Source organism: Sphingomonas olei (genome assembly GCF_045369765.1).
GTDB lineage: Bacteria > Pseudomonadota > Alphaproteobacteria > Sphingomonadales > Sphingomonadaceae > Sphingomonas > Sphingomonas panaciterrae.
The window spans coordinates 225,394-283,064 of record NZ_JBIQEU010000004.1 but is presented as its reverse complement, the minus strand read 5'-3'; the positions used below and the strand labels follow the sequence as shown (position 1 = coordinate 283,064).

The following is a 57,671-nucleotide window of genomic DNA, read 5'->3' as shown; positions in this document are numbered from 1 at the left end:
ACGATTATGTCGCCTGTGGCGGCGAGGCCGGCGCGCGTGAGGCGGGCAAGCTGCGACAAGAGGGCAAGGAATATGTCGTCCAGGACGGCGACGTGATGCTCTTCCGCTTCAACGTCTGACCCAAAAAAAACCGCCGGCAGCCCTCAGGCTCCCGGCGGTTTTTTTGTATCTGCCAACGCTGCGGGCGTTGGCGCGCAGGGGGAAGGCTCAGGCCTCCAGGTCGCGCATCAGCGCGCGCACTGCACCATCCACATCGGCGTCGGTGTCGCGCAATTCCTCGATCCGCCGCACCGCGTGGATCACGGTGGAATGGTCGCGGCCACCGAACTTGCGGCCGATCTCGGGCAGCGAGCGCGTGGTCAGCCGCTTGGCGAGGTACATCGCGATCTGCCGCGGCCGGGCCACGGCGCGCGCGCGGCGGGCCGAGATGAGGTCCAGCGGCTTCAGGTCGAAATGCTGCGACACGCGCTTCTGGATTTCGTCGATCGTCACGCGGCGCATGCTGCCGCGCAGCACGTCGCCCAGCGTCGCGATCGCAAAGTCGAGGTCCAGCGTCTCGCCGGTCAGCTGCGCATAAGCGATGACCCGGTTCAGCGCGCCTTCCAGCTCGCGGATGTTGTTGGTGATGCGGCCCGCCAGCATGTCGAGCACGTCGGCCGGCACGCGCACATCGGCCATGTCGGCAACCTTGCGGTCGAGCAGGGTGCGACGCAGCTCCAACGACGGCGGCTTGATGTCGGCGACCAGGCCCATCGCCATGCGGCCGATGATCCGCTGCTCGATCCCGTCCAGCGCCTGCGGCGAGCGATCCGCCGAGATGACGAGCCGCTTGCCCGCGCCCATGATCTCGTTGACGGTGTGGAAGAATTCCTCCTGCGTCGCGTCCTTGCCAGCGATGAACTGCAGGTCGTCGATCAGCAGCAGGTCGGCCGAGCGCAGCCGCATCTTGAACGCAAAGGTGTCGCGGGCGCGAAGGGCGGCGACGAAGTCGAACATGAAGCGTTCGGCCGACATCGCGATCACCCGCGCGCCGGGGACCGCCGCCATGAAGGCGTGGCCGATGGCATGCATCAGGTGGGTCTTGCCCTGCCCCGTGCCGGCATGAAGGAACAACGGGCTGAAGCGGACCGCGCCGGGCTTTGCCAGCTGCTTGGCGGCGTTGAACGCCACCTTGTTCGACGCGTCCACGACGAAGCGGTCAAAGGTGTAGCGCGGCTCCAGCGCGGGGCGCTCGACATCGCTGGCCGGCGCGGCGGGCGCAGCCACGACGACGGGCGCTGCGACGGGCACCGCGGTCAGCGACACCACGGCGGCGCCGGCGCGCGCAGGCGCCGTCTCGATCTCGACCGAGCGGATGTCGGGCAGGATCGCGCGAAACTCGCGGAACAGCCGCTCCGCATAATGGCTGCGCACCCAGTTGGTGGCAAAGGCCGACGGCAGGGTCAGGCGCACGCGATCGGGATCGCCCGCCTCGTCGAGCTGCATCGGCTTCAGCCACTGGTCGAACAGGCGGACGCCGGCGGACTCGCGCAGGTTGGCGCGCACCCGCGCCCATGCCCTTGCCAGGTCACTGCCTTCGTCAGTTGTTCGATGTTGTGACAACGGCACGCGCACCCTTCCTCGGGCCGCGACACGGGTCGCAGCCACAGATCGACAAAGCAAAAATGTCCCCCGATGTGGCCCCCGCCACGGTCGGCTACGACGATGGTCAAATGAGCGCCGCAGGCAGACAGCCGCGGCGACTGACTATGGTTTAGGAACAGCCGCGTGAGTCGATCAAGTCCGGCTCGTGCCGCATTTTTGAAATATACCTCCTTGACTCGATCCGGCCCGCGCAAATCCGTCGAAAAACGCACAAGTTGCTGTTTTTGCTAGGATAAACTGAAACGGCGCAAAATCCGCGACGCGCGAATCGCGAGATTTCCTAGCCTTTCGAAACGGACCCGTTTCGTTCCAGCCGCGGGGTTGCCGCGTACAAAATGGGTCCGCCGACGAAGGCCCGATCCTTGCTTGTGGCCGGGCGGTCATCCAGGCCTACGTAGTCACCCCAAGGTCACCAGCGCCTTCACGAATCCGCCCGGCTTGTCGCGAGTCGCGGCCAGCGCCTCATCGAGCTGATCGAGCGTGTACCGCCCGGTGTAGAGCGGCGTCGGATCAAGGCGCCCGCTTGCCACCAGATCAATCGCCTCGCGCAATCCGCGCAGCTGGACCGCCGGGTCACGCTCATGCGCGTTGACGACGTCGATCCCCTTCCAGTTCCAGTTCTGGACGTTCACTTGCCGCGGTCCGTCCTGGTGATAGCCGGCGATCACCAGCCGCCCGCCGAATCCGACGAGCTCGCCCGCCAGGTCGAGCGGCCATTGCTTGCCCACCGCCTCGATGACGCGCGGGCAGAAGGTGCCGCCGGTCAGTTGCCCGATCTGGCCGATGATCTTGTAGTGATCGATCATCGGCACGGTCACCTCGGCGCCGAAGCGGCGCGCAAGCTCCAGCGATTCGTCGCGGCGCGAGATCGCGATCACCCGCGCCCCTGCTTCGCTCGCCAGCCGGGTCAGGACCGCACCAAGGAACCCGATGCCGATGATCGCCACCCACTGCCCGGCCTCGATCTGCGACCGGCGGAAGATGTTAACCGCGCAGGCGATCGGCTCGCCGGGGAAAGGCTGCCCGTCGAGCGCCGACGGCAGTGGCACCACCTTCTCGACCGGCGCCACGTCATAAGCGGCAAAGGCGCGTTCGGAGAGCATCGCGACCCGCGTGCCGATCGCGATGTCGGCGCCGCTGCCCACCGCATCGACGACGCCCCACGCCTCATGGCCAAGGCCACCCGGCGCGCCCGGCCAGCTCGACCATTCCTGCCCCTCCCACGGCTCGACATTGGACGCGCACACGCCGCACCCCTCGATCCGCACGCGCACCTCGCCCGCGCCCGGCTGCGGCACGGGCACCTGCTCGACGCTGATCTTGCCGGGCGCCTGGAGCACCGCTGCCTGCATCATTTCCGTCACGATCCATTCCGCCTTTCGTTCGACCCTACGTGATCGATGTTGGTGTTCTTCGCCCGCTGACACGCCATGATCCGCGCCATGACCACACCCCCCGCGAACACGCCAGCCGACGCGCACATGACCCGCACGCTGCGCGAGAATATCGAGCGGCTGAACGCGCGGGCCGAGCAACAGGCGAGGAACGCGCCGCTGGGCGACCGGCTGGCCGACGCGATCACGCGCTTTGCCGGGTCGATGCGCTTCGTCGTGCTCCACGCCATCTTCTTTGGCGGCTGGATCGTCTGGAACCTCGGCTGGATCCCTGGCCTTGCGCCGTTCGACCCGACCTTTGTCGTGCTGGCGATGGAGGCATCGGTCGAAGCGATCTTCCTGTCCACCTTCGTGCTCATCTCGCAGAACCGGATGGCGGCGGTGGCCGATCGGCGCCGTGACCTCGACCTCCACGTCTCCTTGCTCGCGGAACATGAACTGACCCGGCTGGCCGGCATGGTGGAGCGGATCGCGGTCAAGGTGAGCGCGGAAAGCGATCCCGAGATCGAGGAGATCAAGCGCGACATCTCGCCCGAGCAGGTGCTCGACTTCCTCGACAAGAAGGACAGCGACTAACGCCCGTCATCCGGCGTGGACGTTCAGCGCAAGCAGATGCCCGCCCCAGTCGCCCACCACCAGGCTGGTGATCGACCCCGGATCGACATCGAACGCCAGCATCCGGTCGAGCGATAGTCCCAGATAATGCGCGACGACGCCGCGGATGATGTCGGCATGCGAGACGCAGACGATCGCCCCCAGCCAGTCGGCCTGCGCCAATCCTGCGAGGTGCGTCACCGCGCGCGCCACGGCATCGGCCATCCGCTCGCCGGCCGGTGTCTGCCCCACGGCGCGCTGTTCATTCCAGCGCGCCCACTGCGGATCATCGGCCAGATCGGCAATCGCCTGCCCTGTCCAATCGCCGAAATCGAGCTCGTCCAGGGCATCCGCGACGAACGGCTGTCCGAGCCCGAAATGCTCCGCGATGACCGCCGCCGTCTCCATCGTGCGCCGCTGCGGGCTGGTCTCGACCCGCACGACACCGGTCAGCCGCCGCGCCGCCCAGACGGCCTGCTCCCGTCCGACCGGCGCAAGGCCGAGCGGACTGCCACGCCCGGTGAGCACGCGCCCTGCTTCGACATGGGCGCCGTGCCGCACCAGATGGATCGTCGCTGCCACCGCCCCCGTTTCAACCTTTGTTGAAGATGCGACCTGAACGGGCCGCGCCGGCCCCTGTTCCGCGCAAACAGATTAACCTGCGTCAACAAGTAGTTGAGGAAGCGAAATTAACGGGAACCAAGGGTAGATGAAGATGTTCAAGCTCCGGTGGGACCGCTCCTAAGCGGGCGAAAACTCAAAATAAAAATACAAAGCGGGGACCAATGAGCGAACATGTTCTCATCACGGGCGGCGCCGGTTTCATCGGCCGCTTCGTCACCGAAGAATTGCTCCGCCGCGGTCACCGTGTTCGTATCCTCGACAATCTGCTGCCGCAAGTCCACGGCGATGGCGGCCGCCCCGCAAACCTGTCGGCTGAGGCGGAGCTGATCGTCGCCGATGTACGCGATGGCGATGCGGTCGCCCGCGCGCTCGACGGGATCGACAGTGTCGTCCACCTCGCCGCGGAGGTCGGCGTCGGCCAGTCGATGTACGAGGTGGAACGCTACACCTCGGTCAATGACGTCGGCACGGCGGTGCTGTTCGAACGGCTGATCGACAAGCCGGTCCGCCGCGTCGTCACCGCTTCCTCGATGAGCATCTATGGCGAGGGGCTGTATCGCGACGCGGACGGCCATCTGGTGGAGGATGCCGCGCGCGGCATGATCCGCGATGGCCAGCGGCAATGGGATCCGACCGACGCGCACGGCCGCCCGCTCACCCCCGTCGCAACGCCCGAGACGAAGCGCCCCGCGCTCTCCTCGATCTACGCGCTCAACAAATATGTGCAGGAGCGCACCACCCACATCATGGGCGCGCCCTACGGCATCGAAAGCGTCTGCCTGCGGCTGTTCAACGTCTATGGCCCCGGCCAGGCGCTCTCCAACCCCTATACCGGCGTCCTCGCCATCTTCGCCTCGCGCCTGCTCAACAAGCAGCGCCCGATGGTGTTCGAGGATGGCGAGCAGCGCCGCGACTTCGTCCATGTCGGGGACGTAGCGCGCGCCTTTGCCGAAGCGCTGTTCCTGCCCGAGGCGGTCGGCGGCACGTTCAACGTCGGGTCGGGCAAGGACCGCTCGGTCACTGAGGTGGCCGAGGCGCTGGGCCGCGCCATGGGCCAGAATGACGCATCGCCGGAAATCGTCGGCAAGGCACGCGTCGGTGATATCCGCCACTGTTTCTGCGACACGTCGCTGGCGGAGCAGCAGCTCGGCTTCCGCGCCACTGCCGATTTCGAGACTGAGCTGGCCGTGCTGGCCGACTGGGTGGCGCAGCAGACCGCTGAGGACCGCGTCAGCCATGCGCGTGCCGAGCTCGAGAAGCGCGGGCTGGTCGCATGACCGCGGCTTCCCAGGGAGCGGACGGGCGCCCGATCCTGGTGACCGGCGGCGCGGGCTTCATCGGCAGCAATATCGCGCACCGGCTGGCCGGCGAAGGCCACCGCGTCATCGTCTATGACGCGCTCGTGCGCGAGGGCGTGAAGCGCAACCTCGAATGGCTGACGGCGAACCATGGCGAGCGGATCGACGTGCGGATCGCCGACATTCGCGACGAGGCGGCGATGACCGAGGCGGTGCAGGCGTCGCAGACGGTGTTCCACATGGCGGCGCAGGTCGCGGTGACCACCAGCCTCACCGATCCGCGCGCCGATTTCGCGATCAACATCGCGGGCACGTTGAACGTGCTGGAGGCCGCGCGCCTCGCGCCGCAGCCGCCGGCGGTGATCTTCGCCTCGACCAACAAGGTCTATGGCGATCTGGCCGACCTTGCCTTTGACGAAACCGCCAACGGCTACCAGCCGGTCGATCCGCTGGTGAACGCTTACGGCATTGGCGAGACGCGCCCGCTCGATTTCCACACGCCCTATGGCTGCTCCAAGGGCGCGGCGGACCAATATGTCCTCGATTACGCGCGCAGCTACGGCATCCCCGCCGCCGTCCTGCGGATGAGCTGCATCTACGGCGAACGCCAGATGGGCACCGAGGATCAGGGATGGGTCGCGCACTTCCTGATCCGCGCGCTCGAGGGGCGCACGATCGACATCTATGGCGACGGCCATCAGGTTCGCGACATCCTGGAGGTGGGCGACGCAGTCGACGCCTATGTCGCGCTCTGGCAGCAGATCGACCGCCACACCGGCCAAGTCTTCAACCTGGGCGGCGGGCCCGACAATGCCGTCAGCCTGCGCAACGTGCTGGCGGAGATCGAGGCGGTTGTCGGCTACCCGGTCGACCTGCGCTTTGGTGATTGGCGCGCGGGCGACCAGCGTTATTTCGTCGCCGATCGCCGCGCGGTCGATGCCGCACTCGGCCTCGCGCGGCCCGCCGACTGGCGCACCGGCCTGCGCCGCCTTGCCAGCTGGCTCTCGGCCGAGCGCGGTCTTGCGCTGGGAAGCTCCCCTTCGCTCAAGGTGGCGGTGTGACTCACCGTCCGCGCCGTATCCTGATGACGGTCGATGCGGTGGGCGGCGTCTGGCGCTACGCCGTCGATCTCGCCGGCGCACTGGGCGACACTGGCATTGAGACGGTGCTTGCCGTGCTTGGCCCCGCGCCCTCGGAAACGCAGCGGGCGGAGGTCGCGGCGCTCCGCCGGGTCACCCTCGTGGAAACGGGGGAACCACTCGACTGGCTGACCGATGATGCCGTTGCCGTCCGCCACGCCGCGGCGACGATCGCGGCGCTGGCGATCCGCCACCGCGTCGATCTGCTCCATGTGAACCAGCCAGCCCTGATCCCCGGCCTCACCGGTGACCTTCCGGTCGTGGCGGTGGCGCATGGCTGCGTCTCGACCTGGTGGGAAGCCGCCCGCCCCGGCACGCCGCTCGACCCCGCCTTCGCCTGGCATCGCGCGCTCGTTGCCGACGGGCTGCGCCGCGCCGATTGCGTGGTCGCGCCGAGCGAGAGCTACGCCCACACGATCGCGCGCCATTACGGCCTCACCGCCGCGCCGATCGCCGTCCACAACGGCCGCACGCCGCCGTTGGTCGCGCCGGTCGCCACGCGGCATATCGCCTTCACCGCCGGCCGCCTGTGGGACGAGGTGAAGCGCACGCCGCTGCTTGATGCCGCCGCCGGCCGGCTCGCTGTCCCACTCTATGCCGCCGGTCCCACCCGCGCGCCGCATGGTGCCTCGGTCCCGGTCGAACATCTCCACCTGCTCGGCGAACTGACGCCGGACGGCATCGGCGCAATGCTGGCGGCACAGCCCGTCTTCGTCTCCGCCGCTTCGTTCGAACCGTTCGGGCTGGCGGTGCTGGAGGCGGCGCAGGCCGGCTGCCCGCTGATCCTGTCGGACATCGACACCTTCCGCGAGCTGTGGGACGGCGCGGCGCACTTCGTCGCCGGCGATGATCCCGCCGCCTGGGCCGATGCCATTGCCGAGGTAATGGGCGACGATGCCGAGCGCGCCCGCCTCGCCGATGCCGCGCTCGCCCGCGGCGCGCATTTCACCGTCGGCGCGACCGCAAAGGCGATGCGCGCCCTCTACACTGACGCACGAAGAGCCGCGGCCACCGGCGAGAACCCGGCCGGCACCAGCGAAAGGGTCGCCGCATGAAGATCATCTATTTCACCCACAGCTTGGCGTCCTGCTGGAACCACGGCAACGCCCATTTCCTGCGCGGGGTGCTGAGCGAGCTGGTCGCGCGCGGGCATGACGTGGTCGCCTATGAGCCAGAGGGCGCGTGGAGCCTCGCCAACCTCCTGGCCGACCATGGCGAGGCGGGGCTTGCGGCGTGGCGCGAACGCTATCCCGAGCTGAGCACGACCACCTACGATCCCGCGACCCCGGCCGACCAGCTTACCGACGGCGCCGATCTCGTCATCGTGCATGAATGGAACGACCATGGCCTCGTCGCCGCGCTGGGCGATCAGCGCAAGCGCGGCGCGCACCACACCCTGCTGTTCCACGACACGCACCACCGCGCGGTGAGCGAGCCCGAGGCGATGCGCGCCTATGACCTCAGCGGCTATGACGGCGTCCTCGCGTTCGGCGAGACGCTGAGCGAGATCTACCGCGACTGGGGCTGGGGCAAGCGCGTCTGGACCTGGCATGAGGCGGCCGACCTGCGCCGCTTCCACCCGCCCGAGGTGGAGGGCGAGCGTTCCGGCCTCGTCTGGATCGGCAATTGGGGCGATGGCGAGCGTACCGAGGAACTGGAACGCTTCCTGTTCGCCCCGGCGCAGGGCGCGAAGCTGCCGCTCGACATCTATGGCGTGCGCTACCCGGCGGAGGCGCTGACCACGCTGGACCGCTACGGCGTGCGCTATCACGGCTGGGCGCCCAATGCGGCCGCGCCCGATATCTTCGCCCGGCATCTCGCCACCGTGCACGTGCCGCGGCGCTATTATGCCACCATCCTGCCCGGCATCCCCACGATCCGCGTGTTCGAAGCGCTGGCCTGCGGCATCCCGCTGGTGTCGGCACCGTGGGACGATGCGGAGGGGCTGTTCACCCCGTGGCGCGACTATCTCGTCGCCCGCGACGGCGCGGAAATGACTCGGCACCTCACCGCGCTGCGCGACGATGCTGGCCTGCGCCGCTCACTCGCCAGGCACGGCCTCGCCACGATCAAGGCACGCCACACCTGCGCGCATCGCGTCGACCAGCTGCTCGCCATCGTCGCCAGCCTGCGCTCGCCCGAACAGACGAAGGACGCCGCATGAAGATCGCCTTTTACGGCTCAAGCCTCCTGTCCTCCTATTGGAACGGCGCCGCGACCTATTATCGCGGCATCCTGAAGGCACTGGCGGCGCACGGTCACCAGATCACCTTCTATGAACCCGACGCCTTCGACCGGCAGTCGAACCGCGACATCGAACCGCCCGAATATGCGACCTCGATCGTCTATCCCGCGACGCAGGAGGGCCTGCGATCGGTCCTGGCCGAAGCGCACAAGGCCGATGTGGTGGTGAAGGCCAGCGGCGTCGGCGTATTCGACGCGGAGCTGATCGCCGGCATCATCGACCATGCGCGCGCCGATGCGCTCAAGATCTTCTGGGATGTCGACGCCGCCGCAACGCTGGACGAGATCCGCGCCGATCCCGCGCACCCCGTCCGCGCCGCGCTGCCGCAGCTCGACATGGTGCTGACCTACGGCGGCGGCCCGCCCGTGGTCGAGGCGTATGAGGCGCTCGGCGCGGCGCGCTGCATTCCGGTCTACAATGCCGTCGATCCCGACACGCATCACCCGGTCGCGCCCGATGATCGCTTCGCCTGCGACCTCGCCTTCCTCGGCAACCGCCTGCCCGATCGCGAGGCGCGGGTGGAGCAATTCTTCCTCGCCGCCGCCGCCGCGCTGCCCGAACAGAGCTTCCTGATCGGCGGCAGCGGCTGGCACGACAAGCACATGCCGGCGAACGTGCGCCACCTCGGCCATGTCGGCACGGCGGACCACAACGCCTTCAACTGCACGCCCCGTGCGGTGCTCAACATCGCGCGCGATTCGATGGCGGCAGTCGGCTTCTCCCCCGCCACCCGCGTGTTCGAGGCGGCCGGTGCCGGCGCCTGCCTCATCACCGACTATTGGGAGGGGATCGAACAATTCCTGATCCCGGGCGAGGAAGTGCTGGTCGCCCGCACCGGACAGGACGTCGCCGATCTGCTGGCGGACCTCACCACCGAGCGCGCCCGCGCGATCGGCGAGGCGGCGCGCCGCCGCGTCCTGGCCGAACACACCTATGAGCTGCGCGCGCGGCAGGTCGACGATCTGCTGCGTGCCCATGCCGCCGCGGCGAAGGTGGCGGCATGAAGCTCGTCGTCCTTGGCCTCAGCCTCGGCTCCTCCTGGGGCAATGGCCACGCCACCACCTGGCGTGCGTTGCTGTCGGGGTTCGCCGAACGCGGCCACGACATCCAGTTCCTCGAGCGCACCGTGCCCTGGTATTCCGGCGACCGCCGCGACCTGACCGATCCCGATTTCTGCCGGCTCGATTATTATGCCGACCTCGCCGACCTCGCGACGTGGCGCGACGCGATTGCCGGGGCGGACGCGGTCATTGTCGGTTCCTACGTGCCGGAGGGCGTTTCGATCGCCCGCTACGTGCAGGCGACGGCCCGGGGCGTCACCGCCTTCTACGACATCGACACCCCCGTCACGCTGGCGAAGCTCGACCGCGGCGACCATGAATATCTCTCGCCCGAGGTGATCCCCGGCTTCGACCTGTACCTGTCCTTCACCGGCGGCCCGACGCTGGAGCGGATCGAGCGCCAATATGGCGCCAGGGCCGCCCGCGCGCTCTATTGCACCGTCGACGCGACCCGTTACCAGCCGCAGGACACGCCCAAGCGCTGGGCGCTCTCCTACCTCGGCACCTATAGTGACGATCGCCAGCCGACGCTGGAACGGCTGCTGATCGAACCGGCGCGCCGCCGCCCCGACCTTCAGTTCGCCGTCGCCGGGCCGCAATATCCCGACACGATCGACTGGCCGGCCAACGTCACCCGCATCGATCACCTGCCGCCGGCCGATCACCCGGCCTTCTACAGCCAGTCGCGCATGACGCTGAACGTCACGCGCGCGGACATGATCGCCGCCGGCTGGTCGCCCTCGGTCCGGCTGTTCGAGGCAGGCGCCTGTGGCACGCCGATCCTGTCCGATCGGTGGGAGGGCATCGACGATCTCTTCGTGCCCGGGCGTGAGATCATGCTCGCCGACACCACCGAACAGGCGCTCGCCGCGCTGGAACAGGATGCCGCCGCGCTCGGCCATGCTGCGCGTGATCGCGTGCTCGCCGCGCACACCGCGTCGCACCGCGCCGCCCAGCTCGAAGCCTACATCAACGACGCCACCCGCCCCCAACCCAGCCGGAGCAAGCCCCGCATGGACACCAACGACGCGCCCGTCACTCTGGTCGCCGGCGGTGCCGGCTTCATCGGCTCGCACCTGTGCCAGGCGCTGCTCGCGCGCGGCGAGCATGTCGTCTGCCTCGACAACCTTCAGACGTCGCGCGCGACCAACGTCGATGATCTGATCGGCCACCCGCGCTTCACCTTCGTCAAGGCGGACGTGATCGAGAAGCTGCCCGCGACGGTCACCGCGCTGACCCGGCGGATCACGCGCGTCTACAATCTCGCCTGCGCCGCCTCGCCGCCGCATTACCAAGCCGATCCCGAGCATACGATGCTGACCTGCGTCGTCGGCACCGATCACTTGCTGCGGCTGGCCGAGCAATCGGGCGCCCGCTTCCTCCTCACCTCCACCAGCGAGGTCTATGGCGATCCGGAGGTTCACCCCCAGCGCGAGGATTATCGCGGCGCGGTCAGCTGCACCGGCCCGCGCGCCTGCTATGACGAGGGCAAACGCGCTGCCGAAGCGATGGCGCTCGATTTCGCGCGGCTCGGCCGGGCGGACGTTCGCGTCGCCCGCATCTTCAACACCTATGGCCCCCGGATGCACCCCGACGATGGCCGCGTCGTCTCCAATTTCATTTGCCAGGCGCTCACCGGCGATACGATCACGGTATATGGCGACGGCAGCCAGACGCGCAGCTTCTGCTACGTCAGCGATCTGGTCGACGGGCTGATCCGCCTGATGGACAGCGAGACGGTCGGGTCGGAGCCGGTCAACCTGGGCAATCCGAATGAGATGACCGTGTCCGACCTCGTGACGCGCATCGTGGCGCTGACCGGCACCACTGCGCAGGTCGACTATCATCCGCTGCCCGTCGACGATCCCCGCCGGCGCAAGCCGGACATCACCCGCGCCCAGACGATGCTGGGCTGGGCGCCGCTCGTCCCGCTTGAGGAAGGGTTGTCGCGCACCTGCACCTGGTTTGCCCAGGAACTGCGCCAGGCGGATCGAATGCCGCTGCTGTCGGTTGCCGCCGAGTAAGGAGAACAGCCATGGACAAGCGCGCAACGACTGAAACCAAGCGGCCCAACCTGTCGACCGAGCATCAGGAAGAGGGCGACGCGATGCGGCCCTCCGACACGCTCGACAAGGGGCAGCCCAACGAACAGACGATCAAGCGCAAGACATCGCTCACCCGCAACGAATAGCGCTGGGTCGCCGGGCGGACCAACATAGGTGAGGACAATCACGCGCCGCCCGGCCTTTTCCAGCCGAAAACAACGTTTTATCGTTGCTTTTCAATGCTTGCCCATTTCGATTGCGGAAACGACCGGGTGGTCATAGGTCTTTCGCGACAATGACCACCAATCCCACCCCGCACCTGCTGGCGATGGAGACCGAACGCCGGTCCCAGCTGCTGCTGAACGCGGTGAAGGATTACGCCATATACCTGCTCGACACCGCAGGTTCCGTGGTCAGCTGGAACCCCGGGGCGGAGCGGTTCAAGGGCTACACCGCCGATGAGATCATCGGTGAGCATTTCTCGCGTTTCTACACGCCGGAGGACCGCGCCACCGGGCTTCCGATGCGCGCGCTTGAGACCGCGGCGGCGGAGGGAAAATTCGAATCCGAAGGCTGGCGGCTGCGCAAGGACGGCACCCGCTTCTGGGCCAATGTCGTCATTGATCCGGTCCATGACGAAGACGGTACGCTGATCGGCTTTGCCAAGGTCACGCGTGACATCAGCGACAAGAAGGAGGCGGAACGCGCGCTGTTCCGCAGCGAGCAGCAATTCCGCCTGCTGGTGCAGGGCGTGCGCGACTACGCCATCTACATGCTCGATCCCGACGGCAATGTGTCGAGCTGGAACGCCGGGGCGCAGGCGATCAAGGGCTATACCGCCGAAGAGATCATCGGCACCCATTTCTCCCGCTTCTACATCCCGGCCGATCGCGACCGCGGCGAACCGGCCAAGGCGCTGCACACCGCGCTGATCCACGGCACCTTCGAGAAAGAGGCGCTGCGCCTGCGCAAGGACGGCACGACCTTCTGGGCGCATGTCGTCATCGATCCGATCTACGACGATGCCGGCGCACTCACCGGCTTCACCAAGATCACGCGCGACGTGACCGAGCGGCGCCGCGCGCAGGAGGAACTCGACACCGCGCGCGAGGCGCTGGCGCACAGCCAGAAGATGGAGGCGATCGGCCGGCTGACCGGCGGCGTGGCGCATGATTTCAACAATCTGCTCACCGTCATCCGCTCCTCGGCCGACCTGCTGCAACTCCCCAACCAGAGCGAGGAAAAACGGCAGCGCTATATCGCCGCCATCGCCGAGACGGCGGATCGCGCGGCGCAGCTCACCGGCCATCTGCTCGCCTTCGCCCGGCGCCAGCCGCTCGAACCCGAGACGTTCGCGGTCGGTGATCGCGTGCTCGGCCTCGAACGGCTGATCATCACCACCGTCGGCTCGCCGGTCCGGGTCGAGGTGGAGGTGGCGGACGACGCCGGCTGCGTCACCGCCGATCCCAACCAGTTCGAATCCGCGGTGCTCAACATCGCGATCAACGCGCGCGACGCGATGCCTGACGGCGGTGTGCTGCGGATCACCGCGCGCAACGTCACGCACGTTCCTTCCGTTCGCCGCCACGCCGCGGTCGATGGCGATTTCGTCGCCGTCGACATCAGCGACAGCGGCACCGGCATGGATGCCGAAACGCAGGGCCGCATTTTCGAGCCCTTCTTCACCACCAAGGCGGTCGGCCGCGGCACTGGGCTTGGCCTCAGCCAGGCCTATGGCTTCGCCAAACAATCGGGCGGCGAGATCAGCGTGCGCAGCACGCCCGGACACGGCAGCACCTTCACCATCTACCTGCCCCGCGCCGCCGCCGCGCCGACCGCGGAGCCGCTCACACCGGCGGTGCTTCGCCACGCGCTGCCGACGCAGCGGGTGCTGATGGTCGAGGATAATGAGGTGGTCGGCCGCTTCGCCCGCACCCTCCTGGAGGAACTGGGCCAGACGACGACCTGGGCGACCAACGGCGAATCCGCGCTTCGGCTGCTGGAGGAATCGAACGGCGGTTTCGATCTCGTCTTTACCGACGTGGTGATGCCCGGGATCAGCGGGATCGACCTTGCCAAGGAAGTGGAACGCCGCTGGCCGCATTGCCGCGTCGTGCTGACCAGCGGCTACAGCCACGTTCTGGCCGAGGAGGGGAACCACGGCTTCCCGCTGCTGCGCAAACCCTATTCGCTCGACAAGCTGATGAGCGTGCTGGGCGTCGCCCCGGCGGCAAAGCTCGCTTCCTGACCAGCGCGTCCGCCGCGCCTCACCCCCCGGCGTCGCGAATCGTTTCCATCACCACGAAGGTCGATGTGCTCGAGACATTGGGCAGCGTCGAGATACGCTCGCCCAGCACCGCGCGATAGCTGCGCATGTCGGCGGTGCGGACCTTCAGCAGATAATCGAAGTGGCTGGCGATCATATGGCATTCCTCCACCTCGGGAATAGCCAGCACGCCCTGCCGGAATTCCTCCAGCGCCGCCTCGCGCGTGTCGGACAGCTTCACCTCGGTAAAGGCGACATGCCCCTGACCCAGCCGCGCCGGGTCGATCACCGCGCGAAAGCCGCGGATGATCCCGCGATCGGTCAGCCGCTTCAGCCGCACCTGGCACGGCGTCTTGGACAGCCCGACGCGCTTCGCCAGCTCGGTGACCGACAGCCGCCCGTCGGCGCGCAGGATCTGGATGATCTTTCGGTCGAACGGGTCGAGTTCTTCCGGATCAAAGGGCGAAACGTCCATCCACAGCCTCAATGACAAGCCAAAGCGTCTGAGACAGGCCATATCATAAGTCGGATCGCCCGGACGAGCCTCACTATATAGCGGCCATCAACTTTCCGGACTGAGACCATGGCCGATCTCCCCCCGCTGTTCGCCGATTTTTCCCCGCCGGTCCGCGCCGCGACACCGCTCCGCGCCGCGATCACCGCCGCCACCCGCCGCCCGGAGCCGGAGGCGCTCGCCCCCCTGCTCGACGAAGCGACTCTGCCGGAGGAGACAAAGGCCCGGGCGCTGGCGACCGCGACGAAGCTGATCACCGCGCTGCGCGCCAAGCACAAGGGCACCGGCGTCGAGGGTCTGGTGCAGGAATATGCCCTCTCCAGCCAGGAGGGCGTCGCCTTGATGTGCCTCGCCGAGGCGCTGCTGCGCATCCCCGACGACGACACCCGCGACGCACTGATCCGCGACAAGATCGCCGGCGGCGACTGGCGCAGCCACATCGGCGACGGCCGCTCGCTGTTCGTCAACGCCGCCACCTGGGGCCTGGTGGTGACGGGCAAGCTCACCAACAGCGTCAACGACCGCGGTCTCGCCGCCGCGCTCACCCGCCTGATCGCGCGCGCCGGCGAACCTGTCATCCGCCGCGGCGTCGACATGGCGATGCGCATGATGGGCGAGCAGTTCGTCACCGGCGAGACGATCGAGGAGGCGCTGAAGCGCGCCCGCCCGCTGGAAGCGCGCGGCTTCGGCTACAGCTACGACATGCTGGGCGAGGCCGCGACCACCGCCGCCGACGCCGACCGCTATTACCGCGACTATGAAACCGCGGTTCACGCCATCGGCAAGGCGTCGGCCGGCCGCGGCATCTATGCCGGCCCCGGAATCTCGATCAAGCTCTCCGCCCTCCACCCCCGTTACGCCCGCGCCCAGGGCGACCGCGTCATGGCCGAGCTGCTGCCCCGCGTCCGCGCGCTCGCCCTAATCGCCAGGGGCTATGACATCGGCTTCAACATCGACGCGGAGGAGGCCGACCGGCTCGAACTCTCGCTCGACCTTCTCGAAAGCCTCGCGCTCGATCCCGCGCTCGCCGGGTGGCACGGCCTCGGCTTCGTCATCCAGGCCTATGGCAAGCGCTGCCCCTTCGTCATCGACTGGATCGTCGACCTCGCCCGCCGCGCCAACCGCCGCATCATGGTCCGTCTGGTCAAGGGCGCCTATTGGGATGCCGAGATCAAGCGCGCGCAGGTCGACGGCCAGTCGGACTTCCCCGTCTACACGCGCAAGATCCACACCGACGTCTCGTACCTCGCCTGCGCCCGCCGCCTGCTGGCGAACCGCGACGCGGTGTTCCCGCAGTTCGCCACCCACAATGCGCAGACGCTGGCGACCGTCCACGCCATGGCCGGCCCCGACTTCACCATCGGCGATTACGAATTCCAGTGCCTCCACGGCATGGGCGAGCCGCTGTATGACGAGGTGGTCGGCGGGGATAAGCTCAACCGCCCCTGCCGCATCTACGCCCCGGTCGGCACGCACGAGACATTGCTCGCCTATCTCGTCCGCCGCCTGTTGGAGAACGGCGCCAACAGCTCGTTCGTGAACCGCATCGCCGATCCCGAAGTCTCCATCGCCGATCTCGTCGCCGATCCGGTCGCGATCGTCCGCGCGGCCGACACGCCGGGGCAGAAGCACGCCGCGATCGCGCTCCCAGCCGACCTCTACCCCCGCCGCCGCAATTCGGACGGCCTCGACCTCACCGACGAGCGCACGCTCGCCGCATTGGCCGCGACGTTGCAGGCCGGCGCCCACAGCAACTGGCGCGCCGCCCCCAATGATGGGCAGGGCACCCCCCGCCCCGTGCTGAACCCCGCCGACCACCGCGACACCGTCGGCACCGTCGTCGAGGCAAGCCCCGAGCAGGCATCGGCCGCCGCGCGCACCGCCGCCGCCGCCGCCCAGTCATGGGCCGCCACCTCCCCGGCTGACCGCGCCGCCATCCTCGATCGCGCCGCCGACACGATGCAGGCGCGCATGGCCGAGCTGATCGGCCTGACCGTGCGCGAGGCCGGCAAGTCCGTCCCCAACGCCATCGGCGAGGTGCGCGAGGCGATCGACTTCCTGCGCTATTATGCCGATCAGGCGCGGCGCGGCTTCGGCCCCGCGCACCAGCCGCTCGGCACCGTCACCTGCATCAGCCCGTGGAACTTCCCGCTGGCAATCTTCACCGGCCAGGTCGCCGCCGCGCTCGTCGCGGGCAACACCGTGCTGGCGAAACCGGCTGAGGAAACCCCGCTGATCGCCGCGCAGGCCGTTGCCATCCTCCACGCGGCCGGCGTCCCCACCGACGCGCTACAGCTCGTTCCCGGCGACGGATCGATCGGTGCCGCCCTCGTCGCCGCGCCCGAAACCGCCGCCGTGATGTTCACCGGCTCGACCGAGGTCGCCCGCCTCATCCAGCGCGAACTCGCCACCCGCGTCTCTGCCGATGGCGCGCCGATCCCGCTGATCGCCGAGACGGGCGGCCAGAACGCCATGATCGTCGACAGCTCCGCGCTTGCCGAACAGGTGGTGGCGGACGTCATCGCCTCCGCCTTCGACAGCGCCGGCCAGCGTTGCTCGGCGCTGCGCATCCTGTGCCTTCAGGAGGAGGTCGCCGACCGTATCCTCACCATGCTGCGCGGCGCGCTGCAGGAGCTGCGCATCGGCCGCACCGATCGGCTGGCGGTCGACATCGGCCCGGTCATCACCGCCGAGGCGCAAGGCAACATCACCCGCCACATCGCCGCGATGCGCGACCGCGGCCACAAGGTCGATTCGCTCCCGCTCGGCGAGGCGACCACGCACGGCACCTTCGTCGCCCCGACGATCATCGAGCTGCCCGACATCGCCGAGCTTCAGCGCGAGGTGTTCGGCCCGGTCCTCCACGTCATCCGCTACAAGCGCAGCGGGCTCGACGCGCTGATCGACCGCATCAACGCCACCGGCTACGGCCTGACCTTCGGCCTCCACACCCGCCTCGACGAGACGATCGCCCATGTCACCGCGCGGGTGAAGGCGGGCAATCTCTACATCAACCGCAACGTCATCGGCGCCATCGTCGGCGTCCAGCCATTCGGCGGCCGCGGCCTGTCGGGCACCGGACCCAAGGCGGGCGGCCCGCTCTATCTCGGCCGGCTGGTGCGCGGCGCGATCGAGGCGCCCGCCGGCACGTCGACGGCAGCCGATGCCGCCACCCGCGACCTCGCGCTCTGGCTGGAACAGCGCGGCGACGAACCCTCCGCCACCCGCGCCCGCGACATTGCCGCCGCCTCCCCGCTCGGCCTTGAGGCAGAGCTCGACGGCCCGGTGGGGGAGCGCAACCTCTACGCCCTCCACCCGCGCGGCCGGATCCTGCTGCTCCCCGAAACCAGCGCCGGGCTGATGGCGCAGCTCGCCGCCGCGCTCGCTACCGGCAACGACCTCGTGGTCGACGCCGCTTTCCGGGCCGATCTGCCGGCCCCGATCGCCGCCCGCGTCCGCTGGACCAGCGACTGGTCCAACGACGGCCCCTATGCCGGCGCGCTGATCGAGGGCGACGCCGCGCGCGTGCGCGACCTGCAACAGCGAATCGCCGCGCTCGATGGCCCCATCGTGCTGACGCAGGCGAACGACTATCGCCTCGAATGGCTGGTCGAGGAGGTGTCCACCTCGATCAACACCACCGCGGCCGGCGGCAACGCCAGCCTGATGGCGATGACCTGATCCGCGGCATCAACCACACGCATGGCGGGGCCGCGCCGGACTGGATTTTTCCCCGCGACCCCGCTATGCGCGCGCTCTTCCAGGTAAATCGCTGGAACGCTTGCGGGAGGGTGCGGCAACGCGCCCGAGACCACCGCTAAACTTAAAGAGAGTGACATGGCGAAGAAAATCACAGGCTATATCAAGCTGCAGGTGCCTGCCGGCGCTGCAAACCCGTCGCCGCCGATCGGCCCGGCGCTGGGTCAGCGCGGCGTGAACATCATGGAATTCTGCAAGGCGTTCAACGCGCAGACCGCTGACATGGAAAAGGGTTCGCCCCTCCCCACCGTCATCACCGTCTACGCCGACCGCTCGTTCAGCTTCGAGACGAAGACGCCGCCGGCGACCTTCCTCATCAAGAAGGCGCTGAACCTGAAGTCGGGCTCGAAGGAGCCGGGCAAGACCAGCGCGGGAACCATCAAGCGCTCGCAGCTCGCCGAGATCGCACAGGCCAAGATGAAGGACCTGAACGCGAACGACATCGACGCAGCAACGAAGATCATCGAAGGCTCCGCTCGCGCGATGGGCCTCCAGGTTGTGGAGGGCTAAGAACATGGCGAAGCTCACGAAGAAGCAGAAGGCGATCACGATCGACCGCGAGAAGCTGCACGGCGTCGACGAGGCGATCAGCCTCGCCAAGTCGGGTGCGACCTCCAAGTTCGACGAGACGATCGAAGTCGCGCTGAACCTCGGCGTCGATCCGCGTCACGCTGACCAGATGGTCCGCGGCGTCGTCACGCTGCCCAAGGGCACCGGCAAGACCGTTCGCGTCGGCGTGTTCGCCCGCGGCGCAAAGGCTGAAGAGGCACTGGCTGCCGGCGCCGACGTCGTCGGTGCGGAAGACCTGATGGAAACCATCCAGGGCGGCAAGATCGACTTCGATCGCTGCATCGCGACCCCGGACATGATGGGCATCGTCGGCCGTCTCGGTAAGGTTCTGGGTCCCAAGGGCCTGATGCCGAACCCGAAGCTCGGCACCGTGACGATGAACGTCGCCGAGGCGGTGAAGGCTGCCAAGGGCGGCCAGGTCGAATATCGCGTCGAAAAGGCCGGTATCATCCACTCGGGCATCGGCAAGGCAAGCTTCCCGGCCGAGGACCTGCGCGCGAACTTCGACGCGCTGGTCGACGCGGTGGTCAAGGCCAAGCCGGCCGGCGCCAAGGGCAAGTACGTCCGCAAGGTCGCGATCTCCAGCACCATGGGTGCGGGCATCAAGATCGACGTGGCGGAAGTCGCTTCGGCCTGATCCGACGTTTCAGTTAGCGTAACGAAGAAGGCCGGGGGGCAACCTCCGGCCTTTTTTGTTGCCCGCTGCCGCCGGCGGCATGGCCCGCGTGAACCCATCCGTTGCCGAGGCGTTACGAACCGCATGAGCGAGGGCACCATCGCTGCGCCCTGGTGGAAGCGCGGCGTCATCTATCAGGTCTATCCACGCTCCTTCGCGGACAGCGATGGCGACGGCATCGGCGACCTTGCCGGGATCGAGGCGCATCTCGATCATATCGCCTCGCTCGGCGTCGACGCGATCTGGCTCTCGCCGATCTTCCCCTCGCCGATGGCCGACTTCGGCTATGACGTCGCCGATTATACCGGCGTAGAGCCAATGTTCGGCGATCTCGCCGCCTTCGACCGCCTGCTCGCCGCGGTCCATGCGCGCGGGCTCAAATTGCTGCTCGATTTCGTCCCCAACCATTCCTCGACCCGACATCCCTGGTTCGTCGAGAGCCGCTCCAGCCGCGACAATCCGAAACGTGACTGGTATTTCTGGCGCGATCCCGCGCCGGACGGCGGCCCGCCCAACAACTGGATCAGCGACATGGGCGGCCCGGCGTGGGAGTTCGATTCCGCGACCGGTCAATATTATCTCCACACCTTCCTGAAGGAACAGGCCGACCTCAACTGGCGCAATTCTGAGGTCGCGGCGGCGATGACCGATGTGCTGCGCTTCTGGCTCGACCGCGGCGTAGACGGCTTCCGCATCGACGTGTTGTGGCACATCGTGAAGGCGCAAGGCCTGCCGGACAATCCGCCCAACCCCGACTGGCGCGAGGGGATGGCGGAGAAGCTGCGCCTCATTCAGCTGAACTCGACCGACCAGCCCGAGGCTTATGACTTTGCCCGCCAGTTCCGGGAGCTTGCCGACAGCTATGGCGAGACCTTGCTGGTGGGGGAGATCTTCCTGCCGCTCGATCGCCTGATGCGCTGGTACGGCCCGGCGGATCAGCCCTATGTCCAATTGCCCTTTAATTTCGAGCTGATCGAAAACCCGTGGGATCGCGACACGCTGGCCGCGCTGATCGCCAGCTACGATGCCGCCATTCCCGAACACGGCTGGCCCAATTGGGTGATCGGCAGCCACGACGCGCCACGCATCGCCGCGCGCATCGGGGAACGCCAAGCCCGTGTCGCCGCCATGCTGCTGCTCACGCTGCGCGGCACCCCGACACTCTATCAGGGCGATGAAATCGGCATCGGAAAGGTCGATATCCCGCCCGACCGGATCCGCGACCCGCAGGACCTGCGCCAGCCCGGCATGGGTCTCGGCCGCGACCGCTCGCGCACGCCGACGGCCTGGGATGGCTCGCCCAACGCCGGCTTTTCCACCGCCGAGCCGTGGCTGCCGCTCCACCCCGACTGGCGCGCCCGCAATGTCGCGGCGCAGGAGGCGGACCCGGCCTCGATGCTCTGGCTCTACCGCCGCCTGCTCGCCGCGCGCCGCGCCAGTCCCGCACTGTCGCTCGGCAGCATGGCGCTGCACGCCGCGCCTACCGACGTGCTCATCTATGAGCGCCGCCACGGCGACGAGCGGCTGCTGGTCGTCCTCAATCTCGGCAGCACGCCGCGCGATGTGGCGCTGCCCGATGCCACCCGCCCCGGCCGGATCATCGTCGCCACCGGCACGCGGGCAACGTTCGACGGCACGATCGATGCCGATGAAGCCTATGTCGTGGAGCTACTCGCCTGATGCGCATTGCCATGTTGTCGTCGATCTCCTGGCCGACGCCGCCGACCGGCTATGGCCCGTGGGAATTGGTGACCAGCCTCTTGACCGAGGCACTGGTCGCGCGCGGCGTCGACGTCACGCTTTTCGCGACGCAGAACTCGCGCACCGCCGGCAAATTGGAGGGCGTCGCCCCGCGCGGCTATTCGGAGCCACCGCACCTCGACGCCAAGGTGTGGGAGGCGATGCACATCGCGCATTGCATCGAGCGCGCGGGCGATTTCGACCTCATCCACAACCAGGCCGATTTCATGCCGCTCGCCTGGTCGCGGCTGATCGACACGCCGATGCTGACGACGATCCACGGCTTTTCCTCCGAACGGATCGTGCCGGTGTACCAGCGCTATGACGATCACGTGCATTACGTCTCGATCAGCGACGCGGATCGCCACCCCTCATTGCGCTATGCCGCGACGATCCATCACGGCATCCCCTTGGACGATTTTCCCTTTGACCATGCTGGTGGCCAGGACCTGCTCTTTTTCGGCCGAATTCATCCGGATAAAGGCCCCCACGCCGCCATTGCCGCGGCAAAGGCGGCCGGCAGGCGGCTGGTCATGGCGGGCCTCGTGCAGGACCAGGGGTATCACGAACGCGACGTCGCGCCGCACATCGACAACGACCGCGTCGTCTTCCGCGGCGTCGTCGGCGGCGAAGAACGCACCCGCGCCTTGGGCCAGGCCAGCGCCCTCCTCCACCTCATCGGCTTCGACGAACCCTTCGGCCTCTCGGTGGTGGAGGCGATGGCCTGCGGCACCCCCGTCATCGCCTACAATCGCGGCTCGATGCCCGAGCTGATCGAACATGGCGTCACCGGATTCCTCGTCGACACGCTGGACGAGGCGGTCGCCGCGATCGAGCGCGTGGGGGAGATCGACCGCGCCACCTGCCGCGCCCGCGTCGCCGAACGGTTCAGCGTCGAGCGCATGGCGGAAGATTACATCATTCTATATCAACAACTTATCGGCTGACCGCTTTTCTCGTCCCAAGGCGTGACAACGCCTCTCCCGCCCGCGACAATGCGCGCAAAGGAGAGCGTACCCCATGCCGCATTACGGCGACTTGCAGACCCAGATCTATGGCGCCGGCCTGTCCGGCATCGTCCCCACCTACCCGGTCGATTTTGCGACGCTGGAGAAGCGCGCGCAAGCCGCGCTGCCGCCGCACGTGCTGACCTATGTCCAGGGCGGCTGCGGCGACGAATATACCCAGGACGAGAACGCCCGCGCCTTCCGCCACTGGGGCATGGTGCCGCGGATGATGGTCGACGCGACGCACCGCGACCTGTCGATCGACCTGTTCGGGCTGAAGCTGCCCTCGCCCTTGTTCATGGCCCCGATCGGCGTCACCGGCATGATGACCCAGGATCAGCATGGCGATCTGGCCGCAGCGCAGGCCTCGGCGATGACCGGCGTCCCGCTGACCGCCTCCACCCTCTCGAACGATCCGATGGAGGACGTGAAGGCCGCCTGCGGGGAGACCCCGGCGTTCTTCCAGCTCTACACGCCGCGCGACAAGGAACTGGCCGAAAGCCTCGTCTCCCGCGCGGAAAACGCCGGCTACAAGGCGATCGTCGTCACGCTCGACACCTGGGTGACTGGCTGGCGGCCGCGCGATCTCAACCCGTCCAACTTCCCGCAGCTGCGCGGCCATGTGCTGCAGAATTACTTCGTCGACCCTCGCTTCCGCCAGATGCTGGGCGGCAGGGCACCGGAGGAGGATCTGCGCACCGCGATCGGCACCTGGGGCGCGACGTTCGGCAAGGTGCTGACGTGGGACGACATGGCCTGGCTGAAATCGATCACCAAGCTGCCGATCGTGCTGAAGGGCATCTGCCATCCGGACGACGCGCGCCGTGCGATCGATACCGGCGCGGATGGCATCTACGTTTCCAACCACGGCGGACGGCAGGCGAACGGCGGGATCGCGGCGATCGACATGCTGCCGGAAGTGGCTGACGCGGTGGCGGGGCGCGTGCCGGTGCTGTTCGATTCGGGTATCCGGTCGGGCACCGACGTGGTGAAGGCGATCGCCTTGGGCGCGGACGCCGTGGGCGTCGGCCGGCCCTATTCCTACGGCCTGGCATTGGGCGGTGCGCCGGGCTGCGCGCACGTGCTGAAATGCATCCTGGCGGAGGCGGACCTGCTGATGGCGGTCAACGGCTGGCCGACGCTGAAGGCGGTGCGCGAGGCAGGGGCAATCCGCACCGATCGCTAGCAACGGGAAAGGCGTCATCCTCGGCAGCGCGAGGATGACGCCCTCCTGAAGATCAGATCCCGACCAGCCCGCCATCCTCGCGGGTGATCACGATCGTCGCCGAACGCGGGCGGCTGGCGCTGGCCGAAGTGCCGCTCTGCGAGGCCGGCCAGTTCGACGTGATATTGTCCGGCCCGCCATTCTCGCCGGGGTGCTGGATGTTGACGAACAGGGCCTTGCCGTCCGGCGTCGAGGTTATGCCGGTGATCTCGCACTCCTTCGGACCGACCAGGAACCGCTTGAGCGTCGCGCCCGGCGCCTTGCCTACCCGCGTCGTCGCCGTGCTGGTACCCGCCGGCGTCGCATTGTTCACGGTCTTCGTGCCGCCATCACCCACCCGCCCCGGAATCGCGGCGAGCATCTGGTTGTTGGTCACATCGGTAAAGGCGCCATCATCGGTCTGCAGCCACATCACCGGGCTTGCCCCCTGACCTGCGACGTTCGACGGCAGGCTGAACCACAGGCCATCAGGCGAAGAGAAGTCGTTGCTGTCGTCCAGCCCCGACAGATTGATATTGTCCTTGTTGAGGTCGCTGCCGGCACCAAAGGCATAGACGTCCCAGGTGAAGGCCGCCGCCTCGGTCGTGTCGCCATTCTCGCGCAGGCGGATGACATGGCCGTTGACGTTCCCCGCACTGTTGTTGCGCCCGTCAGTGCGCGGATCGACATAGGCGCGCGGGTTGGCGGCATCGGTGCGCGCCGGGCTGCGCGAGGAATTGTTGGTGAGCGTGCAATACATCTCGCCGTTCGCCGGGTTCACCGCGGTCCATTCCGGTCGGTCCATCGGCGTCGCGCCCAACAGGTCCGCGGCAAGGCGCGTGTTGATCAGCACGTCTGCCTGATCCGCGAACGGATAGGTCGCATTGCCGCTGGTCAGCGGCCCGCTGCCGAACGTGAGCGGCAGCCACTGCCCGCTGCCGTCGGCGTTGAACTTCGCGACATAGAGCGTGCCGGCGTCGAGATATTTGTCGCCCACCGCGAGGCGATCGGCGGCATTGGCGTCGCTGGCTGACCAGGGGGTGCTCGACACGAACTTGTAGATATATTCGTTCTGGGCGTCGTCGCCCATGTAGAAGGCCGGCCGTACGCCGGCGACCATCCGGCTCGGCTCCACGCCCTCATGGTTCATGCGGCCCAGTGCCGTGCGTTTGCGCGGCGTGGACTGGGGATTGTACGGGTCGATCTCGACGATCCAGCCATATTGGAATGGCTCGTGGCGGAAATCGGCCGTGCCATCGGCCGCCGCGTCCGCGATCGCCGTCGCATTCCATTTGCGGAAGATCGTGCTGCTCGCGTCCGCCGGGGTCACCGTCGTCCAGCCGTAATTGCCGGCGCGCCCCTCACTGATGCCATAGCGCGCCAGGCTGACATTCTCCTTCGCCCGCCCCGCGCTGCTGCGCACCGCGGCGTCCCCGCGATCGCGCCGGAAATAGCCGGCCCAATTCTCCTCCGCGGTGGCATAGGTGCCCCACGGCATCATCCCGTTGGCGCAATTGTTGATCGTGCCCCGCCCCTGCGTCCCGTCCTTTGAATAAGCGGTGCGCAGCAGCGGGTTGCCGCGCGCGGGGCCATTGAAGGTCATCGGGGTATTCGGCGTGATGCGGCGGTTCAGCGCCGATGACTGGACATAGCTCCAGGCCGACGCGCCGCGCGTCACCTCGATCACCGACACGCCATGCGCCTCGATCTCCTTGATCGCTTCCGCCTCGGGCCGCACGCCGCCGGTGATCGTCTGCCCCCGCGGGTGAAGATAGCCTTCGGTGATATTCTCGTGATTGAGCACCAGCAGCCCGCGCGTGCTGCCCGCCGCATCGCGCGTCGCGCCTGTCGCAGCGAGCCCGAAGAAGCTCATGCCATCATGATGATCGCCCGCGCGCGCCGCGAAGTTCGTGTCCGTCCCGTCATTGGCATAGGCCGACGTGCTGGCGTTGATCGGGTCCCCTAGCCGGTAGAGCACCGTCACCAGATAGCCGGCGGGCACCGTCACCAGATCGTTGCGATTCTTCGCCACCGCGACGAAGTCCAGCGTCGCGGGCGTCACCGTGATCGTCGTGTCAGCGGTGGCGCTATCGCCGAGGCCGCTCGTTCCGGTGAAGCGGAACACCAGCGGCATCGACGCGCTCACCGCCGGAGCGATGAAGGTCGCGCTCGCGCTATTGGCGTTGTTCAACGTGACCTGCGGCCCGCTCACCTGCGTCCAGCGCACCAATTGCGCCGCGCTGCTGGCGGTACCCCGAAGCGTGACCGTCTTGCCCGCGCTCACGCTCGCGGCCTGGCCGGACGAGACCGTTATCGGCTCTACCGTCACCAGATCGCCGTCGTCGTCGCAGCCGGCCAGCAGGACGCCGCCGAACACGGCCGTGGTCATCGCGGTCAGGCCGCCGCGCAACGTCTGCCGCCGCGAATAGCGTCGCGCGATGAGATCGCTGAGATGCTGGTTGGCGCTGCCGTTCGTGTCGATGTCACCGTCGTCATAGACGAAACGCGATTCGGTCATCTTCTTCCCCCCAGAGGCGTGATCGTTTCGGCACCTCTGCCCGGGATGGATGACGCGGCCGTGGCGCCACGGCGTCCGATCGGTTGCAATTCCGTGGTAGTTTGACGACACTTGACCCGCGCGCGGATTCCGCTAGGGAGCGCGACTTGTCATGGCCCCGGCCGTGACGCCGTCCGAGACAGCGGGTGGGCCCTGGCGCCCTTAATTCCCCGCCGAGACGGGGACAGGATTTTGCCGCAGCGCGCCCGCGTGCTTCGGTTTGCCGCACCGCTTACGGGATCACTCCCGCGCCGTGCGACTGCTTCCCATTCCCCTTCGCTGGACAACCGTATGCGGTATCTGCCGCATGCGGATCGTAACCGGCTGCAGCCTTCGGGATGCGGCCAAAGTGTGGAGAATGGCATGGATCGTGCTGAAAAGGCCCAAGCCGTCGCCGAACTCAAGCAGACCTTCTCCGAGGTCGGCGTGGTGGTCGTCACCCGCAACCTCGGCCTCACCGTCGCCCAGTCGACGCAGCTGAGGACGAAGATGCGCGAGGCCGGTGCCGTCTACAAGGTCTCGAAGAACAAGCTTGCCAAGATCGCGCTCGATGGCACCGACTATGACGGCCTGGGTGAATATTTCACCGGTCCGGTCGGTCTCGCGACCTCGGTCGACCCCGTTGCGGCTGCCAAGGTGGCCGTGGACTTCGCCAAGACGACCGACAAGTTCGAGATCGTCGGCGGCGGCATGGGTGCGACCAAGCTCGACGTGGAGGGCGTGAAGGCGCTCGCCACGATGCCGTCGCTCGACGAGCTCCGGGCGAAGATCGTCGGTCTCATCGTGGCCCCGGCCACCAAGATCGCGACCATCACCCAGGCGCCCGCCGCGCAGATCGCGCGCGTGCTTGCAGCTTACTCGGAAAAGGAAGCCGCCTGATCCTTCAGGCAGCATCGTTTCATCTGAACGTTTCAAAGGAAGTATATCATGGCAGACCTGAACGCGCTGGTTGACCAGCTGTCCGAACTGACCGTCCTCGAGGCGGCTGAGCTCTCGAAGCTCCTCGAAGAGAAGTGGGGCGTTTCGGCCGCAGCAGCGGTTGCAGCAGCTCCGGCAGCTGGTGGCGGCGCAGCTGCTCCGGCCGCTGAAGAGAAGACCGAGTTCGACGTGATCCTCACCGGCGACGGTGGCAAGAAGATCAACGTCATCAAGGAAGTCCGCGCGATCACCGGCCTGGGCCTGACCGAAGCGAAGACCCTCGTCGAGGGCGCGCCGAAGCCGGTCAAGGAAGGCGTGTCGAAGGACGAAGCCGAGAAGATCAAGAAGCAGCTGGAAGAAGCCGGCGCGACTGTCGAGCTCAAGTAAGCAGCGGCGCGGGGCGGGCCTTCTGGTCCGCACCGTGTTCGGCCTTCGGGCCACGATTGCGAGGAAAGGCGGCTTCCCTAAGGGGAGCCGCCTTTTCTTTTGCGTGATTGCAGCGGGTGGAGAACCAGGCACGGCGCTGGATCAGCGCACGCGCGTTGGCCTCTCGGGCTCAGGCACCGGCGCGCCCGTTCGTGTGCGAGCCGCCGGCATCTGAACAGAGTGCTTTCCGCAGCCCGTCAGCGGCGCGCGTCAATCCCTTGAGCGCGCCTGCCACGTGTCGGCAGCAGCGACGTCGACCGCCTCAGCGGCCAGTGTGCGGGCGTACGCCGATCGTGTCGAACATGCGCGACGGCTGGTCGAGCCAGAACGGCCCCAGCTTCGCCTGGCCGGCACGCTCGATTCCCAATGCGTGCACTGACGTCGTCTGACCGCCGCTGTGAACGGCGCGGATCGCGACCACCGGCACAAACATCGGCCGGTCCCCCGCCTGCAACACGGTGATCGCATCGCGCGGCATCGCGGCGACCGCACGGACGCGTCGCGACTCACCCGGCATCAGGTCGAACGGCGGCACCGCCGGGCGACCGACCGGCTCGGCGAACATGGCGGCAAGCACCGCATCCTGCCCCGGCTGCGCGCTCGTCAGCCGAATCTCCACCGCCACGCCGCGCGCGGGCACGTCCGACGCGTTGCGAACCGTCACCGTCACATCAGCGGTCGCAGTCACCATGTTCAGCCCCGCGCGGCTGACGGTCGGCACGTCGAGATCAAGCCGTGCGGCCGGCAAAGGCGCGGCCGGCGCCGCGGGCGCCACGTCATCACGCCCGCGATCAAGGAAGCGCGGCTTGCCCGTGGGCGCAGCAGCAGCGCCGGCGGGCGCGCCTGGCCGGACCGGCTCCACCGGCCGGGCGGGCTCCACCGCTGGAGCCGCCCGATCCGCCGGCACCCGACCGCGCACGCGCGCCCTGCGACGCCACAAATAAAGTCCCGCGGCAGCGAGCAACCCAAGGCCGATCGCCACCGGCCAGAACCAGGACGTCGGCTCAGACTCCGCCGCCGGCGCCTCACCATCAACGTCGACTGACTCTTCTGGCGTCGGCTCAACCGTCGAGTCGGGAGCTTCACCTGCATCGCTGCCCGCAACAGGTGCAGCATCCGCTCCGACCGCGGGCGTTTCAATAAGCGTCGGCTGCTCATCGAGCACCGGCGCCGGCACCGGAGTCGGCGTAGCCACCGGACTCGGCGCGGCGCGCGGCGACTCGGCGGGCTGCGGCGTGGCCGTCGCCCGCGGCGTCGGGGTCACGGTTGGCGTTGGGCGCGGCGCGGGTGGGCGGATGATCGGCGCCGCAGCGTTGGTCGCTGGCGCCTCGTCGGCCGGTCCGACCGGCGCGCTGGTCGGCGTCGGCGTCGGCTGCGAGGGCGGCAGGCTGAAGTTGCCGAGATCGGGGGTGCTCGTCGGCACGTCCTGCGCCAGCGCCGCACCACCGGCAAACGCAATCCACGCGCCCGCCACCAGCGCCGCGCGCCGCCCCTTCTTCGTCCCTGCCATCGTCATCGCGTTATCGTCTGAACCCTGAACACGGGGCAACGGAATCACTGCCGCGCCGCCGCCTGTAGGGCGGTCCGGCCGCACCACCAAACGCCGCGTGGCAGGGTGTGGCGGCTTCTTCAGCCTTTACCGCCCGGCATCAGGCCTTTGACCCCTTGCGGTCGCCAGGTCCGGTTGACGGAGGGCGACCCCTCCCCTATATCCGGCCGGTTACCACAGCTTCGGGAAATGACATGGCGTCGCGCACTATGTCGAACGGATTGGAGCAGGTGGGTTCATAAGACGCTGCAAGGCTGCCGTTGGTTCCGGATCCGGAACATGACGCGCGGCCTTTTGGCGTCTTGTCCTGCGCCCGGACGAATTAGACCAAGGCAGACAGCTACATGGCAACCAAGGCGATCGAAGGCGGCACCGCAAAGCGCCGCATCCGCAAGGTTTTCGGCAACATCCACGAAGTGGTGCAGATGCCGAACCTGATCGAGGTGCAGCGCGAAAGCTACGAACAGTTCCTGCGGTCCGACCCGTCGATCGGCTATGTCTCGGGCCTCGAGAAGACGCTGCGCAGCGTCTTCCCGATCCGCGACTTCGCCGGCACCGCGGAACTCGACTTCGTGAACTACGAGCTTGAGCCGCCGAAGTTCGACGTCGAGGAATGCCGCCAGCGCGGCATCACCTATGCCGCGCCGATGCGCGTGACGCTGCGCCTGATCGTGTTCGAGGTGGACCCGGAAACGGAAACTCGCTCGGTGCTCGATATCAAGGAGCAGGACGTCTACATGGGCGACATGCCGCTGATGACGGAGAACGGCACGTTCTTCATCAACGGCACGGAGCGCGTGATCGTCAGCCAGATGCACCGCTCGCCGGGCGTCCTCTTCGATCATGACCGCGGCAAGACGCACGCCTCGGGCAAGTATCTCTTTGCCGCCCGCGTGATCCCGTATCGCGGTTCGTGGCTCGATTTCGAGTTCGACGCCAAGGACATCGTCAACGTCCGTATCGACCGTAAGCGCAAGCTGCCGGTCACGGCGCTGCTCTACGCGCTCGGCCTCAACAGCGAGGAAATCCTCAACCACTTCTACAACCGCGTCACGTATGTGCGCGGCGAGGGTGGCTGGCGCATTCCGTTCGCGGCCGAGAACTGGCGCGGCGTGAAGCCGACGTTCGACCTGGTCGACGCGAATTCGGGCGAAGTGGTGTTCCCGATGGGCACCAAGGTCACCCCGCGCGCTGCCAACAAGGCGGCGAAGGATGGCCTCACCGACCTCCTCATCCCGACCGAGGAAATCTACGGCCGCTATTCGGCCTATGACCTCATCAACGAGCAGACCGGCGAGATCTACGTCGAGGCTGGCGATGAGATCGGCCCGGACAACCTCGAGAAGCTGGATCGCGCCGGCATCGACCGGATCGAGCTGCTCGACATCGACCATGTCACGACCGGTCCGTGGATCCGCAACACGCTGAAGGCCGACAAGGCCGAAGAGCGCGAGCAGGCGCTGTCGGACATCTATCGCGTGATGCGCCCTGGCGAGCCGCCGACGCTGGAAACGGCAGAGGCGCTGTTCGCCGGCCTGTTCTTCGATCCGGACCGCTACGACCTCTCGGCCGTCGGCCGCGTGAAGCTCAACATGCGCCTTGACCTCGATGCCGAGGACACGGTGACGACGCTGCGCACCGAGGACATTCTGGCCGTGGTGAAGACCCTCGTCGATCTGAAGGACGGCAAGGGCGAGATCGACGACATCGACAACCTCGGTAACCGCCGCGTGCGTTCGGTGGGCGAGCTGCTCGAGAACCAGTATCGCGTCGGCCTGCTGCGCATGGAGCGCGCGGTGAAGGAGCGGATGAGCTCGGTCGACGTGTCGACCGTCATGCCGAACGACCTCATCAACGCGAAGCCGGCCGTTGCCGCGGTGCGTGAATTCTTCGGCTCGTCGCAGCTGTCGCAGTTCATGGACCAGACCAACCCGCTGTCCGAAGTGACGCACAAGCGCCGTGTCTCGGCGCTCGGGCCGGGCGGTCTGACGCGTGAGCGCGCGGGCTTCGAGGTTCGCGACGTTCACCCGACGCACTATGGCCGTATCTGCCCGATCGAAACGCCGGAAGGCCCGAACATCGGTCTCATCAACTCGCTGTCGACCTTCGCGCGCGTCAACAAGTACGGCTTCATCGAGACGCCGTACCGCCGCGTGGTGGACGGCAAGGTGACCGGCGAGGTCGTGTACCTCTCCGCGATGGAAGAGCAGAAGCACACCGTTGCGCAGGCGAACGCCGAGCTCGACGCCGAGGGTCGCTTCACCGAGGAACTGATCTCGGCCCGTCAGGCCGGCGAATTCCTCATGGCGCTGCCCGAGACGATCACGCTGATGGACGTGTCGCCCAAGCAGCTGGTCTCGGTCGCCGCCTCGCTCATTCCGTTCCTGGAAAACGACGACGCCAACCGCGCGCTCATGGGCTCGAATATGCAGCGTCAGGCCGTGCCGCTGGTGAAGGCGGAAGCGCCCTTCGTCGGCACCGGCATGGAAGAGACCGTTGCGCGCGATTCGGGCGCCGCGATCTCGGCGCGTCGCGCCGGCATCGTCGACCAGGTCGACGCCAGCCGCATCGTGATCCGCGCCACGGGTGAGGTCGATGCCGGCAAGTCGGGCGTCGACATCTACTCGCTGATGAAGTTCCAGCGTTCCAACCAGTCGACCTGCATCAACCAGCGTCCGCTGGTGAAGGTGGGCGACGTGGTCAACGCCGGCGACATCCTCGCCGACGGTCCGTCGACCGAATTCGGTGAGCTCGCCCTCGGCCGCAACGCGCTCGTCGCGTTCATGCCGTGGAACGGCTACAACTACGAGGACTCGATCCTCATCTCGGAGCGTATCGTGAAGGACGACGTGTTCACGTCGATCCACATCGACGAGTTCGAGGTGATGGCCCGCGACACGAAGCTCGGGCCCGAGGACATCACGCGCGACATCCCGAACGTCGGCGAGGAAGCCCTGCGCAACCTCGACGAGGCGGGCATCGTGTACGTCGGTGCCGAGGTCGAGCCGGGCGACATCCTTGTCGGCAAGATCACGCCGAAGGGCGAAAGCCCGATGACGCCGGAAGAGAAGCTCCTCCGCGCCATCTTCGGTGAGAAGGCCAGCGACGTGCGCGACACCTCGCTTCGCCTGCCGCCGGGCGTTGCCGGTACGATTGTCGACGTTCGGGTCTTCAACCGTCACGGCATCGACAAGGACGAGCGCGCGATGGCGATCGAGCGCGAGGAGATCGAGCGCCTGAAGAAGGACTCGGACGACGAGCGCACGATCCTCAACCGCGCCACCTGGTCACGCCTGCGCGAAATGCTGATCGGCCAGACCGCGACCGCGGTGCCGAAGGGCGGCCCCAAGAAGGGTGCCGTGATCGATCAGGACACGCTCGACAGCGTCGACCGCCACGAATGGTGGAAGTTCGCGGTCGCCGACGACAAGGTCCAGTCGGATCTCGAGGCGGTGAAGGCGCAGTATGACGAGGCCGCCAAGCTGATCCGCGAGAAGTTCGAGGATCGTCGCGAGAAGCTGGAGCGTGGCGACGAGCTGCCGCCGGGCGTGCTGAAGATGGTCAAGGTGTTCGTCGCGGTGAAGCGCAAGCTGCAGCCGGGCGACAAGATGGCCGGCCGTCACGGCAACAAGGGCGTCATCAGCCGCATCCTGCCGGTGGAGGACATGCCGTTCCTCGCCGATGGTACGCCGGTCGATCTCGTGCTGAACCCGCTGGGCGTGCCGTCGCGCATGAACGTCGGTCAGATCTTCGAGACGCACCTCGGCTGGGCCGCCCGCGGCCTGGGCCAGCAGATCGCGCAGCAGCTGGAGGAATGGCGTGACGCCAATCCGGATGCCACCCCGGGCGCCATGCCCGAGGCGGTGAAGGACCGGCTGAAGACGATCTACGGCGACCATTATGTCGACGAGATCGAGGCACGTGACGCGCAGGGCATCATCGAGCTGGCGACCAACCTGAAGCCCGGCGTTCCGATGGGCACTCCGGTGTTCGACGGTGCGGTGGAGCAGGACGTCGCCAACATGCTCGAGCTGGCGGGTCTCGATCCGTCGGGTCAGTCGGATCTGTTCGACGGGCGTACCGGCGATCAGTTCGACCGCAAGGTGACGGTGGGCATCATCTACATGCTGAAGCTCCACCACCTCGTCGACGACAAGATCCACGCACGTTCGATCGGGCCGTACAGCCTCGTCACCCAGCAGCCGCTGGGCGGTAAGGCGCAGTTCGGCGGCCAGCGCTTCGGCGAAATGGAGGTGTGGGCGCTGCAGGCTTATGGCGCGGCGTACACGCTCCAGGAGATGCTGACGGTGAAGTCCGACGACGTGGTCGGCCGCACCAAGGTCTATGAGGCGATCGTCAAGGGCGACGACACGTTCGAGGCCGGCATTCCGGAGAGCTTCAACGTGCTCGTCAAGGAAATGCGTTCGCTGGGCCTCAACGTCGAGCTGAAGAGCATGGAAGACGCGGACGACGGCGACCTGGCCGAGGCGGCTGAGTAACCGCACCGCTCCGACGATCGACCATCCCTCCCCTAGCCCCTCCCGCCCGCGCGGGAGGGGGAAGAGGTAGAAAAATGAACGAACTTACCAATTTCGCGAACCCGGTCGCCAAGCCGGAGACCTTCGACCAGATCCAGATCGGCATTGCGTCCCCGGACCGCATCCGCTCCTGGTCGTTCGGCGAGATCAAGAAGCCCGAGACGATCAACTATCGCACGTTCAAGCCCGAGCGTGACGGCCTGTTCTGCGCGCACATCTTCGGTCCGATCAAGGACTACGAATGCCTGTGCGGCAAGTACAAGCGCATGAAGTACAAGGGCATCGTCTGCGAGAAGTGCGGCGTCGAGGTCACCGTCTCGAAGGTTCGCCGCGAGCGCATGGGCCATATCGAGCTCGCCGCCCCAGTCGCGCACATCTGGTTCCTGAAGTCGCTGCCGTCGCGCATCGGCCTGCTGCTCGACATGCAGCTGAAGCAGCTCGAGCGCGTGCTGTACTTCGAAGCCTATATCGTCATCGAGCCGGGCCTCACCCCGCTCGAAAAGTATCAGCTTCTCACCGAGGATGAGCTGCTCGAGGCGCAGGACGAATATGGCGAGGACGCCTTCTCTGCCGGCATCGGCGCAGAGGCCGTGCGCATCATGCTCGAGAGCCTGGATCTCGAAGGCGAGAAGACCGCGCTGCTCGAAGAGCTGGCGACGACCAAGTCGGAGCTGAAGCCCAAGAAGATCATCAAGCGGCTGAAGGTCGTCGAGAGCTTCCTGGAATCGGGCAACCGTCCGGAGTGGATGATCCTCGAGGTCGTGCCGGTCATCCCGCCCGAACTGCGCCCGCTGGTGCCGCTCGATGGTGGCCGCTTCGCGACGTCGGATCTCAACGATCTGTATCGCCGCGTGATCAACCGTAACAACCGTCTGAAGCGGCTGATGGAGCTGCGTGCGCCGGACATCATCGTCCGCAACGAAAAGCGCATGCTGCAGGAAGCGGTCGACGCGCTGTTCGACAACGGCCGCCGCGGCCGCACGATCACGGGCGCCAACAAGCGTCCGCTGAAGTCGCTGTCCGACATGCTCAAGGGCAAGCAGGGCCGCTTCCGTCAGAACCTGCTCGGCAAGCGCGTCGACTATTCGGGCCGTTCGGTCATCGTGACCGGTCCGGAGCTCAAGCTGCACCAGTGCGGCCTGCCGAAGAAGATGGCGCTCGAGCTGTTCAAGCCGTTCATCTACGCACGTCTCGACGCCAAGGGTCTGTCCATGACCCTGAAGCAGGCGAAGAAGTGGGTCGAGAAGGAGCGCAAGGAAGTCTGGGACATCCTGGACGAGGTGATCCGCGAGCACCCGGTTCTGCTGAACCGCGCGCCGACGCTTCACCGCCTCGGCATCCAGGCGTTCGAGCCCGTGCTGATCGAGGGCAAGGCGATCCAGCTTCACCCGCTGGTCTGCTCGGCCTTCAACGCCGACTTCGACGGTGACCAGATGGCCGTCCACGTCCCGCTGAGCCTTGAGGCGCAGCTGGAAGCGCGCGTCCTGATGATGTCGACCAACAACATCCTCTCGCCCGCAAACGGCAAGCCGATCATCGTGCCGTCGCAGGACATGGTGCTCGGTCTCTACTATCTCTCGATGGAGAAGCAGAACGAGCCGGGCGAAGGCATGCTGCTGGCCGACATGGAGGAAGTGCACCAGGCGTTGTTCAACGGCGCGGTGACGCTGCACACCAAGATCGTCAGCCGCGTTCCGCAGACCGACAAGGACGGCAACCAGTACCTCAAGCGCTACGAGACCACGCCGGGCCGTATGCTGCTCGGCGAGTGCCTGCCGAAGAGCCACAAGGTACCGTTCGAAACCGTCAACCGCCTGCTGACCAAGAAGGACGTCACCGACGTCATCGACGAAGTGTATCGTCACACCGGCCAGAAGGAGACGGTGCTGTTCGCCGACGCCATCATGGCACTCGGCTTCCGTCACGCCTTCCGCGCCGGCATCTCGTTCGGCAAGGACGACATGATCATCGCGCCGGACAAGACCAAGCTGGTCGACGAGACGCGTGAGCAGGTGAAGGACTTCGAGCAGCAGTATCAGGACGGCCTGATCACGCAGCAGGAGAAGTACAACAAGGTGATCGACGCCTGGAGCCGTTGCGGTGACCAGGTGGCGAACTCGATGATGAACGAGATCAAGGCCGTTCGCATCGACGAGGAGACCGGCCGTGAGAAGCCGATCAACTCGATCTACATGATGGCGCACTCCGGTGCGCGTGGTTCGCAGGCGCAGATCAAGCAGCTTGCCGGCATGCGCGGCCTGATGGCCAAGCCGTCGGGCGAGATCATCGAAACGCCGATCATCTCGAACTTCAAGGAGGGCCTGACCGTCCTTGAATACTTCAACTCCACCCACGGCGCCCGTAAGGGCCTCGCGGATACGGCGTTGAAGACGGCGAACTCGGGCTACCTCACCCGCCGTCTCGTCGACGTGTCGCAGGATTGCGTCATCGTCGAGGACGATTGCGGCACCGAGCGCGCGCTCGAGATGAAGGCGATCGTTCAGGGCGGCTCGGTCATCGCGTCGCTCGGCGAGCGTATCCTTGGTCGTACGACCGCGGAGGACATCGTCGAGGCGAAGACCGGCGAGGTCGTGATCCCGATCGGCACCCTGCTCGACGAGCCGATGGTGGCGAAGATCGAGGCGACCGGTGTGCAGGCCGTCAAGATCCGCTCGCCGCTGGTCTGCGAAAGCAAGATCGGCGTCTGCGGCAAGTGCTACGGGCGTGATCTCGCCCGCGGTACGCCGGTGAACATCGGCGAGGCCGTCGGCGTCATCGCGGCACAGTCGATCGGTGAGCCGGGCACGCAGCTGACGATGCGTACCTTCCACATCGGCGGCGCGGCGCAGCTCAACGAGCAGTCGAACCTCGAGGCGCCGGTCGACGGCACGATCGAGTATCGCGACCTGCGCATCATCGTCGACCAGCGTGGTCGCCGCGTGGTGCTCAGCCGCTCGGGTGAAGTCGCGATCGTCGACATGGATGGCCGCGAGCTGGCGGTGCACAAGATCCCGTACGGCGCGAACGTGCTATGCGACGATGGACACATCATCAGCGCCGGCGATCGCATCGCGGAATGGGATCCGTTCACCATGCCGGTGATCACGGAAACCGGCGGCACGGTGAAGTATCAGGACCTCATCGAGGGCAAGACGCTGACCGAGCAGGTCGACGAGGCAACGGGCATCGCCCAGCGCGTCGTGATCGAATATCGTGCAGCTGGCCGTTCGAAGGAGGATCTGCGTCCGCGCATCACCCTGCTCGACGAGGGTTCGGGTGAGTCCGCCCGCTACATGCTGGCGCCGGGTGCGGTGCTGTCGGTCGACGACAACTCGGTCGTCTATGCCGGCGACGTGGTTGCCCGTGTCGCTCGCGAGTCCGCCAAGACCCGCGACATTACCGGCGGTCTGCCGCGCGTTGCCGAGCTGTTCGAAGCGCGCAAGCCGAAGGAAAATGCGATCATCGCGAAGGTCTCTGGCCGCGTGGTGTTCGGCAAGGACTATAAGGCGAAGCGCAAGATCGGTATCCAGCCCGAGGACGGCGGCGAGGTGGTGGAATACCTCATCCCGAAGTCGAAGGTGATCGACGTTCAGGAAGGCGACTACGTCAAGCGTGGCGACAACCTGATCGGCGGCAGCCCGGATCCGCACGACATTCTCGAGGTGCTCGGCATCGAGCCGCTCGCGGAATATCTCGTGTCGGAAATCCAGGAAGTCTATCGACTGCAGGGCGTGAAGATCAACGACAAGCACATCGAGACGATCGTTCGTCAGATGCTGCAGAAGGTCGAGATCACCGAGGCCGGCGACACCACCCTGCTCCCTGGCGAGCAGGTGGACCGTGCGGAGATGGACGAGGTCAACGCGAAGCTCGGCAAGAACGAGGCACCGGCCCAGGGCAAGCCCATCCTCCTCGGCATCACCAAGGCGTCGCTGCAGACCCGGTCGTTCATCTCGGCCGCGTCGTTCCAGGAGACCACCCGCGTCCTCACCGAGGCGGCGGTCCAGGGCAAGCAGGACACGCTGATGGGCCTGAAGGAAAACGTCATCGTCGGCCGGCTCATCCCGGCAGGCACTGGCGCGGGCATGAACCGCCTGCGCGTGGCGGCTTCCTCGCGCGACGCCGCGCTTCGTGCCCAGCAGAAGAAGCTGGCCGATGCGATGATCGTCGCGCCGTCCAGCGCGGAAGAACTGCGTGCGGCCGAAAACGCCCGCAGCCCGCGTGAGGACGTCGGCACCGGTGACGATCCGCTCGCCACCGTCGTCCCCTCGGGCGACGGCAGCGACCAGGCTGCCGGCGAGTATCTGAACGACTGATTGTTCCGGTCAGCCTGACACAATCAGCCCCGCCGGAGCGATCCGGCGGGGCTTTTTGTTTGAAAATACCCACAGCGGCGTCGACGTGCCGCGCCGGCGTCAACCGGGTACCGCAGCCGACCCGGCGAGCAGCCCGCCATCAATGCTGATCTCGGTCCCGGTGACATAGGTCGCCTCGTCCGACGCCAGCGTCACTGCCAGCGCGGCGACCTCGTCCGCCCTGCCGAAGCGCCGGAGCGGCGTATCGGCGACCAGCGCCGCCATGCGCGCCTCGCGCTCCGGCCCCTCCCCCAGCATTTGTTCCCACATCGTCGTCAGGATCGCGGCGGGGTGGATCGAATTACACCGGATCCGCCACCCCTGCTGGGCGCAATAAAGCGCCACCGTCTTGCTGTGATTGCGGATCGCCGCCTTGGAGGAGGCGTAGGCCGCAGCGCCCGGTATCCCAACCATGCCGGATCGCGACGAGATGTTGATGATCGATCCAGTCCCTGCGCCCTTCATCGCGCCGATCGCATAACGACAGCCAAGGAACGTGCCGTCCAGGTTCACCTGATGCACCGCCCGCCAATCGGAGAGGCTGGCATGTTCCGGATCGTGCGGCCCCGCATTGCTCTCAAATCCGGTCACGCCGGCATTGTTGACCACGACGTCGGCGACGGGAACCAGCTGCGCGAGCCGGTCCCAATCCTCCTCCTCGCGCACGTCGAGCGGCTCGAAACGGCAGCCGATCTCTGCCGCGGTCGCAGCGCCCGCCACCGCGTCCACATCAGTGACGAAGACGCGCGCGCCCTCATCATGGAAGCCCGCGGCAATCGCACGCCCGATCCCACGCGCCGCGCCAGTGACGACGCACGTCTTGTTCTTCAATCTTTGCATGAATGTTCTCGAAACAGAGTCCGGACGGCGGATCGCTCCACCTCCGTGAGCCCCGACGAGCCCCATCAGACAAACTGCTGGGCGAACAGGAAACAATTGGTGCTACGCTGGCACCTTCTCTCCGCTTTTTTGCGGGCCACGCCGGAGACGCTCCATGGGCATCAGCAAGGCAATCGCAGTCACCTTGGCGGCACAGCTTTCGAACCCAATGCTCCCGGCCGGCGCCATTCCCAGTCCTCGGTCGCTCCCGATTTCATCCACGCAGCCCGAACCTTCCCGGGCCTGTGCGGTCCCGCGCGGCTGGGAGGGGGTCGCTGAGCGCGAACCTCGATTTGTCATCTTTGGTGAAGTGCATGGAACGCAGCAGGCACCGGCCTTCATCGGCGATCTCTCTTGCGCGCTGGCGGCACAAGGCAAGAGGATCCTGGTCGCCGTCGAACACCCCTCTGATCTCAGCGCCGCCTACCAACATGCCTGGCAGCTCCCAGAAACGGCGTTCGTACAGGCGTTGAGCAAGGCTGGCTGGGCGCAGATGGACGACGGAACCGGCAGCGAAGCGATGATGGCCCTACTGGTGCGCCTGCATCAGCTGGCGCGGCGCGGCGCAGCGATAGACGTAACGCCCTTCAACGGCATGAAGAACGAGGCGCAGGCGCAGCAATTCGCGCACCTGCCGGGTCAGGGCCCGCACGAGGCAGCACAGGCAGACAATATCCTGCGCGCCGCATCCTCCCGCCCCTATGATTATGCGCTCGTGCTGGTGGGTAACGTACATGCGCGCAAGCGGCCCGTGCACCATTCCGGCGTCACGTTCGACCCGATGGCGCGGCATCTGGCGCGGCATGGTCGCCTTGTGACCCTTGATATGGAGACGGCCGACGGCACGGCATGGAGCTGCCAGATCAAGCCAGACTTCAAGCCTCAGCCGGGCACGCCCGTCACGTCAGACGCGGTCGTGTGCGGGCCTCACGCTGTCGGCAGGACCGAACAGCCCGACGGCCCGCCCTTCATTGCCCTGACCGATCCGCCCCCCGCTCATCACGCCGCCGATTACGACGGGACCTTCTGGCTAGGTCGTGTCCGCAGCTCTCCGCCGGCGGTCACACCCGACTAGAGCGCAGGCGCTGCCCCCGCGCGCGCTTTTGCGGTTGCCATTCATCGCGCAGCAGGCCCCAGATCACGCTGTCGCGCACCCCGATATGCGTGTGCCATTCCGCGCGCAGCAATCCCTCGCGCTGGAAACCTAAGTCCATCAAGAGCGCGATCGATCGCTGATTGTCGGGATCGGTATCGGCGAACACGCGCCGCGCGCCCTCGGCAAACAACAGGTCGATCAACGTGCCCACCGCCTCGCGACCATAGCCCTTGCCGGCGGCCGACGGTGCCAGGAGATAGCCGATCTCCATCACGCCGCGCCGCCGCTCCCCCGCGGCCAGCGTGCCGATCGCGCGGTCGCTCGCCTTCTCCACGATCACCCATTGCCGCCACTGGTCGTCGACGTGCGGGGTCACATAGGCGATCGTGTCCGCGACGCTCTCATGCGGCGGGCTCGACCAGAAGCGCATCACCCGCTGGTCGCGATAGGCTTCGTACAGCGCCGGCGCATCGTCATGCGTCGGCGCCCGCATCACCAACCGCTCGCTTTCAAACGGGTCCGCCCTCATGCCGACGATCAACCCGCCAGCGCCTCGACCAGCGCCTGCACCTTTTGCTGGCGCCATTGCGGCAGCGGCGCGACCAGCCAATAGCCTAGCCGCGACGGCCGTGGCTCACCGACCAGCGCCACCTTGCCCGCGGCGATGTCATGCGCGGCGAGCAGCTCGGGCACCGTCGCCCGGCCCAGCCCGCGCGCGGCGGCGTCCAGCGCCAGCCCTGCATCCCCGACGCGCACCAGCGCCCCGGCCTCATCCATGCCGTCACCCGGCCAGGCGATGATCGCCGCTGCGCCGCCGCCCGGCCGCTCGACCGTCACCATGCCCTCGCTCTCGATCGCCTCGCCTTCGTGAAGGCCCGGACCCTCACCCCAGGTGATGGCAAGGTCGAGGTTCGCCTCGGTGAAATCTGGCGCGCTGTCGGCGGTCACCAGCACAAAGCGCAGGTCGCTGTCGCGCTGCGCGATCGTCGCCAGCCGCGGCAGCAGCCACTTCTCCGTCAGGTCGCGCGGCGCGGCGATGGTCAGCGACTTGGACGATTGCCCCGCCTGCATCGCCCGCACCGCTTCCTCGAATTGCAGGAAGCCCTGTCGCAACGCCGACAGGCCGGCCTCGCCCTCCGGCGTCAGCTCCAGCCCCTTGGTCGTGCGGCGGAACAGCACCACGCCCAGCGTATCCTCCAGCGCGCGGACCTGCTGGCCCACCGCCGCTGGCGTTACCGCCAGTTCATCGGCCGCGCGGGTGAACGACAGATGGCGTGCCGCGGCATCCAGCACGCGCAGCCCGTTCAGCGGAAGATGCGTACGCTTCACGCCGCGCTCCCCCTGGCAAGCGGCGATCGGTCAGAATGATAAGCGTGACGGGTCACCATGCCACGTGCCATGCCCCGCTCCCGCCCGCATCGCAAGCGACGCTGCTCAGCCACGCTCTCCACCGGTCACCGCGGGCGCGATCAGCGCGAACTTCGGGATGGCGACGTCGAACGTCATGCCGGCGGCATCGACCATGCGATAACTGCCCTGCATCGACCCGGCCGGCGTGGCCAGCGGGCAGCCCGAGACATAATCGTAGCTTCCGCCCGGCAGGATCAGCGGCTGCTCGCCCACCACGCCCTCGCCCTCGACCGAATGGCGCGCCCCGCGCCCGTCGATGATGATCCAATGGCGGGTCAGCAGCTGCACTGCCTGCGGCCCATCATTCTCGATGCGGATATGATAGGCCCAGAACCAGCGGCCCCGCTCGGGCTCCGACTGTTCGGGTAGATAGCTGACCGACACGCGCACGGTCACTCCCCGCGTCGTTTGCGACGAAGGGAAGAATGCCTTCACAAGCCGATCGTCCGCAACGCCTGGTCGAGATCGTCGATCAGGTCGGCCGGATCCTCCAACCCGACATTCAGCCGCAGCATGCCCTCGCCGATCCCCATCTCCTCGCGCTTCTCCGGCGTGACCGAGGCATGGGTGGTGGAGGCGGGATGGGTCATCAGCGACCGGGAATCGCCGATATTGTTGGAAATGTCGATCAGCTGCAGCGCATCGAGCAGGCCGTGCGCCATCGCACGTCCTCCCTCCACCTCGAAGGCGAAGATCGGCCCGCTTGCCTCCATCTGCGACATGGCCAGCTCGTGCTGCGGATGGCTGGGCAGGCCGGGGTGAAGGATTCGCGCGACGCGCCCTTCCAGGAACGCGCCGACCTTCAGCGCATTCTCCGACTGGCGACGGATGCGCAGGTCCAGCGTCTCCAGCCCCTTCAGCACGACCCAGGCGTTGAACGGCGACAGCGTCGGCCCTGTATTGCGCGTGAACGGCAGCAGCGTGTTGTCGATGAAATCCTTGGTGCCGCACACCGCGCCGGCGAGAACGCGGCCCTGCCCGTCCATCATCTTGGTGGCGGAATAAGCGGTCACGTCGGCGCCGAATTCCATCGGCCGCTGCAGGGCGGGCGTGGCAAAGGCATTGTCGACCACGCTGGTGATGCCGCGCTCGCGCGCGATAGTGCACACCGCGCGCAGGTCGACGACGTCCATCGTCGGATTAGCCGGTGTTTCGAAGAAGAACACCTTGGTTTCGGGCCGCACCGCATCGATGAACTGCTGCGGATCGCGCGCGTCGACCACCGTGGTGGCGATCCCGAACTTGGGCAGCAGGTTGTCGACCAGCCAGCGGCACGATCCGAACGCCGCCCGCCCGGCCACCACATGGTCGCCGGCCTGCAACTGGCTCAGCAGCACCGCGGTCATCGCCGCCATGCCGCTGGCCATCGTGCGACACGCCTCGGCCCCTTCCAGCAGCGCGATGCGATGCTCCAGCATCTCCACCGTCGGGTTCTGCAGCCGGGAATAGGTCATCCCCTCCTGCTCACCGGCGAACCGCGCCGCGGCATCTCCGGCACAGTCATAGGCATAGCCGGAGGTGACGAAGATCGCCTCGGACGTTTCGCCAAATTCGGATCGAACGGTGCCCCCGCGAATGGCACGGGTCGCGGGGCGCCAGGTGTCGGTGATCGTGCGGTCTTGTCCGGTGCGGCGCTTCATGCGGCCGCTTTCGGCCAATTGCCGCGGGCTTTCAAGCACGACGCTCGCTCGTCTTGCCGCGCGCCACCCAAGCGCCGCATTGGCGCTTTGCCCACATCCGGCTAAGTCCGGGCCATGCTGCGCCGCCCCCTGCCGCTCGCGATCGTGGTTTTCCTGGTCGCGGAGGCATTGTTCCTCATCGGCCTGACGGTGCCGCACCAGTTCGTGTTCGACGAGGTGCATTACGTGCCCGCAGCCCGCGCGCTGCTGACGCTGGACGGCCCGGTCAACATCGAACACCCGCTGCTCGGCAAATGGCTGATCGCGCAGGGCATCCGCCTGTTTGGCGACGATACCCTCGGTTGGCGGTTCATGTCGACGCTGGCGGGTGCCGTCACCGTGACCGCAATCTTCGCGATCGTGTGGCAGATCACCCATCGCCGCCGCCCCAGCCTCGTCGCGGCGGCGCTGACCGTGCTGAACTTCACGGTGTTCGTGCAGGCGCGCATCGCGATGCTCGACGGCTTCATGCTCGCCTTCCTCGCCGCCGGCATCGCCATGGCGGCCGACGCGCTGCGCAATGGCGGGCTGGCCCGCTGGGCCGTGGCCGCGGCGCTGCTTGGCGCGGCCACCGCCTGCAAATGGCTCGCCGCCCCCTATGTCGCCTTTGCCGCCCTCGCCTTCGTGCTGCTGAAGCGGGAGGATCCGCGCCGCTTCCCGGGCCTGTCGACGCCGGTCGCGCTTGGCGTGCTCGCGCTGGTCTCGGCCGTGACCTACCTCGCCACCTTCGCGCCGGCCTTCTTCTATCGCGACGCACCGCTGACGCTCGCAACGCTGCTGCCGTTTCAGCTCGAGATGTTCGATCGGCAGACGCAGGTGCTGCCCGCCCACACCTATCAGTCGAACTGGTGGACATGGCCGCTACTGATCCGCCCGATCTGGTATCTCTATGAGCCGGCGGACGGCGCGCAGCGCGGCATCCTCCTGCTCGGCAATCCCGTCATCATGTGGACCGGGCTGATCGCGGTGGTCGCCTGCTGGTGGGGCTGGGTCCGCTCCGGCTCGGCCCGCCTGCTCGCCGCCGCCGCCCTGTGGACCGGCAGCCTCGCCGTCTGGGCGGTGATCCCCAAGTCTCTCGGCTTCTATTATTATTACTATCCGTCCAGCGTCTTCATCGTCATCGCCATCGTGGTCGCGCTCGATCACTGGCGCGCACGCACCCGCGGGTGGGACACGGCGCTGCTCGCCGCGTCATTGGCGCTCGCCATCTACTTCTATCCGGTGCTGGCCGCCCTGCCGCTGCCCGCCGCCGACGCATTCCGCTATTGGACGTGGTTTCCGACCTGGGTCTGACCCGCCTCAATAGCGGCCCCAGACGAAGCGCGACGACAAGGCGTAATTCCACACCGCGCCCACCAGCACCCCGGCCAGCGCCGACGCTGCCCAGGCGCCGTAATGGAAATCGTACAGGAACGCCGCGACCCCGACGTTGGCGACCGCGCCGACCGAGCAGACGACGCAGAACGACACCCACCCGTCCAGCAACTGCCGCGCGCCCCTCAGCCGCCGGTCGCGATAGGTCAGCGCATTGTTGAGGAAGAAATTGAACGTCATCGCCGCGCCGGTGGCAGCGATCTGGCCGATCAGGAATGACGCGCCCACCACCAGATGGAGCAGCGCCAGGACGCCCATATGGATGCCGACGCCGATCACCCCGATGGCGGAGAACATCGCAAACCGCACCGGTACCAGCCGGCCGAAGCGGCGATCATACAGCGCGATCAGATATTCCAGCGCCACGACATGATCGAGCTTCGATTCCCCCTCGGTCCGCACGCGAAAGACATAGGGCAGCTCGCGAAACCGCAGCGGCCGGCCGCCGGCGGTCATGATGTCGAGCAGGATCTTGAACCCGATCCCCGCCAGATGCGGCGCCCGCGCGCGCACGACGTCGGTGCGCACCATGAAGAACCCGCTCATCGGGTCGGTCAGTCCCACATCCAGCACACGCTGCGACAGCCGCGTGGCGAGCGCCGACTTGCTCAGCCGGTCGCGATCCCAGTCGCCCGTCCCGCCGCCCTCGACGAAGCGCGACCCCACCACGATGTCGAGCGCCGCGTCCGATCGAAGCGCCGCCAGCATGTCCGGCAGGATGGTCTCGTCATGCTGCAGGTCGCCGTCGATCACCGCCACCGCGGGGGCGGCGGTCGCGCACATCCCCTCGATACAGGCAGTGGCAAGGCCCCGCCGCCCGATCCGCTGGATCACGCGCACGCGGCGGTCGATCCGCGCAATCTCGCGCGCCGCGTCGGCCGTCCCGTCCGGGCTGTCGTCGTCGACGAAGATCGCTTCCCAGTTGATCCCGGTCAGCGCCTGGTCCAGCCGCGCGACCAGGACCGGGACATTCGCTTTCTCGTTGAACGTCGGGATGACGATGGCGAGGTCGAGCAGGTCGCTCACCCCCGGTTACAACGCCCCCAGCACCGCGTCGCCCATCTCCCGGGTGGAACAGGTGCCGCCAAGGTCCGCCGTGCGATGCGTCACCAGCGCGCGCGCCACCGCCGCCTCGACCCGGTCGGCCGCGTCCGGCAGCTCCAGCGAATGGCGCAGCATCATCGCGGCGGACAGGATCGTCGCGCACGGATTGGCCTTGCCCTGCCCGGCGATGTCGGGCGCCGACCCGTGGATCGGCTCGTACAGCCCCTTGCCCGTGTCATCGAGCGAGGCGGACGGCAGCAGCCCGATCGATCCGACGCACATCGATGCCTGGTCGGACAATATGTCGCCGAAGAGGTTGCCGGTCACGATGACGTCGAACTGCCCCGGATCGCGCACCAGCTGCATCGCGGCATTGTCGACATACATGTGGGTCAGCGTGACGTCGGCATATTCCCGCGCCACCTCCGTCACCACGTCGCGCCACAATTGCGACGTTTCCAGCACATTGGCCTTGTCGACCGAGCACAGCCGCCCGCCGCGCCGGCGTGCCGCCTCGAACCCCGCCACCGCGATCCGCGCCACTTCGCCCTCGTCATAGCTCATCAGGTCATAGCCCTGACGCAGCCCCTCGGCCGTGGTGCGCATCCCCTTCTCGCCGAAATAGACGTCGCCGTTCAGCTCGCGCACGATCAGCAGGTCAATGGTGCGCGCGACCTCGGGCCGCAGCGCGGAGGCATCCTCCAGGCCCGGGAACAGCTTTGCCGGCCGCAGGTTGGCGAACAGCGACAATTCCTTGCGCAATCCCAGGATCGCCTGTTCCGGGCGCAGCCCCCGCTCCAGCGCGTCGCAGGAAGGGTCGCCGACCGACCCGAACAGGATCGCGTCCGCGCGATGCGCCAGCTCCAGCGTCTCGGGTGGCAGCGGCTCGCCCGTCGCATGATAGGCCGCGCCGCCCACCAGCGCGCTTTCAAACGCGAGCGGCAGGTCCAGCGCCTCCAGCACCCGGCGCGCCTCCGCCGTCACTTCGGGTCCGATGCCGTCACCCGGCAGGATTGCGATCAGGGCCATGCGTGCCTCCAGGCGAAACGGGAATGCGAACGGTACCGTTCCTTGCCGCCCGGCAGGGTCTCACGCAACCGCTCTGTGCAGCCGGTCGATCAGCCGCTCGCGCGCCGCCAACGTTTCCGCCTGCCGGTCAAGCAGGATGCTGCGCGCCAGGAACCGCCCGGTGATCGCCAGCCCGGCAAAGATGTCGGGCCACTCCGCCGCGCCCCCTGCCGCCAGGAACGCGGGCAGGGGCAGCAACCGGTCCTCATATCCCGCCGCCGCCGCACGGCTCACCGCGCCGCCAGACCGCGGGCTGACATAGCCGATATCCGCCTGCGCCCCCGTCGCCACGCAGCGCCCCAGATCAAGGCCAAAGCCAAGCTCTGACAGCAGCAGCAGCTCGTACCGCGCCAGCGGCGCCGCCCAGCCGCGTGCCGCCGGCGCCGCATCGATCGCGTCGAGCACCCCCGACAGCGCCTGGTACAGCCGGGGATAGGGATGCGCCTCGGGCAGCGCGGCGGCGGTCAGCGCGGTCAGCCATTCCAGCGCGGCCGCCGGCAGCGGCTCGCTATGCAGCGGCGCCCGGCTGCGCACCAGTTCGGCGGTCAGCGCCGGCAACTGGCTGTCGGTCCGCGCCCGCCATTCGCCGATAATGATGTTGGCCGGCTGCAATACGGGGCGCAGCGCGCGCGACCGGCCGCCGCGGACATAGCCGGCCTGCACGCCATCATCCCCGGTCAGCGCACGGACGACGGCGCCATGCTCGCCATGCGCCCGGCTCGACAGGATGATGGCGGTCGCGGTCAGGCGCATGGGGCGAGAGATAGGCGCTCACCCATCATCGCGCCATGCTGGCCGCTATTCGCCGCGCCGCCTCCGTCGCGGCGCCCGGCCGTCACTTGTTCCAAGAAACCTTGTCGCCTTCCGCAATGCCCAGTTCGGCCGATCGGCCGCCGTTCAGTTCCAGCACCGCGCTCACCGGCTCGCCAGACGGCACCTGCGCCTCGGAGAAGGGCACGGTATTCTCCGCGATGCGCGCGATCGTCCCGTCCGGCCGGATGAAGATGATGTCGAGCGGCGATGGCGTGTTCTTCATCCAGAAGCTCGCCTCGCGCGGGCCGCCGCCGTCCGGCGGATAGGGCGCGAACAGCATGCCGCCATCCTTGGGAATATCGGTACGGTACATCAGTCCGCGCTGCTGCTTCTCGGGCGTGTCCGCCACTTCAACCCGGAACACGTGCCGCCCGTTCGCGCTCGCGATCGTCACCTCGGTCAGCGGCGCTTTCGCGCGCTCGTCGCTGGCCGTCGCGGCGGCGTCACGGCCGGTACACGCCGCAGCGCCCAGCAGGAACGCCAGCGAGGCCATCGCCAACAGCTTCATCGTCAATTCTCCCGTGTCACGCTCACGGCCATCGGCCCCTTGCGCCCGTCCACGATGCGGGCGCGCAGCCTCTGGTCGGGCAACACTTCACTGATGTCGCCGCGGCGCAATGTTTCCATATGGACGAAGATATCGCCCGGCACGTCGTCGCGCACCAGGAAACCATATCCCTTCAGCCGATTGAACCATTTCACCGCCACCGGCTCCCAGTCGCCCGCCTCGTCGACCAGGGTGGCGGGATCGATGCGGCTGGTCGGGCGCGGTGTGGGCTCGATCGCGGTGGTCGTGTCAATCGACAGGATCTCGCGCGCCTGAAACCCCCGCTCGCGCCGCACCACCATCGCGTCGATCCGCGTCCCTTCGGGCAGGCTGCGGCGGCCAAGTGGCTGCAAAACCGAAAAGTGGATCAGCACATCGCCAAAGGACGCATCGTCCGGCACCAGAAAGCCAAAGCCGCGCGTCACGTCGAACCACTTCAACGCGCCGGCCACACGTACGCCATCTTCCTCGCCAGCACTGGCGGCGTCGGGGCCTTGTCTGGCCTCGGACGGTTCGCTTTGCATTGTTCTTTCCCCTGGGCGGGACGCTAGCATGGTTGTGGCGGCGCACAATATCTTCCTGCGAAAACAAGGCGTGCGTCACGCTTCCGGTATGTCGCCCGGCGCGGCCGCGACGATCTGCCGCGCCAGGGTGAAGGAATGGCCCGCGCGCAGCATCGCCGCCATGTGCCGCTGGCGACCGCGCTCGTCCGCCGGCGCGCTCGCAAACGGCCCGATCCGCCGCCGTCGGGCAAAGGCCAGCGCGCTTTCCAGCGCCTGCTCGTCGCTCTGCTCCACCAGCTCGGCAATATCCTCGCCCGCGATTCGCGCCGCCTTCAGCGCCTGGCCCACGCGCCCGGCGCCATAGCCGCGCCGCGCCAGCGATCGCGCCCGCGCCTCGGCAAAGGCGCGGTCATCGATATAGCCGAGCTCGGCCATCCGGTCGGCGATCGCGGCCGGATCCGCCGCGGCGGGGCCGTCCCAGCCCCGCTCGCGCACCTTGCGGGCCAGATATTCGGCCAATTTGCCCCTGGTCGTCGCGAACCGCGCCACGTAACGCAGCGCCAGATCCTCCAGCGCACGGCGGTCGAGCGGGGGCGGCGTACGGCGGCTATTCGTCATGCGCCTTTATGTTGCCACACTGCCATCGGAATTTGAACGTGGCGAACCGTCAGTTGGCCGGCCTCCGGAAAAAGCCGGTGTGCAGGTCCGAAACAGGCACACTAACGAGATTTTGAGCAAACCGACCATGACGAGCGCGACCCTGATCCCCACCCCGAGCAGCGACGCACGACCGCGCCGCTTCGCCGATTTCGACACGCTCGGCGAAGCGCTGGATTATGCCGCTGAGGGCGATCGCGGGCTGAACTTCCACGATGCGCGCGGCACGCTGGTGCGCCCCTACCCCTTCCGCGAGCTGCGCGACGACGCGAAGCAGGCCGCCTATCGCCTGATCGCCGCGGGCATCACGCCGGGCGATCGCGTCGCGCTGGTTGCGGAAACCAGCGCCGAATTCGCCGCCTTGTTCTTCGGCACCGTCTATGCCGGCGCCTGGCCGGTGCCGCTGCCGCTGCCGACCTCGTTCGGCGGCAAGGATTCCTACATCGATCAGCTGCGCGTCCAGCTCACGAGCTGCGATCCCGTCATGCTGATCTATCCGCCCGAGCTGTCGGAAATGGCCGGCGCGGCGGCGGCAGCCGTCGGCACGCAGGGCCTCGACTGGGCCGATCTTCTCGCTCGCCCCGCCGATGCCATCGATCTGCCGCCGGCGTCGGGCAGCGACATCGCCTATCTGCAATATTCCAGCGGCTCGACGCGCTTCCCCCACGGTGTCGCGATCACGCACCATGCGCTGCTCAACAATCTCGCCGCGCACGCGCACGGCATGCAGCTGATCGAAAGCGACCGCTGCATCTCCTGGCTCCCCTGGTACCATGACATGGGCCTCGTCGGCTGCTTCCTGTCGCCGATCGCCAACCAGGTGTCGGTCGATTACCTCAAGACCGAGGATTTCGCCCGCCGCCCGCTCGCCTGGCTCGATCTCATCACCCGCAACCCGGGCACCTCGATCAGCTATTCGCCGACCTTCGGCTACGACATCTGCGCGCGCCGCATGTCGAGCCAGACCAAGGCCGCCGACCGCTTCGATCTGTCGCGCTGGCGCCTCGCCGGCAATGGCGCGGACATGATCCGGCCCGACGTCATGCAGGGCTTCGTCGATGCCTTCGCCGATGCCGGCTTCCAGGCCAGCGCCTTCCTTCCCTCCTACGGCCTTGCCGAGGCGACGCTGGCGGTCTCCATCATGCCGCCGGGCGAGGGGATCCGCGTCGAGCTGGTGGAGGAAACGCAGCTCTCCGGCGTCCCCGCCGGCCAGGATCGCCCGCAACGCTATCGCGCGATCGTGAATTGCGGAAAGCCGGTGCGCGACATGCTGGTGGAGATCCGCGAGGAGGACGGCACCGTCCTTCCCGAGCGCGCGATCGGGAAGGTGTGGTGCAGCGGCCCGTCGCTGATGGTCGGCTATTTCCGCGATGATCCCGCGACCGCCGCCTGTATGGCCGACGGCTGGCTCGACACCGGCGACATGGGCTACATGTCGGATGGCTACATCTACATCGTCGGCCGCGCCAAGGACATGATCATCGTCAACGGCCGCAATCACTGGCCGCAGGACATCGAATGGGCGGTGGAGCAGCTCCCCGGCTTCAAGCAGGGCGACATCGCCGCTTTCGCGATCACGACGCCGGGCGGTGAGGAGACCCCCGCCGTCCTCGTTCAGTGCCGCACCTCCGACGTGGAGGAGCGCAGCCGCCTGCGCGACGAGATCCGCGATCGCGTCCGCGCCGTCACCGGCATGAATTGCGTGATCGAACTCGTGCCGCCGCGCACGTTGCCGCGCACCAGCTCGGGCAAGCTCAGCCGCGCCAAGGCGCGCAACCTCTATCTGTCGGGTGAGATCAAGCCTTACGCGGTCGCCGCTTGAGGCGCAGCGGCCCGGCGCCTGCAGCCCGATCAGGGCGCCGGCACCGGGCACGCCGATGGATCAGGCGATATGCAGGTCCAGCTCGCGCCGATGCGCGCGCGCCTTTGCGGTCAGCACGATATGCCCGCGCTTCTCCTGCACCCAGCCCTGCCGGGTCAGCGCGTTCAATGTCATCGGACAATCACCGCGCGAAATCATGAGATTCGATCCCGCGGCTCGCGCGGAGCCCAGGATACGTTCGAGCAACTCAGCGGTCAGCCAAGCGCCATCATCTTGCTGTCCCAAAGCGACCCCCCAAGGGTTTACGGCAGCCCTCGTTATTGTGGCTAAAAGACAACGATCCCTTAACAAAATCAACCGATTCGCAGGTGCTGGACGCTCCGATTCGACGAATCATCGGTGAGTTGCACGACTGCTGCGACGGCGCGGGAAACGCTCCCCAATCGCCGCCTGTTTGCCGCTCCGGGACACCCGCCGGCCCGGCCGAAAACCGGCCCCGCGTCGCCCTCATCGCTGCCGGTTCGCCACCAGGTCGTCGACCACCGCGGGGTCGGCCAGCGTCGACGTGTCGCCCAGGCTGTCGACCTCGCCCTCCGCGATCTTGCGCAGGATGCGCCGCATGATCTTGCCGCTGCGCGTCTTGGGCAGGCCGGGGGCGAACTGGATCGCGTCGGGCGTCGCGATCGGCCCGATCTCCTTGCGCACCCATGCACGCAGCGTGGCGGTCAGATCCTCGGACGGCTCCTCGCCCGAATTCAGCGTGACATAAGCGTAGATGCCCTGCCCCTTCACGTCGTGCGGCATCCCGACCACAGCCGCCTCGGCGACCTTGGGATGAAGCACCAGCGCGCTTTCCACCTCTGCCGTCCCCATGCGGTGGCCGGAGACGTTGAGCACGTCGTCGACCCGCCCGGTGATCCAATAATAGCCATGCTCGTCGCGGCGGCAGCCGTCGCCCGTGAAATATTTGCCGCGGTAGGTCGTGAAATAGGTCTGGAAGAACCGCTCATGGTCCCCCCAGACGGTGCGCATCTGCCCCGGCCAGCTCGCGGTGATGCACAGGTTGCCGCTCACCGCACCGTCCAGCACCGCGCCGCTTTCGTCGACCAGCTGCGGATGGACGCCCGGCAGGGGTTTGGTCGCCGATCCCGGCTTCAGGTCGGTCGCGCCCGGCAGCGGTGCGATCAGCGCGCCGCCCGTCTCGGTCTGCCACCAGGTATCGACGATCGGTGAGCGCCCCTCACCCACCACCTGATGGTACCAGCGCCATGCCTCCGGATTGATCGGCTCGCCCACCGTGCCCAGCAGCCTCAGGCTCGCGCGGCTGGTCGCCTTCACCGGCGCGTCGCCCTCCTTCATCAGCGATCGCAGCGCGGTCGGCGCGGTGAACACCGTGTGCACCTGGTGGCGGTCGACCACCTGCCAGATGCGGCTCGCATCGGGCCAGTTGGGCAGCCCCTCGTACATCAGCGTCGTCGCGCCATTCGCCAGCGGGCCATAGACGACATAGGTATGCCCGGTGACCCAGCCGATGTCGGCCGCGCACCAGAAGACATTCTCGGGCCGATGGTCGAACACCAGGTCATGGGTGTAGCTCGCCCACAGCAGATAGCCGCCCGTGGTGTGCAGCACCCCCTTGGGCTTCCCCGTCGAACCGGAGGTATAGAGGATGAACAGCGGGTCCTCCGCGTTCATCGCCTCGGGCGCGCATTCGCTCGACACCTCGGCCGCCGCCTCATGATACCAGATGTCGCGGTCGTGCATCGGCACGTCGTCGCCGGTCACCTTGATGACGATCACGCGCTCCAGGCTCGGCGCGCGCGCAGCCGCCGCGTCCACATTGGCCTTCAGCGCGATGCGCTTGCCGCCACGCCGCCCGGCATCGGCGGTGATGACCAGCTTTGAATCGCAATCCTGGATGCGCCCGGCGAGCGCGTCGGGGGAAAAGCCGCCGAACACCACCGAATGGATCGCCCCGATCCGCGCGCAGGCGAGCAAGGCAAAGGCCGCCTCCGGGATCATCGGCAGGTACACGGTCACCCGGTCGCCCTTGCGCACCCCTTGCGCCTTCAGGACATTGGCGAACCGCCCGACCTCTTCGTGCACCTGGCGATAGGTGAAGCGGCGCGGCTCCTCCTCCGGCACGTCCGGCTCCCAGATGATCGCGACCTGATCGGCGCGCTCGGGCAAATGCCTGTCGATGCAATTCACGGAGACGTTGAGCACGCCGTCCTTGAACCATTCGATGTGGAAATCATCCTCGTCGAACGACCAGTCACCCGCCACCGTCGGCGCCTTGATCCAGTCCAGCCGCTTCGCCTGCTCCAGCCAGTAAGCGTCGGGATCGGCGGCCGCGGCGGCATACATCGCCTCATAGCCGGCACGATCCACTTTCGCATTGGCCGCCCAGTGTTCCGGAACGGCGTACAGCTGCGGCTCGACCATGCATCATCTCCTTTTTTGAGCCTGATGGCCGCTGAAGGTGATGATTGGCAACCGTCTTGGTAAACCCCGCGGCGGCGCGATTGCCGGGCGCGCGGCGACCGGGGTGCCGGGTCAGCCCAGCTGCGCCTGCACCCCGTCGATCACGAACTGCACCGCCAGCGCGGCCAGCAGCACGCCCAGAAGGCGCGTGATAACCGCCTCCATCTTGTGCCCCATCAGCCGCATCAGCGGCCCGGCGGCGATCAGCGCGGCCAGCGTGAGCAGCAGCACCGATCCCAGCGCCGCGAACACGACCAGCGACTGGTTCAGGCCGTTGCTGCCGCTCATCAGCAGCATGACGCTGGCGATCGATCCGGGTCCCGCGATCATCGGCATCGCCATGGGGAAGATCGACACATCCTCCACCTCTTGCGCCGCGACGGCGGCGGCACGATCCTCGCGGCGCTGGGTGCGCTTCTCGAACACCATTTCCAGCGCGATCAGGAACAGCATGATGCCGCCGGCGATCTGGAACGAGGCCAGCTCGATCCCCAGCCCCTTCAGCAATTCCTCGCCGAACAGCGCAAAGACGAGGAGGATGATCGTCGCCACGCCGACGGCGCGCATCGCCATCGACCGGCGCTGCACCGCCGAGGCGTCGCCGGTCAGCCCGGCATAGATCGGCGCGCAGCCCGGCGGATCGATGATCACGAAAAACGTGATGAAGGAGGAGATGAACAGCTCAACCATGATGATGCCCCCCCAGGCAGATCCTCCAGGCGTCTAGTGATGCATGCCGCCGCACGGCCGCCGGCATCAGATTGGCTTAGCCAGCGTGATTCCCTCGCGCCGCGCCGCGGATACCAGCGTATTGCGCAGCAGCACCGCGATCGTCATCGGGCCGACGCCGCCCGGCACCGGCGTCATCGCGCCTGCCACTTCGGCGCAGGCCGGGTCGATATCGCCGACCAGCCCCTCGTCGGTGCGGTTGATGCCGACATCGATCAGCGTCGCGCCCGGCTTGATCCAGTCGGGCTTCACCATCTTGGCACGGCCGACCGCCGCGACGACGATGTCGGCGCGCTTCACCACCGCCGGCAGGTCGCGGGTGCGCGAATGGGCGACCGTCACGGTGCAGCTGTCGCCGATCAGCAATTGCGCCATCGGCTTGCCGACGATGTTGGACCGGCCGATCACCACCGCGTCCTTGCCGCTCAAATCCCCCAGCACATCGCGCAGCAGCAACAGGCAGCCATAAGGCGTGCAGGGCACGAATCCCGGCAGGCCGGTCGCCAGCCGCCCGGCGTTCACCGGGTGAAAACCGTCGACGTCCTTGTCGGGATCAATGCGCGTGATGATCGCGCTTTCATCGAGATGCCCCGGCAGCGGCAGCTGCACGAGGATGCCGTCCACCGCCGGATTGGCGTTCAGCTGGTCGACCAGCCGCTCCAGCATGTCCTGCTTCGTATCGGCCGGCAGGCGATGCTCGATGCTCTCCATCCCCGCCGCGACCGTGGCCTTGCCCTTGGACCGGACATAAACCGCCGACGCCGGATCCTCGCCGACCAGCACCACGGCCAGCCCCGGCTTGCGCCCGGCTTCGCGGGCGACCTGAGCCACGCCTTCTGCCACCTGCGCGCGCACATCCGCCGCGAAGGCCTTTCCGTCGATGATCCGTGCCGTCATGGTTGAGCGCCATAGAGGCTCGCCGCGCGCCGCGCCAGCATGTCGCTGTCGCCGCTGAGCAAAAGCCGCTTGATCCGCGCGGTCTCGCCGGCGACCAGCCGAACGGCGCTGCGCGGCACCCCGAATGTCTTGGCGACCAGCGCGATCACCGCTTCATTGGCCGCACCGTCGACCGGCGGCGCGCAGACCCGCGCCGCCAGATGTTCATCGGTTCCCGCTGCCAGCACCTCCTTCGAGGCGCGCGGCGTTACCCTGACCGCGATCGCCAGCCCTTCGGGAACCGGGCGCCAGGCGCTCAGACGCCGCCCATCACCACGCTGGCGGCGACGTTGTTCAGGATGATCGTCAGGATGGCGATCCCGATCAGCACCACGGCCGGCGCGAAATCGATCCCGCCGGTCTGCGGCAGGATGCGGCGAATGGGGCGGTACATTGGCTCGGTCAGCTTATCGAGGCCCATGTAGAGCGAACGGACGAAGTTCGACTGCATATTGACGACGTTGAACGTCACCAGCAGCGACAGGACGAACTGGATGATGATGACCCACCACACCACGTTCAGCAGCACCTGCAGGATCTGGACGAGGGTTAGCATCAGCAAGGGCGGTCTCCGTTCGGGTGTGTCATTACGATAGCACAGTTGGGCATCGCGCCAGTCGCGATCAAGCCCGGCGGATCAATGTACCCGCACCGCGCCGCGTGAAGATTTCCAGCAGCATACCGTGGGGCACCCGCCCGTCCAGAACGACCGCCGCGTCGACGCCGGACTGGACCGCCGCCACGCACGTCTCCAGCTTGGGGATCATGCCGCCCGAGATCGTGCCGTCGGCGCGCAGTCCGGCGACGTCGTCGGGCGTCAGGTCGGTGACCAGCTGCCCCTGCTTGTCGAGCACGCCCGCGACGTCGGTCAACAGGAAGAACCTCTTGGCCCCCAGCGCCGACGCAATCGCACCCGCCATCGTGTCGGCGTTGATGTTGTACGTGTGGCCGTCGGCACCGATGCCGATCGGCGCGATAACGGGGATGATCCCGTCGCGGCTCAGCGTGTCGATGATCCGCCGGTCGACCGCCACCGGCTCCCCGACGAAGCCCAGGTCCACCTTGCGCTCGATCCCTTGCAACTGGTCGGGCTCGCTGCGGCCGACCTTCTCGGCCTGCACCAGCCCGGCGTCCTTGCCGGAAATCCCCACCGCACGGCCGCCGGCCGCCGCGATCCAGGACACGATCTGCTTGTTGATCGATCCCGCCAGCACCATTTCGGCGATCTGCGCGGTTTCCTCATCGGTGACGCGCAGCCCGTCGACGAAGCGCGACTCGACGCCCAGCCGCTTCAGCATCGACCCGATCTGCGGCCCGCCGCCGTGCACCACCACCGGGTTGATCCCGACGGCCTTCATCAGCACCACATCCTCGGCGAAATCGCGCTGCGCCTCGGGGTCGCCCATGGCGTGCCCGCCATATTTCACCACGAATGTCGCGCCGGCATAGCGCTGCAGATAGGGGAGCGCCTCCACGAGCGTTTCGGCTTTCGCGAGCAGTTCGGGCGCGGGCGTATGATCGTTCATGGCGGTGCCCTTAATCATATCGCCCTGCGCGCGAAAGTCGGCACTGCCGCTGGCGTCGGCCAGCGGCAGTCGCCTTCAGGCCCGCCGGTCGAGCCGCCGGCCCAGCGCGACGAAGGCGTAGATCAGCGGCGGCACCAGCACGATCGACAGCACCACCTTCGCAATGATCTGCCCCATCATCAGCTCGCCGATCGGGAACACGCCGTAAAAGGCGATGGTGACGAACAACAGGCTGTCCAGCACCTGCGACAGGACGCTCGCGATCGCCGCGCGCAACCACAGGAACCGCCCGCCCTCACGCCCCTTCAGCGCGGCAAAGATGGTGACGTTCAGCGTCTGCGACGTGCCATAGGCGACGATCCCGCCCAGCCAGATGCGCGGCGTGCCCGTCATCATCAGCTCGAACGCGCTCAGTCGCTCCGGCTCCATCGCCGGCGACGCGGGCACCGCCAGCACGACCAGCGTCAGGAACAGCGACACGATCAGCGGGATGAAGCCCAGCTGCACGAGCCGGTTCGCGATCTGCCGCCCATATAGCTCCGCGATCGCGCTCGACGTCACCACCAGCAGGAGGAAGGCGAAGATCCCCGCCTCCACCGCCAGCGGCCCGAGCGCGACCTGCTTGTTGCCCAGCACCCCGGCAATGCAGACCATGCCGCCATAGAAGATGGAGAAGGCAAAGAGCGAGCGCGCGATCGGCGCGGGAGCGCGGGATTCCATCGGCCGCCGGTACATCGTGCAGCGCGCCGGTAAAAGGGCGTTGTTGCAGGAATCCTGTCCTTCCGCGCGGTTGACTGCTTGTCGAACCGCCTGCCTTTTCCCTATGATAGCGCGCGAAAAGTGATCAGGCGGCAAGCTCCGCCCGTAGCGGGGATGAGTTGCAGTTGAGCCGTTTTCTGATCGGTATCGCCGGTATTCTGGTGATCCTTGCGCTGGCCGTGGCCTTGTCGACCGACCGGCGCGCCATCCGTCCCCGCGTCG

48 protein-coding genes (2 of these 48 only partly in view) are annotated in these 57,671 nt (G+C 67.4%); 24 read left to right on the top strand and 24 right to left on the bottom strand.

All coding sequences use genetic code 11. The annotated features are described in order from the left end of the window. Nucleotides 1-119 carry the final stretch of a redox-regulated ATPase YchF gene (ychF, locus tag ACH0BU_RS07625; protein WP_145120433.1) on the top strand. 982 nt of this gene lie to the left of the window's left edge, so 119 of the gene's 1,101 nt are visible here — the last part of the coding sequence; the start codon falls outside the window, past its left edge; the stop codon is at nt 117-119. An 88-nt stretch (nt 120-207) separates the two neighbouring features. Here ychF and dnaA read toward each other — a convergent pair whose 3' ends face one another. Together dnaA and ACH0BU_RS07615 are read right to left on the bottom strand one after the other, a co-directional pair. After that, nucleotides 208-1,602: a chromosomal replication initiator protein DnaA gene (gene dnaA, locus ACH0BU_RS07620; protein ID WP_145120787.1), complete on the bottom strand. Its 1,395-nt coding sequence runs from the start codon at nt 1,600-1,602 to the stop codon at nt 208-210. Nucleotides 1,603-2,042: 440 nt separating this feature from the next. After that, nucleotides 2,043-2,999, bottom strand: coding sequence for an MDR/zinc-dependent alcohol dehydrogenase-like family protein (locus ACH0BU_RS07615; RefSeq protein WP_197075265.1), 957 nt, complete (start codon nt 2,997-2,999; stop codon nt 2,043-2,045). A gap of 87 nt (nt 3,000-3,086) precedes the next feature. Between ACH0BU_RS07615 and ACH0BU_RS07610 the strand changes: the two genes are divergently transcribed. Further along, nucleotides 3,087-3,614: a DUF1003 domain-containing protein gene (locus ACH0BU_RS07610; RefSeq protein ID WP_296218913.1), complete on the top strand. Its 528-nt coding sequence runs from the start codon at nt 3,087-3,089 to the stop codon at nt 3,612-3,614. 6 nt (nt 3,615-3,620) lie between these two features. Here ACH0BU_RS07610 and ACH0BU_RS07605 read toward each other — a convergent pair whose 3' ends face one another. Further along, complete coding sequence (locus ACH0BU_RS07605) at nt 3,621-4,214, bottom strand: histidine phosphatase family protein (protein ID WP_296218916.1); 594 nt, start codon at nt 4,212-4,214, stop codon at nt 3,621-3,623. 203 nt (nt 4,215-4,417) lie between these two features. Between ACH0BU_RS07605 and ACH0BU_RS07600 the strand changes: the two genes are divergently transcribed. The 8 genes from ACH0BU_RS07600 to ACH0BU_RS07565 all read left to right on the top strand — a co-directional run bounded on the left by ACH0BU_RS07600 (nt 4,418) and on the right by ACH0BU_RS07565 (nt 14,292). Further along, nucleotides 4,418-5,533: an NAD-dependent epimerase/dehydratase family protein gene (locus ACH0BU_RS07600; RefSeq protein ID WP_296218918.1), complete on the top strand. Its 1,116-nt coding sequence runs from the start codon at nt 4,418-4,420 to the stop codon at nt 5,531-5,533. Then, nucleotides 5,530-6,615, top strand: a complete 1,086-nt coding sequence (locus tag ACH0BU_RS07595; protein WP_046406645.1) for an SDR family NAD(P)-dependent oxidoreductase — start codon at nt 5,530-5,532, stop codon at nt 6,613-6,615. Before ACH0BU_RS07600 ends, ACH0BU_RS07595 begins: the two co-directional genes overlap by 4 nt. Beyond that, on the top strand, nt 6,612-7,748 hold the full coding sequence (locus ACH0BU_RS07590; protein ID WP_231621812.1) for a glycosyltransferase family 4 protein: 1,137 nt from the start codon (nt 6,612-6,614) through the stop codon (nt 7,746-7,748). Before ACH0BU_RS07595 ends, ACH0BU_RS07590 begins: the two co-directional genes overlap by 4 nt. After that, nucleotides 7,745-8,857, top strand: coding sequence for a CgeB family protein (locus ACH0BU_RS07585; protein ID WP_125945255.1), 1,113 nt, complete (start codon nt 7,745-7,747; stop codon nt 8,855-8,857). The genes ACH0BU_RS07590 and ACH0BU_RS07585 overlap by 4 nt, the downstream gene beginning before the upstream one ends. Continuing rightward, nucleotides 8,854-9,942, top strand: coding sequence for a CgeB family protein (locus tag ACH0BU_RS07580; protein ID WP_125945254.1), 1,089 nt, complete (start codon nt 8,854-8,856; stop codon nt 9,940-9,942). Before ACH0BU_RS07585 ends, ACH0BU_RS07580 begins: the two co-directional genes overlap by 4 nt. Further along, nucleotides 9,939-12,023, top strand: a complete 2,085-nt coding sequence (locus ACH0BU_RS07575; protein ID WP_314472285.1) for a bifunctional glycosyltransferase/UDP-glucuronate decarboxylase — start codon at nt 9,939-9,941, stop codon at nt 12,021-12,023. Before ACH0BU_RS07580 ends, ACH0BU_RS07575 begins: the two co-directional genes overlap by 4 nt. 11 nt (nt 12,024-12,034) lie before the next feature. Further along, a complete protein-coding gene (locus tag ACH0BU_RS07570; protein ID WP_296218924.1) occupies nt 12,035-12,190 on the top strand; it encodes a hypothetical protein in 156 nt (51 codons plus the stop codon). Between the two features lie 149 nt (nt 12,191-12,339). Then, a complete protein-coding gene (locus tag ACH0BU_RS07565) occupies nt 12,340-14,292 on the top strand; it encodes a hybrid sensor histidine kinase/response regulator (RefSeq protein ID WP_206430532.1) in 1,953 nt (650 codons plus the stop codon). Nucleotides 14,293-14,311: 19 nt separating this feature from the next. On the opposite strand, the gene ACH0BU_RS07560 is transcribed toward ACH0BU_RS07565, so the two are convergent. Continuing rightward, complete coding sequence (locus ACH0BU_RS07560; RefSeq protein WP_125945253.1) at nt 14,312-14,785, bottom strand: Lrp/AsnC family transcriptional regulator; 474 nt, start codon at nt 14,783-14,785, stop codon at nt 14,312-14,314. A 108-nt stretch (nt 14,786-14,893) separates the two neighbouring features. Here ACH0BU_RS07560 and putA point away from each other — a divergent pair, with 108 nt between their 5' ends. From putA to ACH0BU_RS07530, 6 genes are all read left to right on the top strand, one after another. Continuing rightward, on the top strand, nt 14,894-18,505 hold the full coding sequence (putA, locus tag ACH0BU_RS07555) for a trifunctional transcriptional regulator/proline dehydrogenase/L-glutamate gamma-semialdehyde dehydrogenase (protein ID WP_500263893.1): 3,612 nt from the start codon (nt 14,894-14,896) through the stop codon (nt 18,503-18,505). Between the two features lie 156 nt (nt 18,506-18,661). Next, entirely contained in the window at nt 18,662-19,093 is a 432-nt protein-coding gene (gene rplK, locus ACH0BU_RS07550; protein WP_046406429.1) for a 50S ribosomal protein L11, read from the top strand. A gap of 4 nt (nt 19,094-19,097) precedes the next feature. Further along, a complete protein-coding gene (gene rplA / locus ACH0BU_RS07545) occupies nt 19,098-19,790 on the top strand; it encodes a 50S ribosomal protein L1 (protein WP_046406428.1) in 693 nt (230 codons plus the stop codon). 123 nt (nt 19,791-19,913) lie between these two features. Next, nucleotides 19,914-21,509: an alpha-amylase family glycosyl hydrolase gene (locus ACH0BU_RS07540; protein WP_296220863.1), complete on the top strand. Its 1,596-nt coding sequence runs from the start codon at nt 19,914-19,916 to the stop codon at nt 21,507-21,509. Next, a complete protein-coding gene (locus tag ACH0BU_RS07535) occupies nt 21,509-22,516 on the top strand; it encodes a glycosyltransferase family 4 protein (protein WP_296220862.1) in 1,008 nt (335 codons plus the stop codon). Before ACH0BU_RS07540 ends, ACH0BU_RS07535 begins: the two co-directional genes overlap by 1 nt. A gap of 73 nt (nt 22,517-22,589) precedes the next feature. Further along, nucleotides 22,590-23,762, top strand: a complete 1,173-nt coding sequence (locus tag ACH0BU_RS07530) for an alpha-hydroxy-acid oxidizing protein (protein WP_296220860.1) — start codon at nt 22,590-22,592, stop codon at nt 23,760-23,762. 52 nt (nt 23,763-23,814) lie between these two features. Here the strand turns inward: ACH0BU_RS07530 and ACH0BU_RS07525 are convergent, their stop codons facing one another. Next, a complete protein-coding gene (locus ACH0BU_RS07525) occupies nt 23,815-26,298 on the bottom strand; it encodes a PhoX family protein (RefSeq protein ID WP_500263892.1) in 2,484 nt (827 codons plus the stop codon). 402 nt (nt 26,299-26,700) lie between these two features. Between ACH0BU_RS07525 and rplJ the strand changes: the two genes are divergently transcribed. Together rplJ and rplL are read left to right on the top strand one after the other, a co-directional pair. Beyond that, a complete protein-coding gene (rplJ, locus tag ACH0BU_RS07520) occupies nt 26,701-27,216 on the top strand; it encodes a 50S ribosomal protein L10 (protein WP_046406553.1) in 516 nt (171 codons plus the stop codon). 48 nt (nt 27,217-27,264) lie between these two features. Continuing rightward, complete coding sequence (gene rplL / locus ACH0BU_RS07515) at nt 27,265-27,642, top strand: 50S ribosomal protein L7/L12 (protein ID WP_046406551.1); 378 nt, start codon at nt 27,265-27,267, stop codon at nt 27,640-27,642. A gap of 301 nt (nt 27,643-27,943) precedes the next feature. Here rplL and ACH0BU_RS07510 read toward each other — a convergent pair whose 3' ends face one another. Beyond that, a complete protein-coding gene (locus ACH0BU_RS07510; RefSeq protein WP_296220854.1) occupies nt 27,944-29,191 on the bottom strand; it encodes an LPXTG cell wall anchor domain-containing protein in 1,248 nt (415 codons plus the stop codon). A 383-nt stretch (nt 29,192-29,574) separates the two neighbouring features. On the opposite strand from ACH0BU_RS07510, the gene rpoB reads away from it, so the two are divergent. Both rpoB and rpoC read left to right on the top strand, forming a co-directional pair. Then, a complete protein-coding gene (gene rpoB / locus ACH0BU_RS07505) occupies nt 29,575-33,729 on the top strand; it encodes a DNA-directed RNA polymerase subunit beta (RefSeq protein WP_314472319.1) in 4,155 nt (1,384 codons plus the stop codon). Nucleotides 33,730-33,803: 74 nt separating this feature from the next. Beyond that, nucleotides 33,804-38,084 carry a DNA-directed RNA polymerase subunit beta' gene (gene rpoC, locus ACH0BU_RS07500; RefSeq protein ID WP_500263891.1) on the top strand — a complete coding sequence of 1,427 codons (4,281 nt, stop codon included), beginning with the start codon at nt 33,804-33,806 and terminating at the stop codon, nt 38,082-38,084. A gap of 99 nt (nt 38,085-38,183) precedes the next feature. Here rpoC and ACH0BU_RS07495 read toward each other — a convergent pair whose 3' ends face one another. Then, entirely contained in the window at nt 38,184-38,963 is a 780-nt protein-coding gene (locus ACH0BU_RS07495) for an SDR family oxidoreductase (RefSeq protein WP_046408317.1), read from the bottom strand. Nucleotides 38,964-39,117: 154 nt separating this feature from the next. Between ACH0BU_RS07495 and ACH0BU_RS07490 the strand changes: the two genes are divergently transcribed. Further along, nucleotides 39,118-40,077, top strand: coding sequence for a hypothetical protein (locus ACH0BU_RS07490; RefSeq protein WP_296222707.1), 960 nt, complete (start codon nt 39,118-39,120; stop codon nt 40,075-40,077). On the opposite strand, the gene ACH0BU_RS07485 is transcribed toward ACH0BU_RS07490, so the two are convergent. The 4 genes from ACH0BU_RS07485 to ACH0BU_RS07470 all read right to left on the bottom strand — a co-directional run bounded on the left by ACH0BU_RS07485 (nt 40,064) and on the right by ACH0BU_RS07470 (nt 43,148). After that, the gene (locus tag ACH0BU_RS07485; RefSeq protein WP_296222706.1) at nt 40,064-40,627 is read right to left on the bottom strand and encodes a GNAT family N-acetyltransferase; all 564 of its coding nucleotides are present in this window, start codon (nt 40,625-40,627) and stop codon (nt 40,064-40,066) included. The two genes, ACH0BU_RS07490 and ACH0BU_RS07485, sit on opposite strands and share 14 nt — an antisense overlap. Before the next feature lie 8 nt (nt 40,628-40,635). Then, nucleotides 40,636-41,427: a LysR family transcriptional regulator gene (locus ACH0BU_RS07480; protein WP_046408324.1), complete on the bottom strand. Its 792-nt coding sequence runs from the start codon at nt 41,425-41,427 to the stop codon at nt 40,636-40,638. 105 nt (nt 41,428-41,532) lie between these two features. Further along, entirely contained in the window at nt 41,533-41,943 is a 411-nt protein-coding gene (gene apaG / locus ACH0BU_RS07475; protein WP_046408325.1) for a Co2+/Mg2+ efflux facilitator ApaG/CorD, read from the bottom strand. Then, on the bottom strand, nt 41,940-43,148 hold the full coding sequence (locus ACH0BU_RS07470; RefSeq protein WP_046408327.1) for a trans-sulfuration enzyme family protein: 1,209 nt from the start codon (nt 43,146-43,148) through the stop codon (nt 41,940-41,942). The genes apaG and ACH0BU_RS07470 overlap by 4 nt, the downstream gene beginning before the upstream one ends. 114 nt (nt 43,149-43,262) lie before the next feature. On the opposite strand from ACH0BU_RS07470, the gene ACH0BU_RS07465 reads away from it, so the two are divergent. Further along, complete coding sequence (locus ACH0BU_RS07465; RefSeq protein WP_314472317.1) at nt 43,263-44,480, top strand: glycosyltransferase family 39 protein; 1,218 nt, start codon at nt 43,263-43,265, stop codon at nt 44,478-44,480. Between the two features lie 6 nt (nt 44,481-44,486). On the opposite strand, the gene ACH0BU_RS07460 is transcribed toward ACH0BU_RS07465, so the two are convergent. The 6 genes from ACH0BU_RS07460 to ACH0BU_RS07435 form a co-directional block, all read right to left on the bottom strand. Next, the gene (locus tag ACH0BU_RS07460; protein WP_296221367.1) at nt 44,487-45,587 is read right to left on the bottom strand and encodes a glycosyltransferase family 2 protein; all 1,101 of its coding nucleotides are present in this window, start codon (nt 45,585-45,587) and stop codon (nt 44,487-44,489) included. A gap of 6 nt (nt 45,588-45,593) precedes the next feature. Beyond that, a complete protein-coding gene (gene leuB, locus ACH0BU_RS07455; RefSeq protein ID WP_296221369.1) occupies nt 45,594-46,634 on the bottom strand; it encodes a 3-isopropylmalate dehydrogenase in 1,041 nt (346 codons plus the stop codon). Between the two features lie 60 nt (nt 46,635-46,694). Next, nucleotides 46,695-47,426, bottom strand: a complete 732-nt coding sequence (gene recO / locus ACH0BU_RS07450; RefSeq protein WP_125945238.1) for a DNA repair protein RecO — start codon at nt 47,424-47,426, stop codon at nt 46,695-46,697. Nucleotides 47,427-47,508: 82 nt separating this feature from the next. Next, on the bottom strand, nt 47,509-47,994 hold the full coding sequence (locus ACH0BU_RS07445; RefSeq protein ID WP_052742474.1) for a DUF192 domain-containing protein: 486 nt from the start codon (nt 47,992-47,994) through the stop codon (nt 47,509-47,511). 2 nt (nt 47,995-47,996) lie between these two features. Further along, complete coding sequence (locus ACH0BU_RS07440) at nt 47,997-48,557, bottom strand: cold-shock protein (protein WP_046408335.1); 561 nt, start codon at nt 48,555-48,557, stop codon at nt 47,997-47,999. A 75-nt stretch (nt 48,558-48,632) separates the two neighbouring features. Continuing rightward, complete coding sequence (locus ACH0BU_RS07435) at nt 48,633-49,154, bottom strand: regulatory protein RecX (RefSeq protein WP_296221373.1); 522 nt, start codon at nt 49,152-49,154, stop codon at nt 48,633-48,635. A 127-nt stretch (nt 49,155-49,281) separates the two neighbouring features. Between ACH0BU_RS07435 and ACH0BU_RS07430 the strand changes: the two genes are divergently transcribed. Further along, complete coding sequence (locus tag ACH0BU_RS07430; protein WP_125945237.1) at nt 49,282-51,015, top strand: fatty acyl-AMP ligase; 1,734 nt, start codon at nt 49,282-49,284, stop codon at nt 51,013-51,015. Between the two features lie 507 nt (nt 51,016-51,522). On the opposite strand, the gene acs is transcribed toward ACH0BU_RS07430, so the two are convergent. From acs to ACH0BU_RS07395, 7 genes are all read right to left on the bottom strand, one after another. Beyond that, entirely contained in the window at nt 51,523-53,460 is a 1,938-nt protein-coding gene (gene acs, locus ACH0BU_RS07425) for an acetate--CoA ligase (protein ID WP_500263889.1), read from the bottom strand. A gap of 111 nt (nt 53,461-53,571) precedes the next feature. Beyond that, nucleotides 53,572-54,189: a MarC family protein gene (locus tag ACH0BU_RS07420; protein ID WP_296222825.1), complete on the bottom strand. Its 618-nt coding sequence runs from the start codon at nt 54,187-54,189 to the stop codon at nt 53,572-53,574. A 66-nt stretch (nt 54,190-54,255) separates the two neighbouring features. Beyond that, entirely contained in the window at nt 54,256-55,125 is an 870-nt protein-coding gene (gene folD, locus ACH0BU_RS07415) for a bifunctional methylenetetrahydrofolate dehydrogenase/methenyltetrahydrofolate cyclohydrolase FolD (protein WP_296222824.1), read from the bottom strand. Further along, nucleotides 55,122-55,352, bottom strand: coding sequence for a DUF167 domain-containing protein (locus ACH0BU_RS07410; RefSeq protein ID WP_231621879.1), 231 nt, complete (start codon nt 55,350-55,352; stop codon nt 55,122-55,124). The genes folD and ACH0BU_RS07410 overlap by 4 nt, the downstream gene beginning before the upstream one ends. 68 nt (nt 55,353-55,420) lie before the next feature. Beyond that, nucleotides 55,421-55,720, bottom strand: coding sequence for a YggT family protein (locus tag ACH0BU_RS07405; RefSeq protein WP_314472320.1), 300 nt, complete (start codon nt 55,718-55,720; stop codon nt 55,421-55,423). A gap of 67 nt (nt 55,721-55,787) precedes the next feature. Then, nucleotides 55,788-56,690: an acetylglutamate kinase gene (gene argB / locus ACH0BU_RS07400; protein ID WP_046408451.1), complete on the bottom strand. Its 903-nt coding sequence runs from the start codon at nt 56,688-56,690 to the stop codon at nt 55,788-55,790. 75 nt (nt 56,691-56,765) lie between these two features. Beyond that, nucleotides 56,766-57,410: a queuosine precursor transporter gene (locus tag ACH0BU_RS07395; RefSeq protein ID WP_314472315.1), complete on the bottom strand. Its 645-nt coding sequence runs from the start codon at nt 57,408-57,410 to the stop codon at nt 56,766-56,768. 164 nt (nt 57,411-57,574) lie between these two features. Between ACH0BU_RS07395 and ACH0BU_RS07390 the strand changes: the two genes are divergently transcribed. After that, nucleotides 57,575-57,671: the 5' portion of a NupC/NupG family nucleoside CNT transporter gene (locus tag ACH0BU_RS07390; protein ID WP_046408452.1), read on the top strand. 1,238 nt of this gene lie beyond the right edge of the window; the window shows 97 of its 1,335 coding nt (coding positions 1-97); its start codon is at nt 57,575-57,577; its stop codon lies beyond the right edge, outside the window.

What these genes read in the sequence shown, in the direction of transcription:
- ACH0BU_RS07615 (WP_197075265.1), bottom strand. Translation starts at nt 2,999, where the DNA reads ATGATGCAGGCAGCGGTGCTCCAGGCGCCCGGCAAGATCAGCGTCGAG.
- ACH0BU_RS07610 (WP_296218913.1), top strand. Translation starts at nt 3,087, where the DNA reads ATGACCACACCCCCCGCGAACACGCCAGCCGACGCGCACATGACCCGC.
- ACH0BU_RS07600 (WP_296218918.1), top strand. Translation starts at nt 4,418, where the DNA reads ATGAGCGAACATGTTCTCATCACGGGCGGCGCCGGTTTCATCGGCCGC.
- ACH0BU_RS07595 (WP_046406645.1), top strand. Translation starts at nt 5,530, where the DNA reads ATGACCGCGGCTTCCCAGGGAGCGGACGGGCGCCCGATCCTGGTGACC.
- ACH0BU_RS07585 (WP_125945255.1), top strand. Translation starts at nt 7,745, where the DNA reads ATGAAGATCATCTATTTCACCCACAGCTTGGCGTCCTGCTGGAACCAC.
- ACH0BU_RS07580 (WP_125945254.1), top strand. Translation starts at nt 8,854, where the DNA reads ATGAAGATCGCCTTTTACGGCTCAAGCCTCCTGTCCTCCTATTGGAAC.
- ACH0BU_RS07575 (WP_314472285.1), top strand. Translation starts at nt 9,939, where the DNA reads ATGAAGCTCGTCGTCCTTGGCCTCAGCCTCGGCTCCTCCTGGGGCAAT.
- ACH0BU_RS07570 (WP_296218924.1), top strand. Translation starts at nt 12,035, where the DNA reads ATGGACAAGCGCGCAACGACTGAAACCAAGCGGCCCAACCTGTCGACC.
- ACH0BU_RS07565 (WP_206430532.1), top strand. Translation starts at nt 12,340, where the DNA reads ATGACCACCAATCCCACCCCGCACCTGCTGGCGATGGAGACCGAACGC.
- ACH0BU_RS07560 (WP_125945253.1), bottom strand. Translation starts at nt 14,785, where the DNA reads ATGGACGTTTCGCCCTTTGATCCGGAAGAACTCGACCCGTTCGACCGA.
- putA (WP_500263893.1), top strand. Translation starts at nt 14,894, where the DNA reads ATGGCCGATCTCCCCCCGCTGTTCGCCGATTTTTCCCCGCCGGTCCGC.
- rplK (WP_046406429.1), top strand. Translation starts at nt 18,662, where the DNA reads ATGGCGAAGAAAATCACAGGCTATATCAAGCTGCAGGTGCCTGCCGGC.
- rplA (WP_046406428.1), top strand. Translation starts at nt 19,098, where the DNA reads ATGGCGAAGCTCACGAAGAAGCAGAAGGCGATCACGATCGACCGCGAG.
- ACH0BU_RS07540 (WP_296220863.1), top strand. Translation starts at nt 19,914, where the DNA reads ATGAGCGAGGGCACCATCGCTGCGCCCTGGTGGAAGCGCGGCGTCATC.
- ACH0BU_RS07535 (WP_296220862.1), top strand. Translation starts at nt 21,509, where the DNA reads ATGCGCATTGCCATGTTGTCGTCGATCTCCTGGCCGACGCCGCCGACC.
- ACH0BU_RS07530 (WP_296220860.1), top strand. Translation starts at nt 22,590, where the DNA reads ATGCCGCATTACGGCGACTTGCAGACCCAGATCTATGGCGCCGGCCTG.
- ACH0BU_RS07525 (WP_500263892.1), bottom strand. Translation starts at nt 26,298, where the DNA reads ATGACCGAATCGCGTTTCGTCTATGACGACGGTGACATCGACACGAAC.
- rplJ (WP_046406553.1), top strand. Translation starts at nt 26,701, where the DNA reads ATGGATCGTGCTGAAAAGGCCCAAGCCGTCGCCGAACTCAAGCAGACC.
- rplL (WP_046406551.1), top strand. Translation starts at nt 27,265, where the DNA reads ATGGCAGACCTGAACGCGCTGGTTGACCAGCTGTCCGAACTGACCGTC.
- ACH0BU_RS07510 (WP_296220854.1), bottom strand. Translation starts at nt 29,191, where the DNA reads ATGGCAGGGACGAAGAAGGGGCGGCGCGCGGCGCTGGTGGCGGGCGCG.
- rpoB (WP_314472319.1), top strand. Translation starts at nt 29,575, where the DNA reads ATGGCAACCAAGGCGATCGAAGGCGGCACCGCAAAGCGCCGCATCCGC.
- rpoC (WP_500263891.1), top strand. Translation starts at nt 33,804, where the DNA reads ATGAACGAACTTACCAATTTCGCGAACCCGGTCGCCAAGCCGGAGACC.
- ACH0BU_RS07495 (WP_046408317.1), bottom strand. Translation starts at nt 38,963, where the DNA reads ATGCAAAGATTGAAGAACAAGACGTGCGTCGTCACTGGCGCGGCGCGT.
- ACH0BU_RS07490 (WP_296222707.1), top strand. Translation starts at nt 39,118, where the DNA reads ATGGGCATCAGCAAGGCAATCGCAGTCACCTTGGCGGCACAGCTTTCG.
- ACH0BU_RS07485 (WP_296222706.1), bottom strand. Translation starts at nt 40,627, where the DNA reads ATGAGGGCGGACCCGTTTGAAAGCGAGCGGTTGGTGATGCGGGCGCCG.
- ACH0BU_RS07470 (WP_046408327.1), bottom strand. Translation starts at nt 43,148, where the DNA reads ATGAAGCGCCGCACCGGACAAGACCGCACGATCACCGACACCTGGCGC.
- ACH0BU_RS07465 (WP_314472317.1), top strand. Translation starts at nt 43,263, where the DNA reads ATGCTGCGCCGCCCCCTGCCGCTCGCGATCGTGGTTTTCCTGGTCGCG.
- leuB (WP_296221369.1), bottom strand. Translation starts at nt 46,634, where the DNA reads ATGGCCCTGATCGCAATCCTGCCGGGTGACGGCATCGGACCCGAAGTG.
- recO (WP_125945238.1), bottom strand. Translation starts at nt 47,426, where the DNA reads ATGCGCCTGACCGCGACCGCCATCATCCTGTCGAGCCGGGCGCATGGC.
- ACH0BU_RS07445 (WP_052742474.1), bottom strand. Translation starts at nt 47,994, where the DNA reads ATGAAGCTGTTGGCGATGGCCTCGCTGGCGTTCCTGCTGGGCGCTGCG.
- ACH0BU_RS07440 (WP_046408335.1), bottom strand. Translation starts at nt 48,557, where the DNA reads ATGCAAAGCGAACCGTCCGAGGCCAGACAAGGCCCCGACGCCGCCAGT.
- ACH0BU_RS07435 (WP_296221373.1), bottom strand. Translation starts at nt 49,154, where the DNA reads ATGACGAATAGCCGCCGTACGCCGCCCCCGCTCGACCGCCGTGCGCTG.
- ACH0BU_RS07430 (WP_125945237.1), top strand. Translation starts at nt 49,282, where the DNA reads ATGACGAGCGCGACCCTGATCCCCACCCCGAGCAGCGACGCACGACCG.
- acs (WP_500263889.1), bottom strand. Translation starts at nt 53,460, where the DNA reads ATGGTCGAGCCGCAGCTGTACGCCGTTCCGGAACACTGGGCGGCCAAT.
- ACH0BU_RS07420 (WP_296222825.1), bottom strand. Translation starts at nt 54,189, where the DNA reads ATGGTTGAGCTGTTCATCTCCTCCTTCATCACGTTTTTCGTGATCATC.
- folD (WP_296222824.1), bottom strand. Translation starts at nt 55,125, where the DNA reads ATGACGGCACGGATCATCGACGGAAAGGCCTTCGCGGCGGATGTGCGC.
- ACH0BU_RS07405 (WP_314472320.1), bottom strand. Translation starts at nt 55,720, where the DNA reads ATGCTAACCCTCGTCCAGATCCTGCAGGTGCTGCTGAACGTGGTGTGG.
- argB (WP_046408451.1), bottom strand. Translation starts at nt 56,690, where the DNA reads ATGAACGATCATACGCCCGCGCCCGAACTGCTCGCGAAAGCCGAAACG.
- ACH0BU_RS07395 (WP_314472315.1), bottom strand. Translation starts at nt 57,410, where the DNA reads ATGGAATCCCGCGCTCCCGCGCCGATCGCGCGCTCGCTCTTTGCCTTC.